Annotated in this window: 50 protein-coding genes and 1 pseudogene; 20 read left to right on the top strand and 31 right to left on the bottom strand. The window is 66.2% G+C overall.

All coding sequences use genetic code 11. The features are described 5' to 3' along the window. Positions 1-140: 140 nt before the first annotated feature. The 9 genes from map to rpsH all read right to left on the bottom strand — a co-directional run bounded on the left by map (position 141) and on the right by rpsH (position 5720). Positions 141-938 carry a type I methionyl aminopeptidase gene (gene map, locus M8859_RS09520; protein ID WP_249644116.1) on the bottom strand — a complete coding sequence of 266 codons (798 nt, stop codon included), beginning with the start codon at positions 936-938 and terminating at the stop codon, positions 141-143. A gap of 29 nt (positions 939-967) precedes the next feature. Next, entirely contained in the window at positions 968-1513 is a 546-nt protein-coding gene (locus M8859_RS09515) for an adenylate kinase (RefSeq protein ID WP_159922828.1), read from the bottom strand. Further along, positions 1510-2832, bottom strand: a complete 1323-nt coding sequence (gene secY, locus M8859_RS09510; protein ID WP_249644115.1) for a preprotein translocase subunit SecY — start codon at positions 2830-2832, stop codon at positions 1510-1512. The genes M8859_RS09515 and secY overlap by 4 nt, the downstream gene beginning before the upstream one ends. A gap of 171 nt (positions 2833-3003) precedes the next feature. Then, the gene (gene rplO / locus M8859_RS09505; protein ID WP_195139484.1) at positions 3004-3447 is read right to left on the bottom strand and encodes a 50S ribosomal protein L15; all 444 of its coding nucleotides are present in this window, start codon (positions 3445-3447) and stop codon (positions 3004-3006) included. A gap of 1 nt (position 3448) precedes the next feature. Further along, positions 3449-3628 (bottom strand): 50S ribosomal protein L30, encoded by a 180-nt coding sequence (rpmD, locus tag M8859_RS09500; RefSeq protein WP_039795559.1) that lies wholly within the window; start codon positions 3626-3628, stop codon positions 3449-3451. Then, positions 3628-4287 carry a 30S ribosomal protein S5 gene (gene rpsE / locus M8859_RS09495; protein ID WP_159922822.1) on the bottom strand — a complete coding sequence of 220 codons (660 nt, stop codon included), beginning with the start codon at positions 4285-4287 and terminating at the stop codon, positions 3628-3630. The genes rpmD and rpsE overlap by 1 nt, the downstream gene beginning before the upstream one ends. Positions 4288-4357: 70 nt before the next feature. Next, positions 4358-4765, bottom strand: a complete 408-nt coding sequence (gene rplR, locus M8859_RS09490; protein ID WP_159922820.1) for a 50S ribosomal protein L18 — start codon at positions 4763-4765, stop codon at positions 4358-4360. A 2-nt stretch (positions 4766-4767) separates the two neighbouring features. Next, positions 4768-5307, bottom strand: coding sequence for a 50S ribosomal protein L6 (gene rplF / locus M8859_RS09485; RefSeq protein WP_159922818.1), 540 nt, complete (start codon positions 5305-5307; stop codon positions 4768-4770). A 14-nt stretch (positions 5308-5321) separates the two neighbouring features. Then, positions 5322-5720 carry a 30S ribosomal protein S8 gene (gene rpsH / locus M8859_RS09480; RefSeq protein ID WP_039795549.1) on the bottom strand — a complete coding sequence of 133 codons (399 nt, stop codon included), beginning with the start codon at positions 5718-5720 and terminating at the stop codon, positions 5322-5324. A gap of 283 nt (positions 5721-6003) precedes the next feature. Between rpsH and M8859_RS09475 the strand changes: the two genes are divergently transcribed. Both M8859_RS09475 and M8859_RS09470 read left to right on the top strand, forming a co-directional pair. Beyond that, entirely contained in the window at positions 6004-6657 is a 654-nt protein-coding gene (locus tag M8859_RS09475) for a Uma2 family endonuclease (RefSeq protein WP_249644114.1), read from the top strand. A gap of 109 nt (positions 6658-6766) precedes the next feature. After that, positions 6767-7015, top strand: coding sequence for a ribbon-helix-helix protein, CopG family (locus M8859_RS09470; protein WP_249644113.1), 249 nt, complete (start codon positions 6767-6769; stop codon positions 7013-7015). A gap of 129 nt (positions 7016-7144) precedes the next feature. Here the strand turns inward: M8859_RS09470 and M8859_RS09465 are convergent, their stop codons facing one another. The 3 genes from M8859_RS09465 to M8859_RS09455 are packed head-to-tail and all read right to left on the bottom strand — an operon-like array spanning position 7145 to position 8126. Continuing rightward, a complete protein-coding gene (locus M8859_RS09465; RefSeq protein ID WP_249644112.1) occupies positions 7145-7354 on the bottom strand; it encodes a hypothetical protein in 210 nt (69 codons plus the stop codon). After that, on the bottom strand, positions 7351-7887 hold the full coding sequence (locus M8859_RS09460) for a hypothetical protein (RefSeq protein WP_249644111.1): 537 nt from the start codon (positions 7885-7887) through the stop codon (positions 7351-7353). Before M8859_RS09460 ends, M8859_RS09465 begins: the two co-directional genes overlap by 4 nt. After that, positions 7884-8126: a hypothetical protein gene (locus tag M8859_RS09455; RefSeq protein ID WP_051168537.1), complete on the bottom strand. Its 243-nt coding sequence runs from the start codon at positions 8124-8126 to the stop codon at positions 7884-7886. The genes M8859_RS09460 and M8859_RS09455 overlap by 4 nt, the downstream gene beginning before the upstream one ends. A gap of 519 nt (positions 8127-8645) precedes the next feature. Here M8859_RS09455 and M8859_RS09450 point away from each other — a divergent pair. Together M8859_RS09450 and M8859_RS09445 are read left to right on the top strand one after the other, a co-directional pair. Further along, entirely contained in the window at positions 8646-9545 is a 900-nt protein-coding gene (locus M8859_RS09450; RefSeq protein WP_249644110.1) for a helix-turn-helix domain-containing protein, read from the top strand. After that, on the top strand, positions 9535-9741 hold the full coding sequence (locus tag M8859_RS09445) for a DUF397 domain-containing protein (RefSeq protein WP_249644109.1): 207 nt from the start codon (positions 9535-9537) through the stop codon (positions 9739-9741). The genes M8859_RS09450 and M8859_RS09445 overlap by 11 nt, the downstream gene beginning before the upstream one ends. Before the next feature lie 392 nt (positions 9742-10133). Here M8859_RS09445 and M8859_RS09440 read toward each other — a convergent pair whose 3' ends face one another. From M8859_RS09440 to M8859_RS09410, 7 genes are all read right to left on the bottom strand, one after another. Further along, positions 10134-10547 carry a hypothetical protein gene (locus M8859_RS09440; RefSeq protein ID WP_249644108.1) on the bottom strand — a complete coding sequence of 138 codons (414 nt, stop codon included), beginning with the start codon at positions 10545-10547 and terminating at the stop codon, positions 10134-10136. Further along, complete coding sequence (locus M8859_RS09435; protein WP_249644107.1) at positions 10547-11860, bottom strand: polymorphic toxin type 24 domain-containing protein; 1314 nt, start codon at positions 11858-11860, stop codon at positions 10547-10549. Before M8859_RS09435 ends, M8859_RS09440 begins: the two co-directional genes overlap by 1 nt. Beyond that, a complete protein-coding gene (locus M8859_RS09430) occupies positions 11857-12156 on the bottom strand; it encodes a WXG100 family type VII secretion target (protein ID WP_249644106.1) in 300 nt (99 codons plus the stop codon). The genes M8859_RS09435 and M8859_RS09430 overlap by 4 nt, the downstream gene beginning before the upstream one ends. Positions 12157-12170: 14 nt before the next feature. Further along, positions 12171-12485: a WXG100 family type VII secretion target gene (locus M8859_RS09425; RefSeq protein WP_159922798.1), complete on the bottom strand. Its 315-nt coding sequence runs from the start codon at positions 12483-12485 to the stop codon at positions 12171-12173. Positions 12486-12692: 207 nt separating this feature from the next. Continuing rightward, on the bottom strand, positions 12693-13055 hold the full coding sequence (locus M8859_RS09420) for a hypothetical protein (RefSeq protein ID WP_249644105.1): 363 nt from the start codon (positions 13053-13055) through the stop codon (positions 12693-12695). A gap of 73 nt (positions 13056-13128) precedes the next feature. Next, positions 13129-13605 carry a Fic family protein gene (locus M8859_RS37600; protein ID WP_201295193.1) on the bottom strand — a complete coding sequence of 159 codons (477 nt, stop codon included), beginning with the start codon at positions 13603-13605 and terminating at the stop codon, positions 13129-13131. After that, positions 13577-14038: a Fic/DOC family N-terminal domain-containing protein gene (locus M8859_RS09410; protein WP_201295192.1), complete on the bottom strand. Its 462-nt coding sequence runs from the start codon at positions 14036-14038 to the stop codon at positions 13577-13579. The genes M8859_RS37600 and M8859_RS09410 overlap by 29 nt, the downstream gene beginning before the upstream one ends. A 194-nt stretch (positions 14039-14232) precedes the next feature. Here M8859_RS09410 and M8859_RS09405 point away from each other — a divergent pair, with 194 nt between their 5' ends. After that, positions 14233-14892, top strand: coding sequence for a DUF8020 domain-containing protein (locus M8859_RS09405; protein WP_159922796.1), 660 nt, complete (start codon positions 14233-14235; stop codon positions 14890-14892). A 150-nt stretch (positions 14893-15042) separates the two neighbouring features. Here the strand turns inward: M8859_RS09405 and M8859_RS09400 are convergent, their stop codons facing one another. The 5 genes from M8859_RS09400 to rplN all read right to left on the bottom strand — a co-directional run bounded on the left by M8859_RS09400 (position 15043) and on the right by rplN (position 18438). Further along, a complete protein-coding gene (locus M8859_RS09400; RefSeq protein WP_159922794.1) occupies positions 15043-16596 on the bottom strand; it encodes an acyl-CoA carboxylase subunit beta in 1554 nt (517 codons plus the stop codon). Positions 16597-16995: 399 nt separating this feature from the next. Next, positions 16996-17181 (bottom strand): type Z 30S ribosomal protein S14, encoded by a 186-nt coding sequence (locus M8859_RS09395; protein WP_014981705.1) that lies wholly within the window; start codon positions 17179-17181, stop codon positions 16996-16998. Between the two features lie 4 nt (positions 17182-17185). After that, entirely contained in the window at positions 17186-17749 is a 564-nt protein-coding gene (gene rplE, locus M8859_RS09390) for a 50S ribosomal protein L5 (protein WP_040864866.1), read from the bottom strand. 1 nt (position 17750) lies between these two features. Beyond that, the gene (gene rplX / locus M8859_RS09385; protein WP_040864865.1) at positions 17751-18068 is read right to left on the bottom strand and encodes a 50S ribosomal protein L24; all 318 of its coding nucleotides are present in this window, start codon (positions 18066-18068) and stop codon (positions 17751-17753) included. Between the two features lies 1 nt (position 18069). Further along, a complete protein-coding gene (gene rplN, locus M8859_RS09380) occupies positions 18070-18438 on the bottom strand; it encodes a 50S ribosomal protein L14 (RefSeq protein ID WP_039795505.1) in 369 nt (122 codons plus the stop codon). A 360-nt stretch (positions 18439-18798) separates the two neighbouring features. Here rplN and M8859_RS09375 point away from each other — a divergent pair, with 360 nt between their 5' ends. Further along, positions 18799-20847 (top strand): M13 family metallopeptidase, encoded by a 2049-nt coding sequence (locus M8859_RS09375; RefSeq protein WP_236565372.1) that lies wholly within the window; start codon positions 18799-18801, stop codon positions 20845-20847. A gap of 624 nt (positions 20848-21471) precedes the next feature. Here the strand turns inward: M8859_RS09375 and M8859_RS37595 are convergent. Next, positions 21472-21606: pseudogene (locus M8859_RS37595) on the bottom strand (type IV toxin-antitoxin system AbiEi family antitoxin domain-containing protein); the annotation flags it as partial. A 320-nt stretch (positions 21607-21926) separates the two neighbouring features. Here M8859_RS37595 and M8859_RS09370 point away from each other — a divergent pair. Next, entirely contained in the window at positions 21927-22361 is a 435-nt protein-coding gene (locus M8859_RS09370) for a nuclear transport factor 2 family protein (RefSeq protein ID WP_249644103.1), read from the top strand. Positions 22362-22401: 40 nt separating this feature from the next. Here the strand turns inward: M8859_RS09370 and M8859_RS09365 are convergent, their stop codons facing one another. Beyond that, complete coding sequence (locus tag M8859_RS09365; RefSeq protein ID WP_249644102.1) at positions 22402-23571, bottom strand: DUF6545 domain-containing protein; 1170 nt, start codon at positions 23569-23571, stop codon at positions 22402-22404. Between the two features lie 255 nt (positions 23572-23826). Between M8859_RS09365 and M8859_RS09360 the strand changes: the two genes are divergently transcribed. Continuing rightward, the gene (locus M8859_RS09360; RefSeq protein ID WP_249644101.1) at positions 23827-24804 is read left to right on the top strand and encodes an ABC transporter substrate-binding protein; all 978 of its coding nucleotides are present in this window, start codon (positions 23827-23829) and stop codon (positions 24802-24804) included. A gap of 44 nt (positions 24805-24848) precedes the next feature. After that, entirely contained in the window at positions 24849-26228 is a 1380-nt protein-coding gene (locus M8859_RS09355) for a SagB family peptide dehydrogenase (RefSeq protein ID WP_249644100.1), read from the top strand. A 97-nt stretch (positions 26229-26325) separates the two neighbouring features. On the opposite strand, the gene M8859_RS09350 is transcribed toward M8859_RS09355, so the two are convergent. Further along, complete coding sequence (locus M8859_RS09350; protein WP_249644099.1) at positions 26326-31422, bottom strand: non-ribosomal peptide synthetase; 5097 nt, start codon at positions 31420-31422, stop codon at positions 26326-26328. A 41-nt stretch (positions 31423-31463) separates the two neighbouring features. After that, positions 31464-36074 (bottom strand): non-ribosomal peptide synthetase, encoded by a 4611-nt coding sequence (locus tag M8859_RS09345; RefSeq protein WP_249644098.1) that lies wholly within the window; start codon positions 36072-36074, stop codon positions 31464-31466. 400 nt (positions 36075-36474) lie between these two features. On the opposite strand from M8859_RS09345, the gene M8859_RS09340 reads away from it, so the two are divergent. The 3 genes from M8859_RS09340 to nbtC are packed head-to-tail and all read left to right on the top strand — an operon-like array spanning position 36475 to position 42869. Then, a complete protein-coding gene (locus M8859_RS09340; RefSeq protein WP_195071285.1) occupies positions 36475-37233 on the top strand; it encodes a thioesterase II family protein in 759 nt (252 codons plus the stop codon). 16 nt (positions 37234-37249) lie between these two features. Beyond that, positions 37250-38572 carry a beta-ketoacyl [acyl carrier protein] synthase domain-containing protein gene (locus tag M8859_RS09335; protein ID WP_249644097.1) on the top strand — a complete coding sequence of 441 codons (1323 nt, stop codon included), beginning with the start codon at positions 37250-37252 and terminating at the stop codon, positions 38570-38572. A 55-nt stretch (positions 38573-38627) separates the two neighbouring features. Then, a complete protein-coding gene (gene nbtC, locus M8859_RS09330; RefSeq protein WP_443678224.1) occupies positions 38628-42869 on the top strand; it encodes a nocobactin polyketide synthase NbtC in 4242 nt (1413 codons plus the stop codon). 93 nt (positions 42870-42962) lie between these two features. Here the strand turns inward: nbtC and M8859_RS09320 are convergent, their stop codons facing one another. Beyond that, on the bottom strand, positions 42963-44117 hold the full coding sequence (locus M8859_RS09320; protein ID WP_249644096.1) for an AMP-binding protein: 1155 nt from the start codon (positions 44115-44117) through the stop codon (positions 42963-42965). 264 nt (positions 44118-44381) lie between these two features. On the opposite strand from M8859_RS09320, the gene M8859_RS09315 reads away from it, so the two are divergent. Then, complete coding sequence (locus tag M8859_RS09315) at positions 44382-45047, top strand: GNAT family N-acetyltransferase (RefSeq protein WP_195071289.1); 666 nt, start codon at positions 44382-44384, stop codon at positions 45045-45047. 10 nt (positions 45048-45057) lie between these two features. Here M8859_RS09315 and M8859_RS09310 read toward each other — a convergent pair whose 3' ends face one another. Then, positions 45058-46347: a SidA/IucD/PvdA family monooxygenase gene (locus M8859_RS09310; RefSeq protein WP_249644095.1), complete on the bottom strand. Its 1290-nt coding sequence runs from the start codon at positions 46345-46347 to the stop codon at positions 45058-45060. A 122-nt stretch (positions 46348-46469) separates the two neighbouring features. Between M8859_RS09310 and M8859_RS09305 the strand changes: the two genes are divergently transcribed. Beyond that, positions 46470-47177, top strand: a complete 708-nt coding sequence (locus M8859_RS09305; protein WP_195071290.1) for a siderophore-interacting protein — start codon at positions 46470-46472, stop codon at positions 47175-47177. Between the two features lie 45 nt (positions 47178-47222). Here the strand turns inward: M8859_RS09305 and M8859_RS09300 are convergent, their stop codons facing one another. Next, positions 47223-50774: a non-ribosomal peptide synthetase gene (locus M8859_RS09300; RefSeq protein ID WP_195071291.1), complete on the bottom strand. Its 3552-nt coding sequence runs from the start codon at positions 50772-50774 to the stop codon at positions 47223-47225. A gap of 634 nt (positions 50775-51408) precedes the next feature. On the opposite strand from M8859_RS09300, the gene M8859_RS09295 reads away from it, so the two are divergent. The 6 genes from M8859_RS09295 to M8859_RS09270 all read left to right on the top strand — a co-directional run bounded on the left by M8859_RS09295 (position 51409) and on the right by M8859_RS09270 (position 57386). Beyond that, positions 51409-51603 carry a hypothetical protein gene (locus M8859_RS09295; protein WP_195071321.1) on the top strand — a complete coding sequence of 65 codons (195 nt, stop codon included), beginning with the start codon at positions 51409-51411 and terminating at the stop codon, positions 51601-51603. A 57-nt stretch (positions 51604-51660) separates the two neighbouring features. After that, positions 51661-52110: a TIGR03667 family PPOX class F420-dependent oxidoreductase gene (locus M8859_RS09290; RefSeq protein WP_195071292.1), complete on the top strand. Its 450-nt coding sequence runs from the start codon at positions 51661-51663 to the stop codon at positions 52108-52110. A 4-nt stretch (positions 52111-52114) separates the two neighbouring features. Beyond that, positions 52115-52696 carry a putative glycolipid-binding domain-containing protein gene (locus M8859_RS09285; RefSeq protein WP_249644094.1) on the top strand — a complete coding sequence of 194 codons (582 nt, stop codon included), beginning with the start codon at positions 52115-52117 and terminating at the stop codon, positions 52694-52696. A 48-nt stretch (positions 52697-52744) separates the two neighbouring features. Continuing rightward, positions 52745-53674 carry an RluA family pseudouridine synthase gene (locus M8859_RS09280; RefSeq protein WP_195071294.1) on the top strand — a complete coding sequence of 310 codons (930 nt, stop codon included), beginning with the start codon at positions 52745-52747 and terminating at the stop codon, positions 53672-53674. A gap of 94 nt (positions 53675-53768) precedes the next feature. Continuing rightward, positions 53769-54512, top strand: coding sequence for a CPBP family intramembrane glutamic endopeptidase (locus M8859_RS09275; protein ID WP_195071295.1), 744 nt, complete (start codon positions 53769-53771; stop codon positions 54510-54512). A gap of 279 nt (positions 54513-54791) precedes the next feature. Continuing rightward, positions 54792-57386, top strand: coding sequence for a hypothetical protein (locus M8859_RS09270; protein WP_249644093.1), 2595 nt, complete (start codon positions 54792-54794; stop codon positions 57384-57386). Positions 57387-57671: the final 285 nt, after the last annotated feature.

Genomic DNA, 57671 nt, shown 5'->3' with positions numbered 1-57671 from the left:
GCCGGGTATCGACCGGTGGCCGTGTCGGCGCATAGTGCCGGCACGCGGCCACTTGGCGGGATCGACCAGGAATCCTGGCGTCGGTGCGGCTCGTTTCCTCGCCGCGCAGTGTCGCCGAGTCGGGCCGCCCGACGGCCGTGCTACTCCGGACGCAGCGTGAGGATCCGGGGTCCGTCCTCGGTAACGGCGACCGTGTGCTCCCAATGTGCCGCACGGCTGCCGTCCACGGTGACCACGGTCCAGTCGTCGCCGAGCACCTTGGTCTGGGTGGTGCCGAGGGTGAGCATCGGCTCGATCGCGAGCACCGACCCCACCACGAGTTTCGGACCCTTCCCCGGTTCTCCCTCGTTGGCGAGGAAGGGATCGAGGTGCATCTCTCGTCCGATGGCATGACCACCGTAGCCGTCGACGATGCCGTAGGCGCGCCCGTGTTCCTTCTCGGCGGCCCGGGTGCCCTGCTCGATGGCGTGCGAGACGTCGGTCAGCCGGTTGCCGGGCACCATCGCCGCGATGCCCGCTTCCATCGAAGACTTGGTCGCCTCGCTGAGCAGCCGGTCGGCCTCGATGATCGTGCCGACGCCGAAGGTCCAGGCCGAATCACCGTGCCAGCCGTCGAGGATCGCCCCGCAGTCGATGGACACCAGATCGCCCTCGACCAGGATCTCCTCGGAGGTCGGAATCCCGTGCACCACGCGATCGTTCACCGACGCGCAGATGGACGCGGGGAAGCCGTGGTAGCCCTTGAAGGACGGCACCGCGCCCGCCTCCCGGATCACCTGCTCGGCGACCTCGTCCAGCTCCAGGGTGGACACCCCGGGTTTGGCTGCCGCACGCACGGCCACCAGAGCGTGGCCGACGATCGCGCCGGCCGCCGCCATGGCATCCAGCTCACCTGCCGTGCGGAACGGCACGACCTTCTTCTTGCGATTGAAGACCATCCGGCCTCAGTGCTCCATCACGAGCCGGCTCAGTGGCCCAGCGCGCGAAGTGCCCGCGCGTTGACGTCGTCGACCTCGCCGACACCGTCGACCGAGACGACCAAGCCGTCGTAGTGATCCAGCAGCGGCTCGGTCTCCTCGCGGTACACCCGGAGCCGGTTGCGGATGACGTTCTCGTTGTCGTCGGCGCGACCGCGCGAGAGCATCCGCGCCACGACGGTGTCCTCCGGCACGACGAAGCGCAGGACCGCGTCGAGCTTGGTGTTCATGTCCTCAAGGATCTTCTCCAGCGCGTCGGCCTGGTCCACCGTGCGCGGGTATCCGTCCAGTACGAACCCGTTGGCGGCGTCGGGCTCGTTGACCCGCGCCTCCACCATCCGGTTGGTCACGTCGCTGGGCACCAGGTCGCCCGCGTCCATGTACTTCTGCGCTTCACGACCCAGCGGGGTCTGCTGGCTGATGTTCGCACGGAACAGGTCCCCGGTGGAGATGTGCGGAACGCCCAGCTTCTCCGACAGCAGGACAGCCTGGGTGCCTTTACCGGCGCCCGGCGGACCGAGCAGTACAACTCTCACTTGAGGAACCCTTCGTAATTTCGATTCATCAGCTGGCTCTCGATCTGCTTCACCGTGTCCAAACCGACGCTCACCATGATCAGCACCGCGGTACCGCCGAACGGAAGGTTCTGGACACCACCGGAGGAACCGATGTCGAGGAACACGTTCGGCAGCACGGCGACCAGACCGAGATAGATCGAGCCGGGGAGGGTGATACGGCTCAGGACGTAGTTGAGGTAGTCGGCGGTCGGCTTGCCGGGCCGGTAGCCCGGGATGAAGCCACCGAACTTCTTCATCTCGTCGGCGCGCTCCTCCGGGTTGAAGGTGATCGCGACGTAGAAGTAGGTGAAGAACACGATCAGACCGAAGTAGATCGCGATATAGACCGGGTTGCTCGGATTCACCAGGTATTTCTGGATCATCTCCTGCCACCAGCTCGGATCCTGGTTGTTCTGCGCTCCCGTCAGCTGCGCGACCAGGTTCGGCAGGTACAGCAGCGACGAGGCGAAGATGACCGGGATGACACCCGCCTGGTTCACCTTCAGCGGCAGATAGGTCGAGGAGCCGCCATACATCTTCCGGCCGACCACGCGCTTGGCGTACTGCACCGGAATCCGGCGCTGCGCTTGCTCGACATAGACCACGACGGCGATGACGGCCAGCGCGGCGACGCACACCAGGGCGAACACCAAGCCGCCCCGGCTGTCGAGGATCGCCTTGCCCTCGGTCGGGATGCGAGCGGCGATGCCCGCGAAGATCAGCAGCGACATGCCGTTGCCGATGCCACGCTCGGTGATCTGCTCGCCGAACCACATCACCAGCGCCGCGCCCGCGGTCATCACGAGCACGATGATGATCATGCCGAAGATGCTGGTGTCGGCCAGGATGTCCTGCTGGCAGCCCTGCAGCAACTGGCCGCGGGCCGCCAGGGCGACCAAGCCGGTGGCTTGCAGGATCGCCAGCGCGATTGACAGGTATCTGGTGTACTGCGTCATCTTGGACTGGCCGGCTTGGCCTTCCTTGCGCAGTTCCTCGAACCGCGGGATGACGACCGTGAGCAGCTGGATGATGATGCTCGCGGTGATGTAGGGCATGATGCCGATCGCGAAGACCGACAGCTGCAGCAACGCACCACCTGAGAACAGGTTGATCAGCTGGTAGATTCCGGCGGACTCACCGCCGGAGACCAAGTCGATGCACTCCTGGACCGCCTGGTAGTCGACGCCAGGGGACGGCAGCGCGGCACCGACGCGGTACAACGCGACCAACCCCAGCGTGAAGAGAATCTTCCGCCGTAAGTCCGGAGTCCGGAAGGCCGATACGAAGGCGGAAAGCACTGATCCTCCTGGCGAACGACATGGTCATGACATGGATGTTCAGCGATGTCCCTGCTCGACACAGAAGGGACGCCGAAAACCACGACGAGGCTGGCAGACAACTTACTGAACTCTAACAGTGGCACCGGACGAGCCTTCACTCGTCCGATGCCGCTGTCATGCAGAGTACCGTCAGCCCAGCTCGGTGACGGTGCCACCGGCGGCGGTGATCTTCTCCTTCGCCGAACCGGTGACCTTGTCCACGGTCACCTGGACCGCGACGCCGATCTCGCCATCGCCGAGGACCTTGACCAGCTGATTCTTGCGAACCGCACCGGCCGCCACGAGCTCGGCCTTGCCGACCTCGCCACCCTCGGGGAACAGCTTCGCGATCGCGCCGACGTTCACGACCTGGTATTCCGTGCGGAACGGGTTCGTGAAGCCCTTGAGCTTGGGCAGCCGCATGTGCAGCGGCATCTGCCCACCCTCGAAGGCGGCAGGCACGTTCTTGCGCGCCTTGGTGCCCTTGGTACCACGGCCCGCGGTCTTGCCCTTGGAGCCCTCACCGCGACCCACGCGGGTCTTCGCGGTCTTGGATCCGGGAGCCGGACGCAGGTGATGCAACTTGATGGTCATGTCAGACCTCCTCAACGGTCACGAGGTGGCGCACGACGTTGATCAGCCCGCGGTTCTGGGCGTTGTCCTCGCGGACCACGGTCTTGCGGATACCGCGCAGACCGAGGGTCCTGAGGCTGTCCCGCTGATTCTTCTTGGCGCCGATCGAACTCTTGATCTGGGTCACCTTGAGATCTGCCATTACTTGACACCTCCGGCAGCCTGAGCGCGCGCACGCAGCATGCCGGCAGGAGCGACGTCCTCGAGCGGCAGGCCACGGCGAGCCGCGACCTCTTCGGGACGCTGCAGCTGCTTGAGGGCAGTGACAGTCGCGTGCACGACGTTGATGGCGTTGTCGCTGCCGAGCGACTTCGCCAGAATGTCATGGATACCGGCGCATTCCAGCACGGCACGAGCCGCGCCACCGGCGATCACACCGGTACCCGGCGAGGCCGGACGCAGCATGACCACACCGGCGGCCGCCTCACCCTGAACCGGGTGCGTGATGGTGGAGCCGATCATCGGGACGCGGAAGAAGTTCTTGCGAGCCTCCTCGACGCCCTTCTGGATGGCCGCGGGAACTTCCTTGGCCTTGCCGTAGCCGACGCCGACCAGACCGTTGCCGTCGCCGACGATCACGAGGGCGGTGAAGCTGAAGCGCCGACCACCCTTCACGACCTTGGAGACGCGGTTGATCGCGACGACCCGCTCGAGCTGGTTCTTCTCGGCGGCGCTGTCGCGGCGGTCACCGCCACCCCGGCGGTCGCCGCCACCGCGACGGTCGCCGCGGCCGCCCTCGGGGGCGCTGCCATTCTGTCCGGCGGGTCCGCTTCCGCCGTCACGCCTCTGACGTCCCGGCATCAGACGTTCCTTCCGTTCATGATCAGCTGAACGCTCAGCTGTGTTTCCTGGATGCTCCGCAGGCTACGCATCAGAATTTCAACCCACCTTCACGAGCGGCATCGGCCAGTGCGGCGATCCGGCCGTGGTAGTCGTGCCCACCACGGTCGAACACGACGGCCTCGACACCGGCGGCCTTGGCACGCTCGGCCAGTAGGGCGCCGACCTTCTTGCTCTTGGCCGACTTGTCGCCGTCGAGCGCGCGCACGTCGGCCTCGATGGTCGAGGCGGCGGCGATGGTCTTGCCGACCGAGTCGTCGACCAGCTGCGCGTGCAGATGACGCGAGGAGCGGTTGACCACCAGGCGCGGACGCTCGGTGGTCCCTTCCACCTTCTTGCGCAGGCGGAAGTGACGGCGAGTCTTCGACAGGCGACGCTGCGTCGACACGTCCTTGCCCAGGGGGATGCGCTTGGCCTTCTGGTTTGCGGTTTGCGCCATGATCACTTACCCGTCTTTCCGACCTTGCGGCGAACGACCTCGCCGGCGTAGCGGATGCCCTTGCCCTTGTACGGGTCGGGCTTGCGCAGGCCGTGGATGACCGCCGAAATCTGGCCGACCTTCTGCTTGTCGATTCCGGACACGGAGAACTTGGTGGGCGATTCCACCGCGAACGTGATGCCCTCGGGCGCCTCGATCGGCACCGGGTGGCTGTAGCCCAGGGCGAACTCGAGGTTCTGGCCCTTGAGCGCGACGCGGTAGCCGACGCCGAAGATTTCCATCTTCTTCTCGTAGCCCTGGGTCACACCGACGATCATGTTCGACACGAGGGTGCGGGTCAGGCCGTGCAGCGCGCGGCTGCGGCGCTCGTCGTCCGGACGGACGACCTCGAGCTGGCCGTCCTCGCCCTTGGCGACGGTGATCGGCTCGGCGACGGTGAGCGAGAGGGAGCCCTTGGGCCCCTTCACCGAGATGTCCTGGCCGTCGATGGCGACATCGACGCCGGCCGGAATGGCGATGGGCTTCTTACCAATACGCGACATTGTCCTGACCTCCCTTACCAGACGTAGGCGAGGACTTCGCCGCCCACGCCCTGCTTGGCCGCCTGCTTGTCGGTCAACAGGCCGGAGGACGTGGAGATGATCGCCACGCCGAGGCCGCCGAGCACCTTGGGCAGGTTGGTGGATTTCGCGTACACGCGCAGACCGGGCTTGGAGACACGGCGCACGCCGGCGAGGCTGCGCTCACGGCTCGGGCCGTACTTGAGGTCGACGATGAGCGTCTTGCCCACCTGTGCGTCCTCGGTCCGGTAATCGGCGATGTAGCCCTCGCGCTTGAGGATCTCGGCGATGTTCGCCTTGAGCTTCGAGTGCGGAGCCTTCACCTGATCGTGGTACGCCGAGTTGGCGTTGCGCAGACGTGTCAGGAAGTCTGCGATCGGATCAGTCATGGTCATGGTTCGACCTAGACACCTTTCTCGCCGCGGTTCCCATACAACGCCGCCGTGCGCATCGGCACGTCCGGCGGTGGGCCTACGACAATTCGGATGGTCCGGCCGACACTTGCCGACCGGAGGAGGTTCGATCGCCCGAGCGCACGCATGCGGGCATGGAGGTGCCCAGGCAACCGCTCTAGTGTAGGCAAGGGGTTCACCGAGGCAAAATCGGGGTCTGTGAGCACCCGGTTTCGTCCCGCTCATGACCAGCGGAAATGGCCGGTGACCGGGCTAGCATAAGACCATGTCGAGTCCAGGCGTCGAACGCCCCGACCTGCCGGAGTTCATGACCTGGGAGGATCTCGAGCAGCTACCCGAAGAGATCGCCGCGCAGATCGAACTGTGGAACGGGCGCGTCGTCTGGCGACGGCGCGGACCCGCCGAACACCAAGCCTTCACCTTCGCGCTGACCAGCGCACTCAAGCGCTGCGCACGCGACGGCATGGCCGAGCAGCCCCAAAGCTGGTGGCGCGTGGACTTCGAAACCAACGTGTTCTTCGGCGAGACCGGGAAGTCGGACTTCGTCACCCCCGACGTCGTCGTCTACCGCCGCCTCGACGCCCCCTACCAGGACATCCACGCCCAAGACGTGCTACTCGTGGGCCGAATCCATTCTCCGTCGAGCAACGAGATCGATCCTTTCGACGAGCAGAGGCGTTACGCCGATGCGGGCATCCCCTGGTACTGGGAGGTGACGCTCGCGCGCACGAAGAGCACCATCGCAATGATCCGCGCGTACGCACTGGAAACCACCCCCGGCAAGCTCCCACACGACGTCCAACCGCTGCATCCGGCCAACTACCTCCTGATCGGCGAGTGGTCACCGAACGCCTCCGACGCCATCACCATCGACTTCCCGTTCCCGATCCACATCCCGTGGTCGGACCTGGAGTTCTGACGTCGCCGGCGGTGGGACCACCCAAGCGAAAAATCTCCCAGGTACCCCGCCGTATCCTCGTGGCGGCTTCCGCTCGCGCGTCCGCGACCGCCTCTGCCACAGTGTGCACATGCCTCTCGAGCGGATCACGGTGTACGCGGATGCCGACGATTTGGCCGTCATCAAGGACGCATCGGCGCGAACCGGCGTCAGCGATGCGGAGATCATCCGCCAGGCGATCCATGCGGCTGCACTGCGGCTACGCCGCAGATCCCAGCATCTGCGTCTGAGGCGTTTCGCCAGCAACGATCCCACACTCGCCGCACGCGTCGACGACATCCTCGCCGGTAACTTCGGCGAAAACCCAGACCGCCGATGAGGCGCGCCGTTCGCGAGTGGCACACCACTGCGCCATCGGCCGAGTAGACCTCTCGATGGTGTGCCACTCGCGAAGCCCCATCGCAGGGGAGCTGGTGGTCATGGTCGGACTGGCGATTGGTCAGCGCCTTCACGGCTCGAGGTAGAGGCGTTCGCACGGCAGTCGCGGCAACGCGATTGTGCTACCCGGAATCACCGTGAGGTCGGCAGCGGGCCGCACGGCGCGCCACTCGCGAATGAACCGCATAGCTGCGGTGTGGCAGGCGGCGAAGTCCAGACTCACGCCGTCGAGCTGGACCCGCAAGTGGACATCTGGCTCCTCCGGGCGTGGAGTCGTCACGTCTTCGGCTCCTGCGGTCCGGAAGACCCAGTCTGCGCGGTGCGCGAAGCACCGAGGCGTACTCGCCCCGCGGCCGCCGCGTCCACCATGGCGTTGAACCCATCCCAGTGCCGCACATGGTGGAGCACCTGGTCGTCGCTGATCCCGCCGAGTTGCCGCTCCTCGCGACGGCATCGCACGAAGTCCGCCGTGAGCAGGCTGACCATCTCGCCATAGGAGTAGTGCATTTCCTGCGCGTCAGCGGCGGGCCGGTAACCCTTTCGGCCCGCCGCCGCGAGCAGATCCTCGACATGTCGGTCGATTGCCCAGATGTGGAGGTCCATCAGATAGGCGAGCCGTCGGTCCATCGGACGACCCCGCTTGCCGCGCTCGTAATGCCGCACCCACACGCCGAGCAATCCCACGGCCGACACCATCATCGCGCCCGCGGGCCGCGTCCGGCCGTTGAAGATATCGAAGAAGGCTCGAGTGCCGGGCAGGCACAGCTCACGAGATCCGTTCTCGTGCAGATGCGTTCGCGGGTCGACGGTCATCGCACTCCCCTGGTGGGCGCGGAAGCTCCTGCGGCGCCGAGCACCGACAAGTCGATCGCTCGCGGCGGAAGGCATCGGCTGATCGCCGTGACCACGACCATCGCCGAGGGCCGGAAGCCGTCGCGAGGCCGCTCGACCCAATGCCGCACCGCCGGAGGACGGTCGGCCGGAGATGGCAAAGCGATCACCCGGCCGTGACCATAGACCGCGATACCGGCCCGATACAGCTGGGCGAACACCGTGGGAGAGTCCGGTAGATCGGGTCGCACAAGGAAGACCCAGCTTCGTGATCTCGGGTACGACACGATCGGTCCTGTCGCACATCCACGCCGCCGGAGTTCCTCGCGGACCTCATGACCGAGATACCCAGCCATCCCCAATCCCCATACGCTTCCGGCCGGGACCGTGATGCGTCCGGTGTGCGGGTCAACGCCCGCAGCGAGTCCGCCTATACGGCGGTAGAACGCGCACCGGGTGGTCGGGGTGTCTCGAAACGGGCCTTCCTGCATGGTGATCCCCCTGCCGTCGAGTAAGTCGGATGTACGCCCTATCGCGGAACGCTTCGCCGCTTCGAACCGACAAAACCCTGTTCAGCGGCCTGGCGCACGCACAGCACACCAGCCGGACCACGGCCTCACAGACCAGATCCGCATATTCAGGACAACTTCTCCGAAAGCCCAAGACAGCATCGACTTTTGGGGTATCAATGGATGCGGTTCAGACCGAGTGCTGGATTCATTCGCCTGGGGGGAATACCGATGACCGAGATCGAGTCGCCGACGCTGCTGCGCCGCCAGCTCGGCAGATTTCTGCGCGAGGCGCGCGAAGGCCGTGGACTGACGATCGCCGTCGCCGCGAAGGAAGTTCAGCTCAGCTTCAACGGACTGCAACGCCTGGAAACCGGCCGCGCCGTGAAGCCCCGCCGCCAGGACGTGCGCGAGCTGTGCATGCTGTACGAGGTGAATCCCGAGCACACCGAACAGGCGGTGGGGTTGGCATCGCGCGCGGCAACGGCACGGGACGAGGACGGGATCACTCCGCTCGGCGGGTTGTTCTCGGATGCCTTCAACATGTACGTCGGCATGGAGCGGTCAGCTCGTCGGCTGACGTCTTACGCCGTGCAGGTGCCTGGATTGCTGCAAACCGCCGACTATGCACGGGCGCTGATCAGCGCTTTTCTGCACGACGGTCCCGCCGAGGAAATCGAACAACGCGTCCGGGTGCGCCTCAACAGGCAAGTGGCCGTCACCCGCAAGACGCGCCCTGTGGACCTGCACGTGCTCCTCGACGAATCAGCGCTATACCGGGTCGTCGGAGGACCGAGAGTGATGTCAGAGCAGCACCGCTACCTAGCCGATGTCAGCACACGGCCGAACGTCACCCTGCGCATCCACCCATGCTCAGCCGGATACACGCGCGGCATCCTGCACGGCTCATTCGTGCTCCTGGACTTCGGCACTGACAACAAAGGCAGGCCGATCGAACCGCCGGTCGTCTACCTCGACGGTGGTATGAGCAGCGATCTCTACTTGGAAAGGCCCGAATTGGTGCAGCGTTACACTGAAATGGCCGACGCCATCCGGGAGACGGCCCTGGACGAGAAGACCACGCGCGACCTGCTCCGCCGGGCAGCAAGGAGTTTTGACGGTGACCGTTGACCTATCCGGAGCAAGCTGGTTCAAGAGCAGCTTCAGCGAGTCCAACGGCCAGTGCGTAGAGGTCGCCCACCTGGACGACGGCACGGTCGGCACACGCGACTCCAAGAACCCGACCGGCCCGGCCCTGACGTTCACCCCCGCCGCATGGGACACCTTCCTGGCCGGAACCAAAGACGGCGAATTCAACCGCTACTGAACCGCTTCGAGTCCAGCACCCATCCTCGCGGTGCCGGGTTCGCTGTTGTCGACCACGCCACCGACGATTGAGGGGCTACTGCCAAGTGGTGAAGAACATGCCCCCCAGCCGCAATGACGCGTCACCGGGTATTGCTCTGATGCGACGTCTCGACCTGCAACCGAAGAGGAAGCTTCGCAACCCGGTAGGCACGTTCGCCAGCTCGCGCGTCGGCCGGACCGTATCACCGATCAGATCCCCTACTCAGCAACGCTGACCGAAAGGAGATGGCTTTCCATCGCGGCCTCGACTGCGACACCCAGCCTTACCACCGATACCCGCTGCCCTTCACCGTGGACCGGTCAGCGCGCTCGTGCGACGACTTCGCGACATCGGGCATAAAATCCGGCTTGTCATTTGTTCATCAGTTCACGCAGGTTACTCAGACCCACCTTCGCGTCAGGCGACAATCTGGACTGATCGATAGATAGAGCAGTGCGAAGGACAGGAAACTCCCCGAAGTTGTCGAGCTCGCTCAGCATATAAGCGGTGTAATCGATATCAGGATCGTTTCGGCGCCGACCCAGTTCAGTCAGAACCGCCAGCAATCCGTCTTCCCCGCCGGCGCGGACGAGTTGCTCAGCCGCGTCGACTCGCATGGTTACGATCTCGTCATCGATCATGATCTCTCGCAGTCGTTCTCGCGCACTGCTGGATTGGATTTTACGTCCGAGATCAGGTATCGCTTCGACCCTTGTAGCATTATCACTACTCCGGGAGCGCGCCAATATCGACGACAGCTCAGCATCGACATCACCGGTGTCCACTATGGAATCTCCTCAGGTAGCGCAGCCCGGACATTGTTTCGATCGGTGCGAGCGAAGATCTCGCCGGTCTCCGGTTTCACATATTTTTGAATTTCCACCACATGGGGTGTTGGAATGGTTTGACCCGTCGCCTTATTATAATGCGAATCACCAGTCAAATCGACCCGCTTCGTCGCAACCCCGTCACTATCATAGTACGAATAGTTCGTGATATTACCTTGAGGATCGCGTTTGACCAGGTACCCGTTCGGCGGCCCTCCCTGGGTGGGTAGATTTCCGCCAGTCCATGTCTGCGCGTTGTCGAGATCGTTCTTGAGCGACTTCACCGGAGGCCTTTTGACGTCGCCACTCTTCCCTCGCAATCGATCGCGTAGGTCGGTAACCACTTTTCGGGCCTTGACAGCGGCGTCCTTCGCCTCCTGGCGGACACCGGCGATCTGTAACGCCTTGCGTGCGCGCCAAGCGATGATGCCGTCTTTGATCTTTCCCGCCCATCGCCGCACCGTGTCCAGAGCCTTGCCGGCGGTGACCGCTCCTGCGCCGAAGCTGATCAGCGAAAGGCCGACCGTGATCGCGGCGTCGATGGCGAGATCCTGAGCTAGGGACTTCAGGAAGCCCTTGATCTCGTCGCGGAGTTCCGTCAGCGCGTCCTTATACGCGATGCAGGACTGGCTGATCTGCGTGCAGGCGGTCAGCAGTTGATCAATCGAGTTTGCGAGGGATTTGAGGTCGTCTCGTATGTAGCCCGCGTCGTCGGCGGTGACGCTGTCGAACAAGCTCGCAGCGATCGTGATCTTGTCGCGGGCGTTCGTGTTCTGGTAGATCGTGCCGAGACGGTCCCAGGCGTCGGCCGCCTTGGCGAGCTTCCCGGTGTCGCCGTCAGGGACAGGTATGCCGATGTGGCTGATGATATTGATGCCTTTGTCCACGATGCCCTGGCCAGGGCCGCCTGCGGAGGCGGGGACCGAAAAGGGTCCGAAAACCGGCATGCCCGGGTCCGTGGGCCGGTCCGGTTGCGGCGCGCCCTTCAGGGTGGCGTCGGCTCGAGCATGAGTGAAGCCGATGTCGTTGAGGGCGCTGCCGTACGCGTACAGGGTGGAGTGGACATCCTGGAAGAAGCCCACGGCCTCGTAGGCTGAGGTGTTGTACGAACGCGCCCACTCCTGGCCGTTCTCGTCCACGCCCGCCATCGATCCACATGCGGACAGCTCCGCGAAGATGTACAGAAAACTGTCGCGAAGCGCTGACGCGGCGTCGAAGCAGTTGGTGGCCGCTTGGTAGTAGGCCCTCGGATCGACAGCCAGAGCCGTCATATGCCGAGGATCCTCAGGCCCTCGGCCACAGCGCCGGTGTAGCCCTCATGGGTGAGCTTCACGGCTTCCTCCAAGGCGGTAAGTCCTTCTCGGATATCCGTAGCACCCGCCAGCCATTCGTCGTGCGCCTCGCGGTAGGCCGTCATCACGGCACCGGTCGACGCGGCATCGACCTCCTTGGCTTTCTGATCGATTGCCGCGAGCTGATCGGACAGCAGCCCGGCGAAGCCGCGGATGCGGGCAGCCAAGTTGTCGAGTTTGGCGAGATCCACCGAGAAGGCCTGTGCGTCGGACATGCGGTGCCCCACTTTCAAGGAAGGTCCAACGAGCTGACGCCGGTGGCGAAAGCCTGGTCGGTCTCACGGACGGTGTCGGCAGTGACACCCAGCTTTTCCGCCAGCTCGAACAGCGCGTCCCACACCTGCACCGCCCCTTGGTGGAACTCCTCCCACCCGACCGCGAAAGCGCCGGAATTGTTCCCCGTCCAACTCTCCAACATGTCTCGCACGTCGGTCTCCAGCGCGGAGTACCCGTCCCGGCATTGAGTGGCAACATCGAATGCCAAGCGTCCCAACGCCTTGACCTCAGCGGTGTCGATCGACAGTGATGGCTGTTCCCCCGCCACGCCTCTATCCCCCTCTGCCAGCGGATGATTCAGACGAATGTACCCCAGTCACGCAGCCGCCGTCATTCATCGGATCTGGCATCCGTCCGCACGAGGAGATTGTCGCGCGCCCTCTGCAATGTGCCGTCGCCGGAACGTGCGAGGCCGACGCAGGCCTTGCTGTGGCTGTGTCCGTCGTCATGCCCCCAACTCCCCTGTGGCCCTCGGTCAGCGGCCGGACGGCATATTCTTCGACGGCACCGGACGCGACAGTGCTGGGGCGGATGTTCGCGTGTCGCCATCCGGGCTGGCGAGACGCTGTTCCAGGGCGGCGAAAGCACTGATCGCCTCGGGTGACTCGAAGGCCCTGTTGCGGCGGCCCACGCTGAGCTGGCGGAGAATTCCGGCTTCGGCCAAACGCTGCACGGCGGCGTTTGTAACAGGAAAACTGCGTCCGATGAGTGCCGACGCCGTCGCTACGGTGAGGACTGGAGTTCCTACCAGTTTGCCGAGCAGCAGGTCCAGCGCGGAGTTCGCTCGCACCGGCGCCACTCGATCCCGCCACGACCTTTGCAACTCCGCAGCCTTCATCTCGAAAGCGGTAGCATCCTGCGCCGCACGAGTGCAGGCGGCGGCGAAACGCGCCACCCAAGTGTTCAGATCGTCAGTAGCCTGATCGGAATCGGGCGCACCCACGTGCCGAAAGCGAGTCAGACCGTCGATGTAGCTGTCGCTCCACGTGGCGAGAATCAGCGACACAGGCTCGACGACGCGTTCGGCCACGCCGCCGGCGGCGCAGTATCAGGTGGATCAACGCGCGACCGGTTCGGCCGTTGCCGTCGATGAACGGGTGGATCGTCTCGAACTGCGCGTGCGCGATGGCGGCCTGCGCGACAGCGGGCAGATCGTCGCTATTGCAGAACGAGATCAAGTCCTCCATCAACTCGGGTACGAGCTCCGGCGGTGGTGGAACGAAGGCGGCCGAGCAGGGATTGAAGGAGCTGCCACCGATCCAGTTCTGTACGTCTCGTAAAGATCCGCCGTGCTCTGCGAGCCTGGTGCCCGCGAGCAACCGTCGATGAATCTCGAGCAGAACATCTTCGGTGATCGACTCACCACGGCCAACCGCATTGGCGGCCACAGCTATGGCATCGATATTCGCCAGCAACCTCGGCGGCCGTCACGTCCGATGATTCGCCTTCGAGCTGACGCGCCGCCTCCGCGCGCAGCAGTCGACGCGCGCCGACCACCAACCCCTCGATCCGTGACGATGCGATGGCCTCGGCGCGCAGCAGCAACCGAGACAACGCTTCTGTCTCGACGAGCGCCACCGCCTCCGTATCGAGACGGGTGATCGCCACCTCCGCACCGCGCCGTGCCGGCGACGTTCCGCCATATCCACTGATCACGTGGTCCGGTCGGATATCGAATTGCTGCACCACGCCGAAACGCACGGGTAGACCGGGACGCACTGAACGATGTCGACCTGCTCGTCCGGGGTAGCGCGTCTGGACAGCGCCGAACAAGAGCTTTGCGGCAATCGCCCGATGCGGCGGCGATGCCTGCGACAGCATTCGCTCTCGGTTTGCCGTACCTCCGCGCCTGGTCGAAATACCCTGTTGCTCAATCGGTTCCGCAATGTCGACAATGTCACAGAACTTGCCTTGACGACGGTGCGATCGCTACCAATAGTGCGTTCACATCGCACGATACGACGTTCGATTCGTCCACGTCGGGGGTGTCGGGGGTCGGGGAGGAAATGAATTCAATGTTCTATCGCGCTGCAATACAGATCGGTCGTAAGGCGCTCATCGGTGCGCTACCGCTGGCCGTGGCGACTACGTTCGCCGGTGCCGGAGCCGCATCGGCCACCAACTACGCCGAGCAGCAGGCGCAGTTGGCCCAGGCGATTTCGACCACGGGCACGTCCGCGGACATCGTCTACAACGCCACCGTCGCGCCGGACCTGAGGACCGTCTCCACAACGCTGGATGCCGGCACTTTCCAGCTCGGCGAGACCTCGATCAAGGTCGTCAACAAGGCGGGCGCGGCGGTCACCGAGCTTCCGCGCACGCTGGCCACGCCGTCCGGAACCACCATCGCCCTGGATGCCGAGGTGTCCGAAGACGGCCGGACGCTGTCGGTGACGACACCCGAGGTCTCGGCAGCGACGGGCGCGGAGCTGAAGGACATCGCGACGAATCCGGGAGCGCAGTACCCGGATCCGGTCATGAACGGTGCGGCCGCGGGCGCGGGCGTCGGCGCGGTCGCCGCCCTCATCACCTGCATCCCGACCCTGGCGATCTTCGTCGTCGGTTACGCGCTGTGCGCCGTGGTCGGCGTGGTGACCACCGCCATCCTGGGCGCCGTGATCGGCGCGATCGTGGGTACGGTCGCACCCGATGTCATTCCGCAGGTGCTGCCCTGACAATCAGCGATTGACCTGCTGAGCTGAAGTCGCGAAAGGCGCTGTGGCGGAGCTGATCCGCCGCAGCGCCTTTCTTCGGGTCGTCTGCGATTCGCTACTCGGCGCAAGCTCGGTGGTCACACCGTCGCCGCGCGAGAGGCGGCGGGAAGATCACATCGGGTACACCGGGTGCTTGCGCGGGTTGAACTCCGGCTTGACCGGCGGCTTGTCCCGCAACAGGCGCAGCGCGTTCCGGATCTCCAGACGGGTACGCGCCGGTTCGATGACCGCGTCGATGTAGCCGCGTTCGGCGGCGATCCACGGGGTGGCGATCGTCTCGTTGTACTGGTTGATCATGAACTCGCGCGCCGCTGCCCGATGCTCCTCCGGCACCGCCGCCAATTGCCGCTTGCCGATGAGGTCGACCGCGCTGTCGGCGCCGATCACAGCGATCCGGGCCGTCGGCCAGGCGAAACTGATATCGGCGCCTACCTGTCGGGCCGCCATCATGCCGTAGGCGCCACCGTAAGACTTGCGCACGACCAGGTTGATGATCGGGACCGTCGCCTCGATGATCGCACGCGGGACCCGCCCGCCGCGGATGATCACGCCGTTGGCTTCCTGCTCGAGGCCCGGCAGCACGCCCGGGGTGTCCGCGACGAACACCAGCGGGATATTGAACGCGTCGCAGAGCCGGATGAAGTAGGTCGACTTGTCCGAGCAGGCGGCGTCGATGGAACCACCCAGCACCAACGGCTGGTTGGCGATCACACCGACCGGAGAGCCGTCGACCCTGGCGAACCCGGTGATCAGATTCGGTGCGAACGCGGCGCGGATTTCGTGGAATTCACCATCGTCGAAGATCCGCAGCAGGATTTCGTGCATGTCGTAACCGGCGCGATCGGAATCCGGGATGATCGTGTCGAGCTCCCGATCGGTAGCAGTGATCTCCGGCTCCAGGCCGGGGTTCACGATCGGCGGGTGCTCGAGACAACTCGTCGGCATGTAGCTGAGGTAATTGCGCGCCCACTCGTAGGCTTCCTGCTCGGTGTCGGCCACGTGATGCAGGGTGCCGCGTTTGGCCTGCACCTCGGCGCCACCGAGCTCCTCAGCGGTGACGTCCTCACCGTTGACGGCTTTGATCACCTCCGGCCCGGTGACGAACATGTAGGAATCCCTGGTGCCGATGAGCACGTCGGTGTTGATCGGCCCGTACACCGAACCCGCCGCACACTTGCCGAGAATGATCGACACCTGTGGCACATATCCGGACAGTTTCTCCAACACTCGGGAAATATCACCGAACGAAGCGATCGAACCCACCGCGTCCTGGATACGCGCGCCGCCGGAATCATTGATCGTCACTACCGGGCATGCGTTGTCGAACGCGAGTTGCAGGGCCCGCATGAATTTGCGGGCGGACGTGATACCGACCGACCCGCCGTACACGGTCTGATCGTGGGCGATCACCACCACCGGACGGCCGCCGATCAGGCCGCGACCGGTGACCAGCCCGTCACCGTAGAGAGCATCCGGTCGGTCGGGCTGACGAGCCAACGCACCGGTCTCGATGAACGTCCCGCGGTCGAGCAGCATGTCCACGCGCTGGCGAACGCTCGGAACGCCCTTCTTCTCCCGCTTGGCGGCACCGGCCTCACCCGCCGGTTCCGCAGCGATCGTCAGGATCTCGAGCAGTTCATCGAGCTTCGCCTCGGTACCTGTCACGCTCGCCGCCACCTTTCGAACCAACTGTTGCGCCCCCGCGACGTTAAGCGCTATCGACACAAAACGTGTCATCGAACTGGATATCCGGGACAAATCACAGCCGGGGTCGGCCACACATCAGATCCTCGACAGTCAGAGGAACGAAGGACTGGCAAGACGCCGTTCCATGGCGGTGATCGCCTCAGGCGACTCGAAGGCACGGACGCGGCGGCCGACAGTGAGCCGGCGCAGGATTCCACCTTCGGTCGAACACTCCACCGCGGCGTTCGCGGCGGGAACCGCGTCCGATCAGTGTTGCCGCGGTGCAAGCGCCTCCATGAAAGGCGAGGGCACGGACTCAGTGTGAGTCCGTGCCCTCGGGTGTCTTGCTATCCGGGTGCGCTCACGAGGAGCGCGAGCTCACCAGGAGCTCTTGTGCACACCCGGCAGCTCGCCCCGGTGCGCCATCTCGCGCAGGCAGACGCGGCAGAGGCCGAACTTGCGGTAGACCGCGTGCGGGCGACCGCACCGCTGGCAGCGGGTGTAGGCGCGGACCGCAAACTTGGGCTTGGCGTTGGCCTTGTTGACCAGTGCTTTCTTTGCCATGTGCTCAGTTCTCCTTGAACGGGAAGCCGAGGTGCTTGAGCAGGGCACGGCCTTCTTCGTTGTTGGTCGCGGTGGTCACCACGGTGATGTCCATACCACGCGGACGGTCGATGCGGTCCACGTCGATCTCGTGGAACATCGACTGCTCGCTCAGGCCGAACGTGTAGTTGCCGTTACCGTCGAACTGCTTCGGCGACAGGCCGCGGAAGTCGCGGATACGGGGCAGCGCGATGGAGACCAGGCGGTCGAGGAACTCCCACATCCGGTCGCCGCGCAGGGTGACCTTGGCGCCGATCGGCATGCCCTCACGCAGCTTGAACTGCGCGATGGACTTGGTCGCCTTGCGGATCTGCGGCTTCTGGCCGGTGATCAGGGCCAGGTCCTCAACGGCGCCGTTGATCAGCTTCGCGTCGCGGGCGGCGTCGCCGACACCCATGTTGACGACGACCTTCACCACGCCCGGGATCTGCATCACGTTGGCGTAGCCGAATTCCTTGTTCAGCGCGTCCTTGATCTCTTCGCGGTAGCGCTGCTTCAGCCGGGGCTGCACTTTTTCCGTCGTGGTCATATCAGATGTCCTTCCCGTTCTTACGGGAGATCCGGACCCGCTTGCCGCTCTCCTCGTCGGTCCGGTAGCCGATACGGGCCGGCTTGCCGTCGGAGTCGACGACCATCACGTTCGAGACGTGGATGGGGGCTTCCTGGGTCACGATGCCGCCCGAGGAGGCGCCGCGCTGGTTGGCGGAGTTCGCGACGTGCTTCTTGATCCGGTTCACGCCCTCGACGAGGACCCGGTTCTCCTTGGGGTAGGCCTGGATGACCTTGCCCTTGGCGCCCTTGTCCTTGCCCGAGATGACGAGCACGGTGTCACCCTTGTGCACCTTCATGTCAGAGCACCTCCGGAGCCAGCGACACGATCTTCATGAACTTCTTGTCGCGCAGTTCGCGGCCGACCGGGCCGAAGATGCGAGTGCCGCGCGGGTCGTTGTCCGCCTTGATGAGCACGGCCGCGTTCTCATCGAACTTGATGTAGGAACCATCCGGACGACGGCGCTCCTTGGTGGTGCGCACGACGACGGCCTTGACGACGTCACCCCGCTTCACGTTGCCGCCGGGGATGGCGTCCTTCACGGTAGCGACGATGATGTCGCCGATACCGGCATAGCGACGCGACGAACCGCCGAGAACGCGGATGCAGAGAATCTCCTTCGCACCCGTGTTGTCGGCGACGCGCAGTCGCGACTCCTGCTGAATCACTTCAGCGTCCTCCTTGACCTGGACGTATGTGCACGCCGGATTGCCGACCCGACGGGCATGGTCGGTTGCCCTCCGGACGCGCGCCTGCCAGCGGTTTTCTCGGTTCGAGCAAGAAACACGGAACCAACCACTGGGGGTTCACTGCCGGATTGCGGGCACAGCTCCCGCAGGCAACCGGTCTAGTGTATGGGAATCCGCAGGTCGTTCCCAAATCGGGGGCGCGACCGGGCAGCCCGCAGGCCACACACAACGGCGCCCGTGCCCGAATCCAGGCTGGACCGGCGCCGCGCCGGTAGCCTCGTGTCCTGCAAGGCTGCCTTCGTACATCTGCGGCAACGCCGCGTCGGGGAGAGGATTCTCGTGACATCTACCGGTCGTCCAGGGAAGCTGGATCGTCGTGCCTTCCTGATCGCACTCGGAGCGGTGCCCGCCGCCGCCGCGCTGGTCGCGTGCTCGAACGAGGCCGAGCCCGCGAGCCGGACGCTCACCGGCGTCGATCTCGCCGGAGCGGACGAGACGATCCGGCCGCAGGACGACCTGTACCGGCACGTCAACGGGAAGTGGCTGCGGGAATACCAGCTGCCGCCGGACAAGGTCGCCTTCGGCTCCACGAGCGAGGCGGCCGAGCGCACACAGCAGCAGCTGCGGGAGATCATCGACGGTATCCGGGATCCGGAGCCCGGCTCGGAAGCGCAGCAGATCAAGGACCTCTACGACGCGCGCCTGGACTGGGACGAGATCGAACGGCTCGGCGTCACCCCGCTGGCGGCGTTGTTCGCCAAGATCGACGGAGCCGCCACCAAGCCGGACTTGGCGAAGGTGATGGCCGAATTGCCGATCGGCGGGCTGATCGGGCTCGGCATCGGCGTCGACCGGAAGAATTCCGACGCCTACATCCCCTCCGTCGGCCAATCCGGCCTCGGACTCGGCGAGCAGTACTACCGGAAGCCGGAGTACGGCGAGGTGCTCGCGCAGTACCGAACCTTCCTCGAGCGCATCGCGGCGGGCGCGGGGTTGGCCGATCCGGCCGGAATCGCCCAGCGGGTGTTCGACCTGGAGAAGCGGATCGCATCCGCGCACTGGGACAACGTGCGCAACCGCGACACCGACGCGACCTACAACTTGTACAGCTGGGCCGATATGACCGCGCTCGCCCCGGGCTTCGACTGGGATCCGTGGCTGGCCGGGAACACCGACCGCCCGCGCGAGCTGTTCGCGACGATGGTGGTCAACCAGCCGTCCTTCATCACGGCGGCGGGCCAGTTGTGGACCGAGGTGGATATCGCGACGTGGCGGGACTACCTCCGGCTGTACGTGCTGCGGGAGTTCGCCCCCTACCTTCCCAAGGCCATCAACGACGCCAACTTCGATTTCAAGGGCAAGGTGCTCAACGGGCAGGACGAGCGCCCGGAACGCTGGAAGTACGGCGTCGGGATCGTCGACGACAAGCTCGGCGAGCAGCTCGGGAAACTGTACGTGGCCGAGCACTTCCCGCCCGACGCCAAGGAGCGGGCCAAGGAGATGCTGGCCGACGTGATCGCCGCATACCGGGAGAACTTCACCAATTCGACCTGGATGTCGCCCGCGACCAGGACGGCGTCGCTGGAGAAGCTGGACAAGATCGATCCCAAGATCGGCTACCCGGACAAGTGGGTCGACTACTCCAAGCTGAAGATCACCAAGGGCAAGCTGATCGAGTCCTTGCTCGCCATCAACGACTTCGAGGTCAAGCGAGCGTTCGCGCGCCTTGGCACCCCGGTCGACAAGACCGAATGGGGCATGTCGCCGCAAACGGTGAACGCGTACTACTCGGCGACCTCCAATCAGATCGTCTTCCCGGCCGCCTATCTCCAGCCGCCCTTCTTCGACAAAGACGCCCTGCCCGCGGTCAATTTCGGCGCTGTCGGGTCGACCATCGGACACGAGATCGGTCACGGCTTCGACGACCAGGGTTCCAAGTACGACGGGGACGGCAATCGCCGCGACTGGTGGACACCCGAGGACCGCGCCGCGTTCGACGCCAAGGCCAAGCAACTGGTCGAGCAGTACAACGTGCTGGTCCCGGAGGGCCTCGAGCCGAGTCAGCACGTCAACGGCGAGCTCACCGTCGGTGAGAACCTCGCCGATGTCCGTGGGCTGCAGATCACGCTGGCCGCCTTCCGCATCGCGGAGAAACGCCGCGGTATCGACAACCCCGACTACCGCACCATGTTCCTGTCCTGGGCCCGCAGCTGGCGGGAGAAGCAGACCAAGGAACTCACGGTCCGCTACCTCGCCGCCGACACCCACTCCCCCGCGGAATTCCGCTGCAACCAGGTCGTCCGGAACCTCGCGGAGTTCTACGAGACTTTTGAGGTGAAGGAAGGCGACAAGCTGTTCCTGCCGGCCGATCAGCGCGTCACCTTCTGATTCAAAGGCGCGGCAGCCGCGGGCGCGGGGCGAACCCGCGCCCAGCGGGATGCCGGCCGGCGGCCCGGACGAATTCGCGGCGCCACACGGCTCTGGACCGACGTCCGGAACCCGGGCCGTCGGAACCGGTTCTCGGTCCCCGGCGCGCATGAGCTCGAGCGTCGGTCCAGCGGACCACCCGACGTCGGCCGACATGCCGCGTGCGGCGGTCGCGATCAATTCGGCTGCCTGCCGTCGACCACGCCGACCCACGTGCTTGTCGAGTTCGACGGCTAGCGCGGCGGGTGGGATTCCCCTGCGCAGCGCCGCGTGCAGCGTTGCCAGCGCGTCCATCCGGGGCAGTGTGCGAGCGAGGTCGACGGCGGTACGGACGGCGTTGGTGGCGACGGTCCCGCGCACCAGTTCCAACTCCGCCGGATCGACTCGCTCGCGATGCACGACGAGCCGACGCGAGCGCGAGGCCCGTATGCCCAGCACGTCGGTCGGCCGATCGTCCAAGACGGCGAACCCGTGCAGCTCGGCGGCGGTGTGGTAGGCGGCAACCAGGGATTCCGGCCCCAAGGACAACCGCGCGGCCTCGACCCGCAGGCCGGGTGACGCCGGGGTAGCCGCCTCGCGGTACACCCCACGGAATACCCGCACCCACTCACCACTATCGATCCGGGCGCGCAGTTCGGCGCGGCTGTACTCGAGCTGTATCTGCATCGCGGTGAACACCCCGAACTGCTTGTCCCGCAATTGCTCCAAGCCTGGTCGCATACGCCGAGCATGCCTCGCGGCCCAACCACGAGATCGTGGCCCACCAGCTGATTTCCCAACCCTGTGCACAACCGTCACAGGTGTGGACAACTCGGTGAACGCAGCGGAACGGTGGACCCATAGGGAACTCGGATGAGCCGTCCGAGGTCATGTCCATCGGCCTGCGCCACGACACCCGCCAGGAGCCCGTCGCGGCGGGCTGATCCTGCCGCCGCGGTTCCCGCCAGGCGAGGCGTGGCGGGACGGGTCCGCCGCGGGCTGATCAGCGCGACGTCCGATTACCGCCGGTCATGCTCGCGCCGAACCACCAGACTGACCGCATGACCACGACCGACCCGATGACCGTGCTGACGGGGATGTACGCGGCCGAAGCGGAGTACCTGGCGGCAGGAGGACCGGGCAGCGCCTCATTCGCGCTGCTCGTTCCCTTCTTCCACCCTTCGGTGGTGCTGCATCAGGCCGAGAGCCTGCCGTATGGCGGACCCTGGCGCGGCCACGACGGCATGGAGCGGTTCTTCCGCGCGATGAGTGCGACCTGGGAGGTTTTCGACCTGCTCGCGCAACGATTCCTGGCGACCGGCGAAACCGCCGTGGTACACACCGAGATACGCGCACGGGCACGCGCGACGGGCCGAGAGATCAACTTCCCGATCCTGCAGACGATCGGGTTCACGGACGGCCGCATCGCCGAGGTGCGTCCCTTCTATTGGGATACCACCGCGGTCGCAGCCGCTTGTGACGAATCCGCGCCATAGCCGACCACCGCTACAGACTTCGGCCATTGGCGAGCGCCTATCACGCTGTTCGGTGCGGAAGCGTTCGGTGGAGAAACGTTCGGACCTTTCGGTGACCGCGCCATCCGCCGAACAGTCGCCCGTGCTGCCCGTCGCCATCCGATGGGTGAGCCGAACCGTCCCGCTCACCCGCCGGATCGACGCCGCGCGGCCAGCGGCGCGCAAGGTCCAGCAGGTAACGGAGCTGGTCCGCGTGATCGCCGGGGGCGGCGGGCGCGATCGCGCCGCACTGTTGCAGACGCGCCGCGGAGGCGACGCGAATGGCTTGCCGACGGTCGGCCGCCACCTGCCGGTTGACCGATGTCGGCGCATACTGCCGGAGCAGAATCAGCGCGTCCTGGATCTCGACGGTCATCCGGTACAAGCGTGATGCCGACTCGAAATGGCGCTGCGGCAGAACGACTTCGGGAACCGCCGTAGTGAGATCACTCCACAGGGGCTGCAATCGGCGGCAATAGCGAGCGTCCCGATCCAAGCCGGCGCGCATCATCAGCGCCTCCAGCAGTGGAATCGATACGAGGGCCGCGAGGAAGCCGAACGCGACGATCGAGGCAACAGCCCATCCGAGGCCGGGAGAGCCCGGTACAGCACCCCCCGCGACCTGGACGATCCCACCCGTCGTGGACAGCAGGCAGTAGAGCCCGAACACGAGCAGCGCCGAGTACGTCAGTCGCTCCCGCAGGACCGGCGTCCCCAGCCGGAGTTCCCGGACGCATACGCGAGCCAGCAGCACACCGATACAGCCGGTGAACAAACACGACACCGACCACAGCAACCCTTCCCAGTCGAGGACCGAGCGCAGGTCGGCGCCGAGCCGCTCCGACACCGCGCATACCCAAGTGACCAGTGCGAATATCGCCGCGATCGCGTTGTATCGGCGTTGCCGCGCGCCGACGCCCTCTGGGCTGGCACCGTCCAGCAGCCTGGCGAAGCCATAGGAATAGGCCAACGCGAAAACGCCGAGACTCATGAACAGCTGCTGCCCCAGCGCCGCCTCACCCCCGACCGTAGCCACCAGGTAGCCGATCAGCACGGCTGCGACGTCCCATCTCAGTGCGCGATTGATCAGCTGGTCCGCTACGGCGTCGTTGACCAGCAACCAGCGTCCGATGGACACGAGGACCACGAGGACCATCGTCGCGGCGAACACAGCGGGCGGTGTTGATGTCATCGTGGTGCACAGTAGAACCCCACACCCAAGGCGGCCAATCGAGCCGCGCTTCGCGCATGGATCAATCCGAGTCACTCGGTCAACCGATGCTCGAGCGCATGCCTCCGGTGTCTGTCGAGCCTGGTGCAGGCGAACAGGTGGATGAGGTCAGCCGCTCGGACCGCCTTCTCAGGCACCCGCAAGATAGGTTAGCCTTGGCTGAATTCGGCTCTTTACGCCGAGTTGGGGAGGTTCCCCGATGAAGGAGGTTCAACGATGAAGCGTGTTCGAGCACCCCGCGTTTGGGCGAGGGCGGCGGTAGCCGTGCTGGCCGGCGCACTCACACTCGGCGTCACCGCGTGCGGCTCGTCGGACGACGAATCCGCTTCCGGTGATCGGATCACCATTACCCACGCGCGTGGAGAAACCACCATCGAGGGAACCCCGAAGAAGATCGTTGCCCTCGGCAACCAGTGGCTGGATGCCACGCTGGCGCTGGGCGTGAACCCGGTCGGCTACGTCGACACCATCGCCATGGTCTCCCAGAGCGCACCCCCGTGGGAGCCGAAGTCACTGGAATCCGCGAAGGTTCTCAATCCGATGGGCAATATCGCAGAGCAGGTCGCCGCGCTGGAGCCTGATCTCATTCTCGCCGACACGTTTCTGGCCGATCAGAAGAACTATGACGAGCTCACCAAGGTCGCGCCCACTCTGCCCGGCCTTACCAAAGACACCGTCACCCCGTGGCAGGACCAGGTGACCACGCTGGGCAAGGTGCTGCGCAAGCAGGGTGAGGCGAGTGCGGTGATCTCGAACGTGGACAAGAAGATCGAGGGGATCATCGCGACCAACCCAGGACTGAAAGGCAAGACCTTCGCCAGCACCTGGCTGAGCGGGCCCACCCAGCTGATGGTGCTCACCGACCAGAACGACGGCTCTGCCAAGGTCTTCGCCCAGCTCGGTCTCACCATCCCGAAGAATCTCACCGAGCAGCCCTCCAGCCAGGGTCGTCTGGCACTGTCGCCGGAGCGCGCCGACGAACTCACCGCTGATCTGTTGTTGGCCGGCTACTCCCCCGGCATGGATGAGGCCTATCGCAACCTGCCGGGATACGCCGAGCTGCCCGCCGTGAAAAAGGGCTCGGTCGTGTTCCTGACCACCCAGGAGATCAGCGCTGTGAACCAGCCGACCGCGCTCTCGGTGCCCTACATCCTGGACAAGATCTCGCCCGCGTTCGCCGCGGCCTCGAAATAGGCAGCGCACCGATCGAATTGGTTCGACAAGCGGAGGTTAGCGGTTTGCCCGCCGTCAGATATCCCGACCAGACCAGGTTCGCCTTGCGGGAGGACGCCACCTGCCTGACGATGCCCACGGGCGCGATTCTGCTGAATCCGCCGCGCAACGAGAAGCTGACCGGCCTCCCCGCCGGCCAGCTCCAAGCGCTGAAGGCGCTCAACCGCGGCCCCGCGACAGTGTCGGAGATGTCCACGGCAGCGGGCGGAGCCGAGGTCACGGACCTGATGGACCGGCTCGCCCGCGGTGGCTGGTTGACTGTCACGGTGCGCGACAGCGAGCGCGACCTCTACACCATCCGTCCGTTCGCACTGCCCGGCCCACGACCGGCAGCGCCGGTCTGTGAACGGGTGACGCTGTCGAAGTTCGCCGTGCTGCACCGGGACTCGAACGGCTTCGTACTGGAACACCCGCTGGCGTGGTGCGACCTGCGCATCCACGATCTACGCCTGCTCACACTGCTCGATCACCCTGCCGCGGCCGATATCGATCTGCCGATCGCGCTCATCTCGCGGTTCACCGAAGATCTGCACTGGTGCGGCTTCCTGGTCACGGATTCGGACGCTGAGGACCAGGAGTTCACCACACGCAGCTGGAACCCGCCGGATCTGTGGTTCCATCGCCGCAGCACCCTGGGTGACCGCACCATCACCTGGGAGAACTTCGGCCCCACCAAGTGGGCGAAGGGCAGGTTCGCGCAGCCACCGGCACGCAAGGCGAACTATCCCGGCGAGCCGGTCGCGTTGACCGTCCCCGATCTGGCGGCCGCAAGGGTCGATGACCCGACCTTGACGACGGTGCTCGAGGACCGAGTTTCGACCAGAGCTTTCGATGACGCGCGGCCGATCACCAGCGATCAGCTGGCCGAATTGCTTTACCGAACGGCCCGGACCCGCAGTACGCGCCCGGCAGGCGAGGGGGAGGAACTGGTATCACGCCCCTACCCCTCGGGCGGCAGCGTCTACGAACTGGAGATCTATCCGATCGTGCGCAATGTCGCCGGTCTTGCACCCGGGATGTACCACTACGACTCGTTCGACCATGTGCTGCGGCCGGTCGCGGCGGCGGATTCGCCCGCGGTAGTCCGGCTTTTGAAGTCCACGTCCGCGACGTTGACCAACGGCGCCGAACCTCAGGTTCTCCTCGTCATGGCGGCACGGTCCGGCCGGGTGATGTGGACCTACGAGCAGGTCGCCTACGCCGTTATTCTCAAACATGTCGGCGTCCTGATGCAGACGCTCTATCTGGCGGCGACCGCCATGGGCCTCGGCGCATGCGCCCAAGGGTTCGGCGACACCGCCGCTTTCGTCGCGGCGGCGGGGGTCGATGAATTGGAGGAGTGCAGCGTCGGCAGCATGATCGTCGGTTCGGCGCCACCGCGCTGACTCGCTCGCTCGCGAACGATCCCTGTCCAGGCACAACATAATACGAGGTCCCAGCGCCGAAAAGCGCTGGGACCTCGTCTTTCGGTAACGCGGGCGGTCAGCCTCGCGCCGACCAGGATTCGCGCAATGCCCGCAGCGCGTCGTCATCGAGGCCGGAAACCGACATCGGGGCGTGATGGCGATCCTCCTTTTCCGGCTCGGAGGACTCGGCGGTGGGCGGATTCGCGATGGCGTCGTCCACCGCGGCGGCCAGCTCCGCGATGGTGAAATACTCGAACACCATCTGTGGCGCCAGCGGTAGCCCTGCCTCGCCGGCCCTGGCGGCCCATTGGATCGCGATGACACTGTCGCCGCCGAGTGCGAAGAAGCCGTCTTCACGACCGATATCGGTGATGTCGAGAAGCTGTTCGAGAATCGAAGCCAGGGTGCGCTCGGTATCGGTTTCCAGCGATGCGGCCGCGGTTTCGACCCGATGATCGGACGCCACCGCGGTCGATGCCTGATGTACGACAGATCTGGTGGCATCCCAGCCATCCGGCAGGATATCCAGTTCACCGAGCGCTCGATCGGGCTGCTCGGTGAAGGCTTCGATCACCTTCACCAGCACATCAGCGAAGATCTCGCCGGTCGTCGCGTCATAGAGATCCGAATTGACCACGACCCGCGCCGTCAGGTCACCATTGGCCTCCGCGGTGTAGTCGAGGTGGAAGTCCATGAACGAGACTTCGTAGTACTTGGCGATACTGGTCACGACCGTCGCGCCGTCCTCGGTGAGGTCGGTCGGCTGCACGCGGGTGCGGAAATGCATCACCACCTGGAACAGCGGATTGCGAGAGAGCGACCGGGGCGGGTTGAGCGTTTCGACCAACCGCTCGAAGGGCACGCCCTGCCTGGTGATGGCGTCCAGCGCCGAGTCACGCACCCTGCCGAGCACCGCGCGCGGCGTCGGGTCACCGGATAGGTCGTTGCGCAGTACCACCATATTGGCGAACAGCCCGATCATGTCCTCGGTCACCGCGTCGAGGCGATTCGCTACGGCGACGCCGATCGGCAGGTCCTCGCCCCCACCGAGCGCGTGCACGGTCGCGGCACTCACCGCCTGGCACAGCATGAAGTCGGTCGCGCCGGCCGCCTCGGCATGCGCCTTGGCGATCTGCCAGGTGGCCGCGGGGACGACCCTGGTGGTACTCAGGCCGTTGTGTCCGAGCACCGGTGGACGCGGCCGGTCGTGGGCGACGGCGATCTCGTCCGGCATTCCGGCCAGCGCCTCGCGCCAATCATCGAGCAACGCCTGCCCGTACGCGCTGACCTCGCCGCGCCCCGGCCCTCGGTCGAAGACCTCGCGCTCCCACATCGCGAAATCGGCGAACTGGATGCCGAGTTCCGGCCAGTCCGGCGATTCGCCGCGCAACCGGGCGCGATAAGCCCGCGTGAGATCGGCGACGAAGATCTGGCATGAGCGCCGGTCGGCGATGATGTGGTGCATCAGGATCGATAGCACATGCGTCTGCGGATCGAGGATGAACAGGCGAAGTCGCAACAGCGGTTCGCCTTGCAGATCGAAGACGTAAGTCGCGTCCTGTGCCAGCTCCCCCTCGAGTTCGGCGGCGGCATCGAGCGCCCCACCGCCGAGTTCGATGGTGGGCACCGGCACCGGGCCGGCCGGGTGCACCTGCTGGTACGGCGTTCCTTCGTGCTCCGGGAACGTGGTGCGCAGCGACTCGTGGCGGGCCACGACGTCATCGATGGCGCTACGGAGGGCTTCGAGGTCGAGCGGACCGTCGAAACGGAGCGGATAAGCGACGTTCTCGCCGTCGATCGCGCCCTCGAGCCGCCGCTGCAACCAGTACACCCGTTGCGAGTAGGACAGCGGGATATGTTCCGGCCGCGGCCGTCGCACCAGATCCGGCCGGGCGGATATCCGAGCCTCGGCAACGGTCTCGGTCTCCCCGGCCGGTTCACCGCCCGGCTCGTCGAATGCGGCGACCTCATCGATGTCGACGCCGAACTCGTCGAGGAACTGGGCGACAAGATGCGCGCTCAGCCCGGTGACGGTCGGGGTGTCGAACGGAACCCGCATGTCGATCTCGATACCGAACTCCGCACGGATCATCGAGATCAGCCGCGCCGCCAGCAGCGAGTGGCCACCGAGTTCGAAGAAGGAGTCGTCGGCACCGATCCGGTCGCGGTCGAACAGCTTGCGGTAGAGGTCGGCCACCCGGATCTCGGTCGGCGTCCGTGGCTCCCGGTAGGTGCGCGCCAGCGTCGGTGCGGGTGTCGGCAGCGCGCGCTTGTCGAGTTTCCCGTGCGCGGTGAGCGGGATTTCGTCGATCACCGTGAATGCCATCGGGACCATGTACTCGGGCAATGTTGCCGCGATATGCGCGCGGACCGCGTCGATGTCGAGGTCGGCGGCCGGCACGGGCACGAGGTAGGCCGCGAGAATGGGACCGAGCGACTCGTGCTCGGTGACCACCACGACGGCGTGTGCGACATCGTTGTGGTCGGTGAGCGCGGCTTCCACCTCGCCTAGCTCGATCCGATATCCGCGCACCTTGACCTGTTCGTCCGCGCGGCCGACGAATTCGAGCTCGCCGGCGGCGTTGCGGCGGGCGAGGTCTCCGGTGCGGTACAGCCGTCCGCCCGGCAGGAACGGATCGGCGACGAAGCGTTCCGCGGTCAGGCCGGGGCGATGCAGATAGCCGCGGGCCAGCTGGCGACCGCCGAGGTAGATCTCGCCGACCACGCCGTTGGGCACCAATTGCAAGGAATCATCGAGAAGGTAGACGTAGACGTTGCGATTCGGAACGCCGATCGGCACGATCCCGGTACCCTGCGGTCCCTCGACCGCCATGTGCGTGGAGCACACAACCGCTTCGGTGGGCCCGTAATGGTTGCGCAACTCGGCGTCGAAGAGCGAGGTGAACCGGTCGGCAACCTCGCCAGGCAACGCCTCGCCGCCCACCGGGACGTGCCGGAGTGTCCGCCAGTCATTGACGTCGGGGAGCATCAGAAAGGTCGCCAGCATCGAGGGCACCATGTGCAGCACTGATATCTCGTGGCGGGTTACCAGGTCCGCGACGTAGGGAATATCGCGGTAGGCGTGCGGTTTCGGGATGACCACCCGTGCGCCCGCCACCAAGGTGAGGAAGATGTCCGCCACCGATGCGTCGAAACTCACCGAGGTCGATTGCAATACCCGGTCCTGCGCGGTGAGGTCCCACTGCGCGACGAAGCTCGTCAGATGCTCGGCGATCGCCTCGTGTGGAACGCAGACACCTTTCGGCCTGCCGGTGGAACCAGAGGTGTAGATCACGTACGCGGTGTTCGACGGTCGCAACGGAGCAACCCGTTGCGAATCGAGCGGATTCGTGTCGGGCAGCGCCGCCGCGGCCCCTTCCGCCGCAGCGAATGCCTCGGCATCGAGGGTGAGTCTCGGCCTGGCGTCGCCGAGCAGATAGTCGATCCGCTCCTCCGGGTAGGCGGGATCGATCGGCAGATAGGCCGCGCCTGCCTTGAGCGTGGCCACGGTCCCGACGACGAATTCGACGGAGGTCGCCATTCTCAGCGCGACGATATCCTCGGCGCCGATACCGTGGCTGATCAGCCAGTGCGCCAGCCGATTCGCACGCTGGTTCAGCGTGTGGAAGCTGAGTTCGACCTCGTCCGAAGCCACCGCGACACGTTCGGGCATCGCGGCGACCTGGTCCTCCAGCAGGGCGACCACCGTGGTCGGGCGCTCGGGGACGAGCGTGCCATGCGAGGCTTCGAGGACGTCGGCGCGATCGGCGCCGAGCATGTCGATGTCGTGCAGGCGCCGGTTCGGCTCGCGCAGTGCGCTGTCGAGCAGCTGAATGTAGTGGTCGAGGAACTGCTCGATGAGGCGCTCGTCCAGTTCGTCGATCAGATAGGTGGCCTCGACGCGAGGCTCCGCGTCATCGAGAATCACCATCAGGCCCAGTTCCTCTTGGGCGACCGCGCTGCCCAGCGCCAATTCGGTGCACTCGATTCCGGGGAGTCGGAACCCATTGGCGGCGCTGCGCGTGGTGAAACTCAGCTGGACGAGCTGTGCCAAGCCGTCTCGTCCGGCCACTCGTTCGGGGCTCACCGCGTGGATCACCTGATCTACGCCGGCACGCTGGTGTGCGAATGCGTCGAGGGAGGTGGCTTTGGTCGCATCGAGAAGGGTGGCGAAGGTCTCGTCACCATCGGGGGTAGCGCGGATCAGCACCGTGTTACCGAAGTAGCCGATGAGGGCCTCGGCGCCGCGGCCGGTGCGGTTGGTCACCGGTACCGATACGAGGAAATCCGTCGCCGCCGTGTAGCGATGCACCACTGCCTCGAAAGCCGTCAGCAGGACGGTGAACGGGCTCGCCGAGTGCTCCCGCCCGATGGCGGCGACCCTGCTCAGAAGCTCCGGCGCCAGTCGTCGCACACAACGGCCCGCGTTCTTCGACCGCGCGCTTCCCGCGTGTTTGCCTGGCAGCTCTAGTCGCTCGGGCAGAGGAATCAACTCGGCGCGCCAATAATCCAGATCGGCGGCGACGATTTCCCCGTCCTGCCCGGCAGCGTCGACATCCACGTATTGCGCGCGGATCTCCGGCAGCACGGCATCGCGATAGCCCGCGTTCATCTCGGCGAAGAACACCGGCCAGGAATCGTCGTCCCAGCTGATGTGATGGACGACCAAGATGAGGACGTGCTCGGCCGCGCCGGTACGCACCAGCGTCGCACGCAGTGGCGAATCGGAGGACAGGTCGAAGGGACGAGCGAACTCCCGGCGCGCGAGTACTTCGATCCGCCGGCTCCGGCCGCTTTCCGGCAGTTCGGTGAGGTCATGCTCCTGCCAGGAGAACTCGGCCTCGGCGCGAGAGACCTGATACGGCTCGCCGGACTTGTCGACGTGGTAGGTGGTACGCAGGATCTCGTGCCGGGCCACCACGGTGGCGCACGCCGCACGGAGCCGTTCGGGCTCCAGCTCACCGTCCAAGCGGTAAGCGACGCACACGTTCAGCGTGGTGTCGTCGGGATCGAGCTGCTGCACGAACCACATGCGGCGCTGCGCGGCCGAAAGCGGGCTCGGCTCGCCACCGCTTCGGGCAGGCACGGTTGTCGGTGTAGGCGCCTGCAGGTTCTGCGCACGCAGTCGCTGCTGCAGTAGTTGCTTCCGACGCTCGAGAATATCTTCTGACATGGTCGTCCTTCAATCGACGGGGGAGCTTGCGGGCCGGCGGATCACAGGTCGGAAACCGCTGTGCGGTCGACCGAGATCGGCGACAACGCGCGTTCGAGCGATGCGACGGCGGCGCGCCATATTCCGGCGAACCGATGCACGTCGGCTTCGGTGAACACGGCGTCGCTCCAGCGCAGCAGAGTGACCAACTGCGGGCCCGCCGGGGTCGCGTGCACGGCCGCGATCACGTCGATCGCGTGCCGAAGCGGGAATGCGGGTTCGGGTGACATCGGAAGTCGCTCGAGCAGGTCGGTATCGGTCACCGGCGTCCACGGCTTGTTCGCACCGACGAGATCGAGGCGCCCGAGATAGTCGAACAGCACCTGCGGCTCCGGTGCACCGACGAGTTCGGGTACTTCCTCGAGATAGCGAAGCACGCCGTAATCCAGACCCCGATTCGGGATCTCGGCCAGCTGTGCGGCGATGGCATCGATCAGTGCCCTCGCGTTGGCCGGTTCGTCCTGTGCCGCGACAATATCCACGTAATCCGTACCCGCCCCGAAGCGCGCCGGGAATATGCTCGTGAACCAACCGACCGTGCGCGACGTATCGATATCTTCGCCGAGCAACCCGTCTTCTCGACCGTGGCCTTCCATCGCGACATATGCCCCGCCGGTCGGATCCTGGCCACGCGAGACGCGCCAAGTCGCCAAAGTCATGGTGAGCGCGGCGAGAAGGAACTCGCGGACGCCGAGCTCGCCGACGAGGCCATCGAGAATCGCGGCCGTAGTCTCGACCGGGACCAGCACGGGGTGGACGTGACACGAGGACAGCGTGTCGGTCTTCGGATCGGGACGCCGAGCACCGAGCACCGGATCCGGTCCGGCGGACTGGCGCAGCCAGTATTCGCGCTGTGCGGCAACGTCCGGCGCGCCGGCGCGCGCCCGGATCCGCTCCGCCCACAAGCGGTATCCGGTGTACTCGCCCGGTGTATCCAAGGCCGAGATCCGCGCGGCGGCGGTATGGTCCTGCGGGGTGAACCGGGCCCAGCTCTCAGCTAGATCGGCGCAGATGATGTACCAGGAAACCGGGTCGACCGCGACGTGATGAATCGAAAGCAGGAGCAGGTCGGGAGCCTCGGATCGGGTGAACCAGACCGCGCGCACCAGGTCACCGGCGAGCGGGTCGATCTGCGCCGCGGCGCTGCGCGCGTGGGTCGCGAGGGTCTCCCGGAAGTCCGCGCCCTCCTCCACCCGAGTCAGGATCTCGGCCGCGCGGACACAACCCGGCTCGCGGGTGTGCAGGTCGTATCCGGTGGCGGTCTCGCTGAAGCGGGACCGCAACAGGTCGTGCCCGTCCAGGACGGACTGCAGGGCGGCCGTCAGTGTCGGCTGGTCGATTTCCTGGGGAAGCTCCAGCAGGGTGCACAGCGACAATCTGCGATATCCGCCGTGCTCGTGCATCCACGACAGGATGGGAACTCGGCCGACGGCGCCGTAGTCCTCCGCCGTGGCCGCGCGGCTCGGTGTCGCTCCGGAATCGATCTGCGCGGCCAGTTCCCGGATCGTGCCCGCGGTGAGCACCATCCGCGGGCTGGTCGATATTCCCCTCCCGCGCAGGGCGTTCACCAATGAGATGGCGACGATACTGTCGAGGCCGAACTCGACCAGATCCTCCTCGACACCGGGCTTCGCGCCCCCGGTCAGTTCGGCGACCACAGTGCAGAGGCTCCGTTCGGTCTCGGTCTTCGGGGCTTCTGCCCCTGCGCCGGACAGCGCTTCCCGCGCTATCGCCTCCAGTTGCCGGGCGTCGAGCTTGCCGTTGGGGGTCACCGGGAGGGCGTCGAGAGCCAGAATGCGCTGCGGAATCATGTATGCGGGCAGGCGCTCGGCGAGGTCTGCGCGCACCTGCGTGGTCGTGCAGTCCGCGCCGACCACGAACCCAACCAGGGTCGGCCCGCTCGGGCGACGTACCGCGATCACCGCGGCCGCACGCACCCGCGGAGACGACAGCAGCGCGGTTTCGATGTCACCGATCTCGATGCGGTAGCCGCGAATCTTCACTTGGCCGTCCGCGCGTCCGAGATACGCCAGAGCACCGGAGGACAACCGCCGCACCAGATCTCCGGTGCGATACATCCGCTCACCGGGGCGGAAAGGGTCCGCGACGAATCGTTCCGCGGTGACACCCGACTTCCCCACGTAGCCGCGGGCCAGCTGCGTGCCGGACAGATAGAGCTCACCGACGACACCGTCCGGGACCGCCCGAAGCCCCGAATCGAGGACGTATCCGGTCATACCCGCGGTCGGAGCGCCGATCGCCGGCGTCGCGGCGGCGTCGGCCACGGAGGCGACCACGGCCTCGACCGTCGTCTCGGTAGGCCCGTAGCAGTTGTACACCGCGATATTCGGCAGCGCGCACAGCTGTTTCCACAACGGCACGCCGATCGCCTCGCCACCCAACGCCAGGACCGCAGGTCCGGCGGTGCCACGATCATCGATCAACCCGGCTGCCGCCAACTGAGCGAACATCGAAGGGGTCGTGTCGATCATGTCCACTCGGTGCCGGTTCATGCCGTCGACGAGCCGTTGCGCGTCCCGCATGTCCTCGGCATCGAACAGGTGGATCGTATGGCCGTCGAGCAACCCGATCAGCGGCTGCCAGGAGGCGTCGAAACTCAACGACCAGGCGTGCGCGATCCGCAACGGCCGACCCAATCGAGCCACCGCGGGCCGGTAGACCCGGTCGCGGTGGTCGGCGAAGTAGCTCGCCAGCGCCGCGTGGGTACCCATCACGCCCTTGGGCTCTCCTGTCGAACCGGACGTGAAGATCAAGTAGGCACACTGCGCGGGCTCGAACGCTGGTGAGTCCATCGCCGGACCTGGCGTGTCGAGCGCGTCGCTCACTGCGAGCACGGAGGGAAGGCCGGCGACTTCCGCCAGCGCGGCGGCGCCCCCGCCGTCCACCAGCGCAAGGCACGGCTTGGATTGGCGCACAATGGATTCGATGCGCGAGGCAGGGAGGTCGATGTCGACCGGAACGTACGCGGCCCCGGTGGCGAGCACCCCCAGGATCGCTACGATCGACCGCGCGGATCGCGGCAAGGCAAGTGCGACGACGTCTTCGGCGCCTATCCCGCGCTGTGTCAACGCAGTCGCCAAGCGGGACGCGGACTCGGACAACTCGCGGTAGGTGTACCGCTCGTTCTCGGTGGTCAGTGCGAGAGCGTCCGGCGTCGCCGCGACCTGACGGGCGAACAGCTCCGGCACCGTCGCGCCGAGTACGTCCTGCGCCGTTCGCTCCGGAGGTCTTGGACGTTCGTGCGGCAACAGCACATCCAACGCACCCCGATCCGCCTCGCCGAGGGTTGGCAGCCGACGCAGGACGGAGACGAGCCGGGCGACCAGATCCGAGACCGACAGCTGGCCGAGCAACGCGGGGACGGCCTCGACTCCCACCGACAACTCGCCGTTCAGCAGATACGACACCACCGCCAGCGGGTAGTGAGTGAGGCCTTGCGATACCGACATCTGGAATCGGGCGCCATCGGTCGTGGTGATCGTCCCGAACACGTCGGCGACCGGGGCGTTCTCGAAGACGAAAAGGGTGTCGAAGAGCGCACCTCGGCCTACCGCGCGCTGGATGGTCGACAAGCTCAAGTAACCGATGTCCCGCATCGCCGCCGCCTCGCGCTGTAGCTGTGCGCAGGTTCCGGCGACCCGGTCGGCATCGAATTCTCCCGTGCCCAGCTGGATTCGCACGGGGATGGTGTTGATGAACAGCCCGATCATCGTCTCTACGCCGGACAGTTCATCGGGTCGTCCCGAGACGGTGGTGCCGAACACCACTTCGCGACGGTCGGTGAGCCTGCCCAGCACGAGAGCCCAGGCGAACTGCACCACGGTGTTCATGGTCAGTCCGTGCGCGCCCGCCCAGCGCCGTACCCGGCCGGTGTCGACCGCGTCGAGCGTCAGCTTGTGAACTTCCGGCACGATCGTGTTGACGATCGATGATGAGCGGTCACCGAGGATGAGCGGCTCGACATCGCCGAGGTACTCGGCCCACAGGCGCAGGTCGGCGTCGCTGTCGCGGGCCGAAAGCCAGCCGATGTAGTCGCGGTAGGGCCGGGGCGCGGGCAGCGCGGCGGCTGACCCACCCGCCTGATACACCGCGAAGACCTCGCGGAAGAACACGCCGAGTGACCATCCGTCCATCAGGATGTGATGCGCGGTCAGAATCATCCTGCGCGACCCGTCGGGCAGCGTCGCGAGCACGACCCGCAAGGCCGGGCCGCGCTCCAAGTCGAAACCGCGACGCGCTTCCGATTCCGCGATGGCGGCGAATCCCCGTGCGTCAGCCGCACGTTCGAACCACGGCAGCTCGATGGAGCCCGGCACGATCTGCACCGGCCTGGGCAGATCCCGGTCCCAGAACACCGCACGCAGGTTGGCGTGCCGCCGCACGATCGCCTCGACGCTGCGGCGCAACAGCGCCACATCGACCGGACCGGTGATCTCGATCTCGATCTGCATGATGTAGAGATCGTCCGCGCCGGCCAATTCGGCCAGGGAGAACAGGCCCTCCTGCAACGGGCTCAACGCGAGCACGTCCTCGATTTCCGGCAGCGCCGCCGAATCACGCGCGGCCACGGGCGCTTGTGTCTTCTCCGACATGAAGCCGACTCCTCAGCGGTTGTTCTCGGACATCAGCACCACAACGAAAGTGCGGATCGAACTCACCTACCTGTTGCCTTGCACCTGATATCCCTCAGGCCCGCTCAACCTAGCGACTTAGGTTAGCCTACACAATATTGCCCCGCCAGGCGGTCCGCTTCCGACCAGGTCCGGCGGCGACCCGATGGCCCGCCGGAACGCGGAGATCCATGGCCCGCAACGCAATACCCGCGCAGACACGTACAGTCGTCCAAGTTATGATAGCCTTACCTACCATTCGGCTCGAGGCTCGCCACAGCGGACCGTATGCGGGAGGGCACGGGATTTCGATTCCGGCGCTCGATGTGCGGCCCTCCTGTGCGGATCGTCGAGCGAGAGCGATCGAGATGTGGAGTAGTACATGCAGCGCAGACCGAGTTGGATCAGGCAGTTCCACAAGCCGAATTCAGCTGAACTCCTCCCACTCTTGATCTTTCCGCACGCGGGCGCCGGCGCATCCTCCTACCGCGTCTTCTCTCAGGCATTGAGCAGGAATTTCGACGTCATCGTCTTCCAATACCCGGGGCGCCAGGATCGAGCGACAGAGCCGGCGTTGGCCACCCTCCCGGAAATCGCCGCAGGGGCCTTCGCCGAATTCCGGCAATCGGAATACAACCGCGGTGTCCCGATCATCACATTCGGCCACAGCATGGGAGCGCTGATCTCGTTCGAGTTCGTCCGGCTTGCCGAAGCCGCCGGTGTCGACGTGCGACAACTCACGATCTCGGCGGCGGTCGCGCCCTGCCACGCCGCGGACAAACCACCGCATCCGACCGAGGACCAGGAAATACTCGATCACCTCGGCATGTTGGAAGGCACCAGCGCCGATGTCTTCGCCAACCGGGAGGTCATGAAGATGGCGCTGCCGGTCATCAAACGCGACTACCAGGCATTCGATGCCTATTCCTGCGCCGAAACCGTCAAGGTGACAACGCGCATCCACGCGATCTGCGGTGATCAGGATCCGGTCGTCACGATGCGAGATCTCTACGGCTGGGCCAAACACGCCGAGGAAATAGAGGTCACGATGTTCGACGGGGGACACTTCTATCTGAACGACCACGCCGGCGCTATCGCGGATTTGTTGGCGCCGTGCGCGCAACCCGAGCGGACAGCGTGAGTAACGGGGATCTGTCATGACAACAGCGACGGCCGAGAGCCGTGAAGGAATAGTCATTTCCGGAATGGCCGTCGAGGCGCCGGGCGGAATCGACAGCCCTCGTTCGTTCTGGTCCGCGCTTGCCGAATCGAGGGAACTGGTCGGCCCGTTCCCGCGCGACCGGGGTTGGCCGCTCGATGATCTGCTGTCCGTTTCCCGCATCGACGGATGGGGACAGGTCCGCGACGCGGGCGGATTCCTCGACGGCGCAGCGGCCTTCGATCCCTCCTTCTTCGGCATCACGCAACGGGAAGCCATTGCGATGGACCCACAGCAGCGGGTCGGCATGCGGGTTGCGTGGAAGGCACTGGAAAACGCCGGAATCAATCCCGGCGCGCTCGACGGCGAGGACGGCGGCTGCTTCATCGGCGCATCTCCGATGGAATACGGCCCGCGAGGCGCGGAGGTCAACGCCTACAGCGGACATCGGATCGTCGGCTTCGGACAACTGGGCGTCGCGGGCCGGATCTCACACTGCCTGGGTCTGGGCGGACCGTCGATGTGTATCGACTCCGCCTGCGCGTCGTCATTGACCGCATTGCATCTTGCGGCCGCGGCAGTACGAGCGGGAGAATGCGAATGGGCGCTCGCCGGCGCCGTCTGCGTGATGGGATCGCCGGTGGCGTTCTACGAATTCGCGAAGAACAACGCCCTTTCGGCTGATGGGCATTGCCGGTCGTACGCCGACGACGCCACCGGCACTCTGTGGAGTGAAGGCGCGGGTGTGGTGCTCGTCGAGCCCGAGTCGCGCGCCCGTCGGCTGGGACACCGGATCTACGGTCGCATCCTGGCCACCGCTACCAACCACAATGGCAAAGGGAAGCCCATCCTGGTTCCTCGCGCGCATGCCCAGGAACGGCTGATCCGTAAAACTATCGATATCGCGGGGATCGACCCCGCCGAAGTCGGAATGATCGAGGGGCACGGCACCGCTACTCGCGCCGGCGACCCGGTCGAGTTGACCGCACTGCAGAATACCTACGGCTGCGCGGGAGCCGATGTGCTGTTGGGTTCGGTGAAATCGAACGCCGGACACGCGCAGGCCGCAGCGGGAATGCTCGGATTGATCAAGCTGCTGCTGGCCGGCGAGCACGGTCATATCCCGCCGAGCCTGTTCTCGGAGAACCCGACTACGAAAGTGGATTGGGATCGGTCGAGCCTGCGGCTGGCTACGAAACTGCTGCCGTGGGAGCCGACGAACGGCGCGCGCTACGGCGCCGTGTCCTCGTTCGGCGCAGGCGGAGCCAATGCGCACGCAATCATTGCGATGCCCGTTCGTGAGGAGCGCGACGATTTCTGACTATCGACTGCCCGACGGCACCATTCCGGTTCTCCTGTCGGCGGATACGCCTGAACTGCTACGAGACGAGGCCGCGGCCATCCTCTCCTACGTCACGGATCGTCCCGAGGCATCACCGCGCCGCGTCGCGGAGATGCTGTTCCGCACCCGGGTCGCGCGCCGACACAGAGCCGTAGCTATGGTCACCGGCCGAGACGACCTCGCCACCACGCTGCGGGCCGTCGCGGAGGGCACTGCGTACCCTGCGGTAGTCCGTAACGACGGTCCCGCCACGCCCCGCCGGCGCGCGTTCGTATTCCCGGGGCAAGGCGGTCAGCGCCCCGGAATGGGCAGGCTCTACTACGAAGGCTCCCCCGCGTTCCGTGCCGAAGCCGACCGCTGTGACGAGGTCTTCCACGAACTCTTCGGCGCGTCGCCGCTGACCTACGTTCTCGATGAGGATTTCCCGGCCGACGACAGCGCGCGAACCGTGCAACCTGCGCTGTTCCTGCAGATGGCCGCGCTCGCCGCGATGTGGCGGGCCGTGGGCATCGAGCCCGACGTCACGATCGGGCACAGCCAGGGCGAGATCGCGGCGGCGTATGTGTCGGGCAAGATGACGCTGGCCGATGCGATCCTCATCGTCGGCACGCGGGCACACGCCGTGGACGGGATCGCCTCCGATGACTACGCGATGGCGGTCGTCGCCGCCGACCGCGACGAATGCGAGGACTTGCTCGCGCGCCGCTCGGGATGGGCGCAGTTGTCGGTGATCAATTCTCCGCACATGGTCGGCATATCGGGTGACCGCGGCACAGTGCAGGACGTCGTGGATACGCTCACCGAGCGTGGCACCTTCGCCCGGGTGATCCGCGTCCGGTACCCCGCGCATACCAGTTCGATCAACCAGCTCGGCGACGACGTCCGGGATGCGGTGAAGAGCAGGCTGAGCAGCCATTACTTCAGCGAGACGAAGATCGAGTGCATCGGGGCCACGCTCGGCGGCCCGATCACCTCCGACCTGCCCGTCGACGAGTACTGGTTCTGGAATCTGCGCAACATCGTCCGATTCGACAAGGCGATCGCCGCGGCGGTCGCACAACAGGTGGACACCTTCGTCGAACTCGCCGAACATCCGACGTTGCAGCTGTCGATCCAGGAGAATCTGAGCGTTGTCGCGGCCGAGCACAGCGCTACGGTGACCGGTACGTCCAGTCGTACCGCCACCGATCTGAGCGAATTCGCGCGAAATCTGGCGGTTCTGGCGACCAGCGACGTGGACTACTCGTGGGACCGGCTGCGCACCGAATCCGAGAAAACGATTCCGCTGCCGTTGCCCGACTTCCCGAATGTGCGGATGAACGAGCTGCGGTTGTGGTTGCCATACAACTCCCCCTCGGCCGCATCGGCCGGGCCGGTTACCCCACCGGCCGAGCACGCCGCCGCGTCATCGGTCACCGAGCAGGTCACCGGCAACCCGGAGAATGCCGCCGCGACACCCGCACAACTGCTGGTCGAGGATTGGGTGCGGTTGGTGCAACGCTCACTGGTCCCGCCACGCAAACTCGGCCTCATCGATCACACCGGCGCCTGTGCGGAACTCGCTTCGGCGCTGTGCGCCGAAGCGGAGAACTACGGCGCCACGGCGCGCATGATCGACATCGAGAACGACGGCGACAGCGGTGATGTCGACACAGTCGTGGTGTTGCTCGCCAACCCCGGGCCGCTGGACGACCACAACGCCGTGGCGCGAACCGCCGAATTCTTCGGACTGCGATCGTGGTGGCCAGGATTGGGTGGCGAAGTGACCGATTGCTGGCTGCTGACGGCCGGCGGAGAAACTGTGGTGGCCGAGGACGCGCCGCCGCACCCGGTGCACGCCGCGGCCAGTGCGGGATTCCGGTGCATCGGCGCCGAATACCCCGGCGTCGCCTTCCGCCATCTGGATCTGTTGCCCGAACAGACGCGACCGGATTCCGCCGGCGCGATCATCGCGGCGATACACACCGCAGGTGAACCGGAACTGGCGGTGCGTGGCGACAGCTTGTACGCCAAGCGACTCGTCGAGGCGGAACGGATGACTCCGGATGCGCTCGGCGCGCGGCCGGAGAACGTCGTCATCATCGGTGGCACAGGCAACCTCGGACTGGAGTTCTGCGCTCACTTCGCCCGCAACGGCGCACGCCGCATCACGCTGGTGGGCAGATCAGGTGAGACCCCGGCGATCGCCGACCAGTTGGCCCGCATTCGCCGGACGGGTACGGCCGAAATCCGCACCATACGCTGTGATGTACGCGACAAGTCCGCTGTCTCGCGGTTGGCGGAAGAACATCGCGATACGCCCGCGAATCTGATCATTCATGCCGCGGTCGATTATTCGGATGTCGAGCTGGCGCAGATCACCAGCGAGAAGGTCGACCAGGCGTTGCGGACGAAGGTCATCGGCATCTCGCAGGTGCTGGAGGTACTCCCCCGCGCACAGAACTGCCGCGTGCTGCTGTGTTCCTCGATGGCGGCGACGATCGGTGGACGCGGACAAGTCGTCTACGCGGCCGCCAACCGGATGCTCGATGCGATGGCGCACCGGCTGCGGGCCGAGGGACTCGATTGCGTTTCGGTGCAGTGGGGGCAATGGACGGTACATCTCGATCTCGGCGCCGCGGGCGCGGCGAAGCTCGCTGGAGCGGGCGTCGTTCCGATGAATCCCGCTGACGCGATCGCACTCGGATCGAATGGACTCCACACGAACGCCATCGTCGCGGCGTTCGATTGGAGCCGCGCGCATTCCGCTCTCGAGGCATACGGATACGGGCCCCTGCTGTCGCAGCTGGCTGCACCGGCCGCCGCGGACCATGCACCCGGTGCCGGGGAGAACTTGCCGCGACGCATGGTGAAGCTGCTGGCAGAGGTCATAGGTGTGGATCGCGTCGCTACGATCGACACCTCCGTTCCGATGGTCGCGATCGGTCTGGATTCTCTGCAGGCGTTGGAATTCCGTCGACGAGTCAACGGGGAGTTCGGTCACGACCTGCCCGTCGCGCAGCTTCTCGGCGGAGCGTCCGTCGATGACGTCGTGGCGCTGGTCCGTTCGCACGCGCCGATTCCGGCGAGGACGGGCACACCGGCACGCCCTGTATCCTCCCAACAGCCCGACGTTCCCGCGGAATCGGTGCGCCCGGCGCGAGCAGTGCACGCCACGAAGCCCGTGGACATCGCCGAGCGTGCGCGGCTGGCAGCGGCGCACGCAGTGCCAGCCGATCTGGATCCCGACCGAATGCGCTCCGCACGCGCGGATCTGGACACCTTCGGGCTGCGAGCGATGATGGAGACTCTGGATCCGGTACTGCGGGATGGCGCCGTCCACACCGTGGACGAGATCGCCACGCGTCTGGAATTCGCACCGCGACATCGGTGGTTGCTACAGCGCTGGCTCGACGAGCTCACGACACACGGTTGTCTCGAGCACGTCCCGGCGCACGGCTATCGCGCCGTGGGTCCGGTACCGGCGCCGGCTCGTCCCGACTTGTTCGCAGTGTGCGCCGACCTGGGCTACTCGCCCGAGTTCGCGACCTTCCTGCAGCGGTCCGATGAGCACCTGACCGAACTCGCGCAGGACCGCGTTCGCGTCCAGGAGTTGTTGTTCCCCGACGGCGACATGCTCACCGCCGAAGCCGCATATCGGGACAACATCATCAGTAGCTATCTCAATACCGCCGCCCGCGAGATCGTCGCGGGCATAGCCGAGCGACTGGAACGCGACCGATCACCGATCCGGATACTCGAATTGGGGGCCGGTATCGGAGGAACAACCAATGATGTCCTGGCCGGACTGTCGGGACTGTCCGTGGACTACCACTTCACCGACCTGTCGACCTTCTTCCTCGCCGCGGCGCAGAAGCGGTTCTCCGAATATCCGTGGATGCGATACGGAATCATGGACCTCAATACCGACCTCGGGGAGCAGCCGCCCTACGACATCGTGCTCGCGGCCAATGTCGTGCACAATGCCCACCACATCGGCGAAACTCTCCGCCAGCTACACGACCTGCTCAACCCCGGTGGCGCGGTTGTCTTCATCGAGGCGTGCCGGGCGAACTTCCAGCTGCTGACATCCATGAAATTCCTGATGTCGGCAGGCCCCGGTCAACCGCACCCCGGCAGTTCCGACATCCGAGCCGGGGCGCGGATTTTCCTCACCGAAGACGAGTGGCGTGATCAGCTCACCAGTTCAGGGTTCACTCCCATGCTGGTGCTGCCCGACGCCGATCATCCGATGCACATGCTCGACCAGCGGATCTTCGCCGCGATCCGCGACTGAGAGCAAGGAGCCCGAGCGGGCTGTACTCGGCTGCAACGCGGCGGTGGCCCAGCCGATCATGATCGGCTGGGCCACCGCGATCACGCCGCCTCATCAGAAACGGCAAGCGCGGCAAGCGCATTCCAGCGAGCCGTCCGTGGTCCAGCCTGCACGATCGCCGGTTCGAAACAATCGGCCTTCCGGCAGGAACGGATCGTCCACGAAACGGTTGCGGGCGGACGGATTCCCACCCTCGGCGCCGAGCGCGGCGCCACCCACGTAGACCTCGCCGATCACTCCGGGCGGGACCGGTTGCCGAAACTCGTCCAAGACCAGCACTCTGGCGCCTGGGATCGGCCTCGTGTGTCCGGTTCCGTCCAGCGAGCCGCGCGTCACCGCACCAGCGTAGGCGGGCACCGTATAACCGAACGTGGCGATCGATTCCGTCGACTGTGTGACGAGTCGGCCGGAAAGCAGTGGCGCAGGGCAGACCCCGGTAACATCCCAGCGCCGTACCGTCGGTAGCTCGGCGCCCGTGGCAGCGATACGTTCGACCGTAGCCACGTCGGCGGTAACGTGGGTTACCGCGGATGTCGCAATGAGTTCGACCACCGCGTTCGGGTCGCTCCACTGCGGCTGCGTGGCGACGACCGACGTCGCACCGTCCGCGAGGGCGGCCAGCAGCTCGACGGTGACCTGAGCGTCGCTCCACCCTGCGGAGAGCAGCCGCACGTCGGCGGAACCCCACACGCAATCTGGTTTTCCATACCGACGTTCGGCGGCGATCGTACGGCGGTCCTCGACAGCCACTTCCAGTGCCGAACCGGGCAGCACAGCGATCTCCGGCGCCCCGCCGGCGACGGCCATGGCTCCATCGCCGAGCATGGCCACCAGTCGAACCAAGCGGTCGACCGACGCGTTCACCGACACTCTTTCCACCGCGGGCATATCCAGCCATGCGAAGAAATCGCTATAGGTGAGAGTCACTGTGTCGCAGCGGATAGCGGTACGAATGCCGGGGATCATCCGAGCCCGGCGAACCAGGTCGGCGATGCCGGGCGCCTCGGGCAATTCCACACCGGTGGCCCACTCGTCGAGCACCCGCCGTCGCTCGTCAGCGGTCAGCCCATCCGTCCCGCCGAGATCGGCGTCGGCCGAACCGGCGGGATCTCGAACCGCGAGAGTGTTCACGCGAACTCCCGCGTCGATACCGGCACCGGGCTCGGCTCGCACCGGGCGCACCGGGCGCACCGGGCGCACCGGGCGCACCGGCGAATTGTCAGATGGCGCGCGGCCGGCGCCCGGCTTCGAAAGCATGCGTCTCCCTCACGAGGATCTCGGCGTAGCGCCGGCTCCCGCAGCACGGGTATCGGCTGGAACAGTCGTTGCGGTCCGGACCGACGTATGCGCTTCGATTCCTGGTCGATCCGAGCAACCACCCGAAGCGTCCTTAGCATAGGGTAACCTTACCGACAACCCGAGACCCAGTGCTGCGGCCGAACGTGACCGCGACGACCGAGGAGCCGCCGAACGATGAATCCGACTGGAACGCCGTACGTTCTCAAGCGAGAACTGACCGATATCCCCGACGATGTCCGCGCCGCCCCAGCACCTGTGATTCCCGATTTCCCCGAGCCGTTCGCTCTTCGGGTGGCCGATCCCGACAGCGACGATCCCGCGACGATCGCCGAATGGATGAGCCTCCCCCACCTGGCTCGGACTTGGGAACAACCGTGGCCCCCGGAGCGCAGACGGGCCGACATCGCCGCACAGCTCGCCGGAACTTACTCGCGACCATGCATCGTCAGTTTCGATTTCGCAGCCATCGACTTGCCAGAACTCGGCCGACGCGAAGTCGCCTACGTAGAGCTGTACCGGCCGGCGAAGGACGAGTGCGCGCGGTTCTACCACGCCGACCCACGGGACATGGCTTTCCATATCGCGACCGCGGACCAGAACGTGATCGGCCGAGGCGTCATGTCGAAGTGGATCGGCCTCCTGGCCGAGGGCATCTGGGCCGCTGAACCGGAATGCCGCCGCCTGATGGGCGATCCGGATCACCAGAACATCTCGGTACGCAGAGCTTTGGCCAAGAACGGCTGGCTCGAACTGGGCGAGTTCGATGTGCGGCCCGGCCGCCGGATCGCTCTGTGCACATTGCCGCGTGAGCCGCAGGACGTACCGGCGATCCGGCGCTGACCGCCCGCGTCTAGCGACCGGCCGAACCTCCCTGAGCGCGCACGGCTACCGAGCGCGCACGGGTCGGAGCCGCCTGCAGCACCCGATCCGAAAGTTCCCCCAGGCAGCTCAGATTCGGGAATCCGGGGCCCTGCGCCAGACCAGCGAGATTCGGCAGGTAGAGCTTTGCATCGAGGCCGGTCACCGCCAGGTCGTGGCCGATCGCCGCCTCGATCCGCGGCTGCGTGATCGGGCCGCCGATCGCGAGTTCCACCAGATCTGCGGCGTCGACATCGAACATCTCCAGGAACCACAGCGGCTGACCGCCGGTCGCGTCCACCACCAGATCGAAGACATGCACCCGATCCGGGCGCCCCTCGTTGCGCAACGTCAGCGCGACGCCCTCGCCTTGCTCCGCCACCCGCACGACACGCCCCTGCAAATGATGAACCCGATTGTCGCCCAACAGGTTTTCCTGCACGCGCACCGAGAACACACCGCGGTCGGTGCGCCGCACGACGTCCCGGCGTTCTTCTATGCTCAACCCCCGCCACTTGGCGGGATCGCTGTACAGCGAATTCTCGAAGTAGCTCTCGCCGCGGGTGTAGATCGTGGCGGCGGGCGAGATCACCGAGACGGTCAGTACATCGTGACGGACCAACTCGTCCATCGCGGAGCCCGCGGTCTCACCGCCGCCGATCACCGCCGCTCGCGACGAAACCGGCAACCGGCGGCGGCCGACCAGATCCCAGAAGTCGGCGATGCTCAACACTTTCGGATGAGCGGCCAGCGCACGCCTGCTGTCGCCCGGCCCGGTGATCATCAGCCGGTCCGCATCGATCTCGGACGCAACGCCGTCCGCGTCGACCACCGAGACCAGCCAGCCGTCGGCCGCCGCGGAGATCTTGCGCACCGCCCCTGGCACGATCTCGACCTCGGCCTTCTTCGCGACCCACTGCAGATATTTGGCCCAGACATGATGATGCGGATTGGGGCGGCCGCGGTCGACCCATTCGGCGTACGTGCCGCGTTCGACGAGGAACGACGTCCAACTGAACGCCATCATCGCCTCGTTGATCTCGCGGTTGTGCCCGCGTGCCCAGGTGGAGTGGTACGGAAATCCCACATCCTTTTCGGGGCTGGTGCCCAGCCGGTGCTGGCCGTCGGTCCAGCCACCGTTCGGCAACCAATTGCCACCCACCGCATGCGGTTCCGCCACAACTACCTGCGGCGCGGGCAGGCCGAGTTCACGCAGGACGTATGCCTTCGCCGCGACGGCCATGGCTTTCGGACCCGCGCCGACCACCAGAAGTCTGTCCACCGGTTCTCCCATCTTCATCCCAGCCACCGGATCGGCGCCCGGCCGCGAAGCGGATCGTCTGTGCCGCCGCCGATAGAACGGCGAACAAGACTTCCAAGTATACTTAGGCTAACCTTAATCACATGGGTAAAGGAACCAACGGCGTCATGTTGAAGCTGTGGCGTGCCGACGACTATCGACTGCGCGTCACCTCCACCGAGAGCATCACCGACAAATATGTGCGGATCGGCTTCGCCGCGGGCGGTCTGCTCGCCGACCATCCGGTCCACCCAACCCAGTTCATCCGGTTGTGGATCCCCGATGCGGTCACCGACAAGTTGCACCATCGTGCGTACACCCTGGTGGATCAAGACCCCGCGGCCGACCACTTCTACATCGAATTCGCTTTGCACGGCGGTCCGGCCAGCGCGTGGGCACAGCGAGCGGCGGTCGGCGAGGAAATCGAGGCGTCCGTGCTCGGCTCGAAGTTTCAGCTGCCCGACACCGTACCGAGCGAGTACGTCATTTTCGGGGACACCGCCTCGCTGCCGGCGATCAATTCGCTGCTCGACGCGATCGGCGACGCGCCCGCGAGGGTCTGGCTGGAATGGCAGTACGAATCCGACACCTCGCTTCCGGTACGCAACAAGCCGCACCACCAGGTGACCTGGGTGCAGCGCATCGATGACGGAAGGCTGCTGCGCGAACAAGCACATGAGTTGGACTGCTCCAAGGACGTTTTCGCGTGGGCCGGCTGCGACGGTCACACGACCCGCACGATCGTTAAGGCTCTGAAGACAACCCACCAGTTGCCGAAGACTTCGATCAAGTACCAGGCCTACTGGAAGTAGTTCGGTAGCGCCTCGCCCTGATGCGAGGCGCTCCTCTCCCCGGCCTCAGGCCATACTCTGAGTCTGCGACAGCACCTCGTCGTCGCTCATCGCGGATACCTCCAGGTACATCTTGGCCACCTGCGCCAGCCGGTCGGCATGTGGATCCCTGCTCTGAAGTCGTTGCGCGAGTCCCGCGACGGTGCGGGACGCGAACATGTCGGCAACCAGCGCGTGCTCGGTGTCCAGCCAGTCGCGCACGCGCGCGATGACGGTGGTGGCCAGCACCGAATCTCCGCCGAGCTGGAAGAAGTCGTCGTGCACGCCGACGCTGTCGACGCCGAGCACCCCGGCGACGATATCCGCGAGCGCGGCTTCCACATCAGTGCGTGGCCGACCGTCCGACCCATCCCCGGCGCTCGGTTCGAGCAGGGCAACCACGGCGCGGCGGTCCAGCTTTCCGTTCGCGGTCAACGGCATGCGATCGAGTACCTCGATGCGAGTCGGAATCATATAGCTGGGCAACAGCTCCGATACCGCATCGGTGATATCCGCGGCACATCCGGTGGGCCCGGACACCGCCGCGACCAGTTTCGGCGAGCTGTCGCCCACGACCGCGGCAACGGCATGGCGGACGCCGTCCACCGCCCGTAACGCGGTCTCGACCTCGCCGAGTTCCACACGGTAGCCACGGATCTGCACTTGATGGTCGGCACGACCCAAGAACTCGATGGTGCCGTCCGGCCAGTACCGGGCCAGATCACCGGTGCGATACCAGCGCATCCCCTCGTGTTCGACAAACCGCTCCGCCGTCCGCTCCGGATCGTTGCGGTAGCCGGCCGCCACGCCGGCGCCGCCGACCCAGAACTCACCCGGCACCCAATCGGGGCAATCACGGCCGGCCTGCGAGACGACCCGGCAGCGCACATTGCGCAGGGGCACGCCAAACGGCACCGTCGCCCAGTGCTCGGGAGGATCGGCGACCTCACAGATGGTGTTGTGGATGGCCGTCTCGGTCGCACCACCCAGTCCCGAGAACCGGCAACCGGGGACCTGGCGAGCGAGTCGGCGTGCCAAGTCGGCGCCGACCCAGTCGCCGCCCAGTGTCACCGCACGCAGTGAGCCACCCAGTTCCCCACCGCCGACTTCCAGGATCATGTCCAGCATGGCGGGGACGCAATTGAGAATGGAAACCCGGTGACGGCGAAGGAGTTCGACCCAGGAGGTGGCCTCGGCGCGTTGTTCCGCGTCGAGCGCGACCACCGCTGCGCCGACCGAGAACATCCCGAAGATGTCATAGACCGAGGCGTCGAACTCCAGGGCGGACAGGCCGAGCACCCGGTCGGTGGAACCGACCTCGAACCAGTCGTTCACCGCGTCTATGGTGTTCATCGCCGCGCAGTGTGGGACGTCGACACCCTTCGGCACACCTGTGGAGCCCGAGGTGAAGATGACGTAGGCGATGCTGCGCGTGTCCGGGAGCACCGGCTCCCGCAACGGGTTCACATGCCGCCTGGCCGCGGTCATCGGCACACAGCGGACCTGTTCGCCCATGTCGGCGCCCTCGACGGTAAGGGCAACGGCCACCGCACCCGTCCGCAGGATCTCCGCACGCCGGGCTACGGGTTGATCGAATCCGATGGGCACGTAGGCGGCACCTGCCGCGAGAATGCCCAGCACGGCCACGATTTGGTCCGGCCCCTTGGGCAACTGCACCGCCACGGCGTCACCGGACTCGACACCGTTGTCGCGCAACGCGCCCGCGACGGCCAGTGCCTGCGCAGCCAACTCACGGTAGGTCCACACACCGTCCGCACCGTCGCGGCTCCACACCACGGCGGGCGCATCGGGTTTCGTCCGGGCGTGCTCGAACAGTCCTTGGTGCAGGCAACGCCCACTGACCGGCCCGTCGGTGGCGTTGATCTGCGCGCGCACCGCGGCCTGTGCCACCGGTAGCCGAACCGGCGCCTCGGCATCCCAGCCCGCCGACCCCTCGGCGAGCCGCGCGACCGCCTCGATGTAGCGGGCGAACATGGTGTCGATCATCCCCGCCGGAAACGCGGATTGCCGGACATCCCAGTTGAGCAACAGTCCGCCACGGATCTCGGTGACCTGCGCGTCCAGCAGCACCTGCGGCCCCTGCGAGATGATCCATACCGGTTCGCCGAAGGTGCCGGTGACCGACTCGGCGAATAGTTCGCCGAGATTGAGCGCACTCGTGTAGACGATCGGCGCCAATACCGGCTCACCTCGGTATCGGCCGAGGTCACGCAGCACCTCCAGCCCGGAATAGGCGGTGTGCGCACCACTTTCGTGCATGCTGCGCTGCAGCGATCTGGCTCGCTCGGCGACGGTCACGTTCTCGGTGACGTCCACGTCCAGCATGATCGACGAGGTGAAGTCGCCGACCACCCGGTCGATGCCGGGGTCCACCGGCTCCCGGTGAAAAAGCGGCACATTCAGCAGGAACCGGCTCTGGGCCGACCAGCCGCCGATGGTCTCGGCGAATACCGCCGCCAATGCCATGGCGGGGGTGATCCCGCGCTCGTGCGCGGCCGCCGACAACCGCTCCTTCGCTTCCGGAGCCAGCCAGTGGTCGTAGCGAACCGTGCGATGCGGTTCGACGCGCTCCCCGACGGGAACGGTGGGCAGCTCCGGGGCGCCCGGCAGGTCCGGCAGCCGCTGCTGCCACCACTGGCGGTCACGCTCGCGGGCGGCGGTGTCCACCTTCCGCTCGGTCCGATATTGACGGTAGCTATAAGATTGCTCCGACAGCTGGGCTCCGTGATACAGCTCGGAGAGATCCGCGACCAGTACCCGATAACTCATCGCATCCCCAGCCAGCATGTCGACGTCCAGGTGTAGCCGGGTACGCCCCTCCGCGAGCAGGGTGAGCGTGACGTCGAAGACCTGTCCGTCCGCGATGTCCAAACGCTGATGGGTTTTTTGGTCGCGCAGTCGTGTCAAAGCCGCCTCGGCGGCGTCGTGCGCGTGCTCACGCAGGTCAACGACGCTGAACACCGTGCGTCCCGGCGCGTCCATCGTCTGTTGGGTACCGTCCGGCAGGAATCTGGTGCGCAGCATCGGATGCGCCGCCGCCAGGTCGGCCACCGCGCGCTCCAGTCGCGCGGGATCAACCTGGCTGCCGTCGAATTCGACGTACAGGTGCGCCGCCACGCCCCCGAGTTCCTGCTCGTCGGAACGTCCGATCCAGTATGCGTGCTGCATGGTTGCGAGCGGGAACGGGGCGAACTCGTCCGCCCGCTGCGCCGAATCTTCCGCCGTTCCGCCGGTCCGGTCCCCTACCTGCCGCCCGCTGCCGACGACGGCGCTTTCGGACGCCGCGGGTCGCGCGCCCGACGCGAGGATCCGGTGCCAGTCCGCCACTGTCGGCGCAGCGGCCAGTTCGGCGAAGTTGACGTCGTAGCCGCGCTTTCGCCAGGCGCCGGCCAACTTCATGGTGCGGATGGAATCGAGGCCCAGCTGGATCAGGTCGTCACGGTCGGTGATCGTGTCCGCGGCGACGCCCAGTTGCGCGGCCACCGCCTCGCGTACTTCGTCGGTGTCCATCGCCGCCGCCGCAACCGACTCCGCCCCGGTCCCCTGCCCTGACTCCATCACTGCCGTCACTCCTCTGTCTCGCGGGATGCCCGCACCGGTCCGGGCTGTAGGAACGCTTCGAAGTCCCAGCCGTTCCGGAGGTATCGCGCCGACCGCCCGGTCAGGCATCTCGGCAAGCAGCATATCGCAACAAAATAGGGTTGCCTAACCTATATTTTGTTGTGCTCGGCGACTATCCCCAGGACGAACCCCGGCGCGCCTCCGCTCCCGCGTTTTGCATTCGCCGAGCATCTTCAGCGACCGGTTCCCCTCTTCGCCACCGGCGGCGTGAATACACCGGCATCCGTCCGCGTCTCCAACCCTTCGGCCTCAGCTCGCCGACATCCGCCAGCGTCCCAGCATGGAAGACCGAGCCGACTTTCTGAGATGTGATCAGGGAGGGGCCGTGCGCAGGCACGTGAACAGCGGAGCACACCGTCCGCACCGCCGCGCCTCGATCGACACTCACCCCGAAGTTGTCCTCCCCGCCGTGTTCCGTCAATGTGCGAAAATTGTTCCGGACCCGCGGTTTTCGTACTCCCGACGCGCCGGGGAAACCTCCGTGAACGGCGGTACATCCGGGTCCGATAGCTCGTGCACATCGCTAATTTCGAGCGAAAGCGGGAACTATCGGAGCACAGGAGCACCGGATATGTATGGCATGGAGTTGTTCTCGGTTCTGTCGAATTCCGCGCGTGACCCCGGCGAACTGAGTGCGGGCCAGGCGCACCGGGCTATGCAGGTGCACCTGGATTGCAGCGTGGAACTGTGCCGGGTCCGCCGCCGCGCGCGCAAGACGCTGGTCGAGGCACGCTTGATGGTGCTCGACGAGCGGGCCACGCCGTAATGGCGGCCGCCGCGGGTCGGGCGGAATCGCCCCGGGTGCCGCGGTGTTGTTCCTGCCATGACCTCCACGGCATCCGATCGATCCGCCCCTGTCGTCGACACCGACACCGAATTCGGCGCGAAAGTCGCCGAACGACTGAACCGCGAGTCCGTCCTCTGGCTGACCACCGTCGGCCCCACCGGCACACCGCAGCCGAATCCCGTCTGGTTCCAGTGGCGCGACGGCGAATTCCTGATCTTCAGCCAGCCCGGCAAGCCGAAGGTGCGCAACATCGAGCGCAACCCCCGGGTCGCCTTGAACCTCAACAGCACCGAGACCGGCGGCGACGTGGTCGTGTTCACCGGTACGGCGCGCGTCATCGAGCAGCGGCCCGGCGCCGATGAGATCGCGGCCTTCACGACGAAGTACGCCGATGGACTGCGCTCCATCGAGATGACCGACGAGCAGTTCTACGCCGAGTACTCGGTCGTGCTGCGTATCACCCCCGATCGCCTGCGCGGATTCTGACCCGATGATGTTCGCGCCGCCACCACCCACCGCCGCGTGGCGGCATCGGACCGCACGCGAGGGCTTCGAGGTGGCCTATTTCCGGGTCACCGAGCAAGGCGTGCTGACCGACGGCTGCACGACGGCCGTCGAGGACGGCACGGCCTGGGTGGTGGACTACCGGATAGCGCTGGATCCCGAATGGCGTACGCGCCGGGCCCAGGTCGCCGTGCGCAAACCCGGTGGCTGGAACACGCTGGTGCTGGAATCGGACGGTGCCGGGTCCTGGCTGCTGGACAGCATGCCAGCGCCGCTGCTCGACGGCTGCCTCGACGTCGACCTGGAGTCCTCGGCGCTGACCAACGCGCTTCCGGTGCATCGGTCGGCGCAGGAGGTCGGCGATGCCGCTCACGCGCCCGCGGCCTACGTGTACGCCTCCGGCGCTGCGGTGGGGCGGCTGGAACAGCGTTACGCCCGCATCGCCGACGGCGAGCACGGCCCTCGGTTCGACTACGCCGCCCCCGACGTCGACTTCACCTGCTGCCTCGAGTACGACAAGTCCGGCTTGGTGCTCGATTACCCGGGCATCGCGGTTCGCGCCCACTGAGGCGGCCTCGGACCTCCCGCGACCAGCCTGCGGCTAGGGTCGACACCGATGAGAAGGCGGCAACAACCGCCGTTGCCGAAACGGCACGGCTTGGACCCGGCTCGGCTGCGATTGCCGGAGCAGGGCGACTGGGCGACCATCCGGGACCACCTGGTGGAGCGCCTGCCCAGGGTGCCCGCGACGCGCATAGACGAACTGCTGCACGCGGGCGGCATCGTCGACCTGGACGGGCCGATCGCTCCCGACGCACCGTACGTTCCGGGCGGCGCGGTCTGGTTCCATCGCGATCTGCCCGAGGAGGCGGTGGTCCCGTTCGACATCCCCGTCGTGCATCGCGACGACGACCTGCTGGTCGTGGACAAGCCGCACTTCCTGGCCACGATCCCGCGCGGTCGGCATATCCTGCAGACCGCGCTGGTGCGATTGCGCCGGGAGCTCGACCTCCCCGATCTGGTCCCGGCGCACCGGCTCGACCGCGTCACGGCGGGCTTGGTGCTGTTCGTGATCAATCCGGCCCGTCGCGGCGCGTACCAGACCATGTTCCACAAGCGCACCGTGCGCAAGGAGTACGAGGCGATCGCCCGGTTCGATCCCGGCCTCACGCTGCCCCGCGTGGTGCGCAGCCGGATCATCAAGGAGAAGCAGGTGCTCGCGGCCCAACAGGTGCCGGGCGAGCCCAACGCGGAAACCGAGATCGAACTGCTCGAGCACCGCGACAGCCTCGGCCGCTACCGGCTGCGCCCGCACACCGGCCGGACCCACCAGTTGCGCCTGCACATGAACAGCCTCGGCATTCCTATTCTCGGCGACGACTTCTACCCGGTGCTCACCGAGAAACCCGTCGACGACTTCACCAGACCGCTCCAGTTGCTGGCCGCCGTGCTCGAGTTCACAGACCCGATCACCCGCGAGCCGCGCCGCTTCGAGACCACTCGCACGTTGCGGGCGTGGACCGATCCGCACGGGTGGGCGGGCTGAGGGAAGCGGTCCGCACGCCAGGGAGAAGTGGCCTATTCATCAGTGGGGCGGGGGCGCGTAGCGAACCTGTTCCAGATCCGTACACTGGTCCGGGATGCCTGAGCCAGACCTAGCAGCAACAGTCCAGCAACGACGCAAGATGCACGCATACATCGACGTCGCCGTCGTGGTGCTGGTCTTGGCGGGCACCAATCTGATCGCGCACTTCACCACCGCGTGGGCGAGCATCGTCACGGTGCCGGTGGCGGCGATCGCGCTGCTCGCATTGGTGCGCAGGCGCGGCCTCGGCTGGTCCGAGCTCGGGCTTTCCCCTCGGCACTGGCGGCGCGGCTCGCTCTACGCGCTCGGCGCGGCGGCGCTGGTCCTCGCCGTCGTCGCGATCGGGGCGGCGCTCCCGCTGACCCGGCCGTTCTTCCTGGCCGATCGCTACGCCACCATCTCGGGCGCGTTGATCGCCTCGATGATCGTCATCCCCCTGCAAACGGTGATCCCCGAGGAACTGGCATTCCGAGGTGTGCTGCACGGCACACTGCTGCGCGCGTACGGCGCGCGCGGCGTCTTCGCGGCGGGTTCCCTGCTGTTCGGTCTCTGGCACATCGCCTCCTCCTTCGGCCTCACCGCGGGCAACCGCGGCCTGAGCGGAGTCATCGGCGGGGGCGTCGCCGGACAGGTCATCGGAATCCTGCTCGCCGTGGTCGCGACGGCCGCCGCAGGTGCGGTGTTCACCTGGCTGCGCCACCGCAGCGGCAGCCTGCTCGCCCCGATCGCACTGCACTGGTCGGTCAACGGTGCGGGCGCCTTGGCGGCCGCTATTGTCTGGCACACCACGCTGAGCTGATCCCGCCCCCCGGGCAACCCCGGGCGGTGAAAAAGCCGCTCCGGACGGGATGTGAATTCGAACTGAGTTTCGACACGCAGGTGGGCTACGAAATGGCCGCTCATCCGGATAATCGAGCCGCATCGTGAATTTCGGCAGTTCGGCGTGTCGCCGTCGGCCCGGATTCGGCCACGTTGACCACGAGCATAGGGCGGTTTAGTCTCACTGGCGATCACACATATGTTCGAGCACTCATGTCTCCACCACCCGGCATGACATCTGCTCTTGGGAAGGCTCGCGATGCCCGACGAACTGTCGAACGGTAGTTCCGAGATCGCCGCGCTGGCGCAGCAAGTCGAGACCGCGCGCGGCAAATTGCCCCTGCAGCTGGACCCGGCGTTGCTGCAAGTGCTGTCCGAACGCGAGATCAGCGCGGAGCGCGAACTCGCGGAATGGATCCGCGCGCAGCGACGCAAGCAGCGGCGACTGGAGATCGAGGAAGAGCTGGCCGCACAGCGGCGTGACCGGAAGTCCGCGGCCGCGTTGCGCCGGTCGGAGGAGGCCGACGCCCGTTGGCACCGGCGCGCGCTGGCGGCGCGGCGGCGGGTGTCCAGCGAGGACGCGCGATTGGCGCAGCTCTACCGGCGGGCGGAGTGGTCGTCGCGTGCGTTGATCGCCGTCGTCGTGCTCGGCATGGTGTGGGCAGGGGTCAACGTGCAGCACAATCTGGTGCCCAGCGGCGACATGTCCGATCCGCTGTACTGGTTGAGCTACGGCATCGAGGCGATGATCTCGATTCCGATCATCACCATCATGGTGGCGGCGACGACCGCGGCACGGTGGGGCCGGGAGCTGGCGCGCGGCAAAGTGATCCTCTTCGAGGCGGCTCTGCTCGGTACGACCGTGGCGCTCAATACCGGACCGCATCTCGCCGCGGGGGACCTCGGCCGCGCCGCCGAGTACGCGATCGCTCCGGTGATGGTCGGCGTGGTGATCTGGTTGCACGCCTGGGTTTCCGCGCGGTACGCGGTGCTGATCGACGGCGCGCCGGTGATCGAGCGCGAACCGCAGCCGGTTCGGATCGACGCGGAGCGTATTCCTGGCCTCTCGGATAGTGATCGTCTTCGCCCGCTCGACGGCGTGAATTCGGCTCACAGCGAATTCGGATGGGACACAGCGGCCCATCGGCACGAGGACTTCGATCCGGGACGCGGTGCGGAATCCGACAGGCGCATCAGTCAGCCGGACGGCGTGCACGTCCCACGGGCCGGACTTGATACCGCTGCCCACCGTTCGGCGGACACGGCGGTTGTCGACCGCTCCGATTCCCCGCGCGGCAAATCAGCCACAACGAACACACCGGTCACGTCATCGTCTGATGGCCACACCACCGACTCGGCGAACAGAGGCAACGTCAACGCGGAGCCGGCGCACAGCCACGCGGTCGCCTCCCCCGCGAACGGCCACGCATTCCCCCACGTCACGAACAGCCGCAGGGCCGAGACCACGGTGAACGGTCACATCCTTCCGAATGGTCACGCTGCCCTGCCGATCGAAGGCGAGAGCGCCGACGGCAACGCCGCCGAGCTTCGCCTCGATGAGCGCCGCGTCCGTCCGGCTTCCAACGGCCACACCGTCGAGAACTCCACCACCGGCGCTGCCCATGACGTGCGGACCAACGGACACAGCGTCCGTCCGATCACCAATGGATACACAGCCGAGAACTCCCCCACCGGACGCACGCACGGTGACGAATCCACCTTTCGTCCGACCACGAACGGATACAGCGCCGAGAGCGTCACGGACGCGGCACATCACGCGCAGAGCAACGGACACGGCAGTCGTGCGAACACAAACGGCCACGCCGCCGGGATCTCACCCGGCCTCCGCGGTCGGGACCTGCGGGTCAACGGACACACCCCTCCCCTTGCCACCAACGGCCATACGGGCAGCCTCACGCCCGACGAAAGCACACATTCCTCCACCGCCAACGGCGAGGACGTGACAGCCCCGCCTGCGGATCATTCGACCTCCGCTGTCGCCGATTACGTCTTCCATCTCCCCACCCACGAGCCCACGACCCGAGCGGCTGACGCCCCGGCGCCCACTTCCGAAGCGGACGCGGAACGTGGACAACCGAGCCAGGCAGGCGCTCCTTCGTCGGTCGACGCGGGCGGCACGATCGCGGACCCGGCGGATACCACCACGCAGGAGACGCGTCCCGAACCCACGCAGACGTCTCAGCAGATCTCGCTCGACGACCTGCACGATGGACTCGAATTACGGGAGCGTCGCCTCGTACCGCCGAACCGCGAGCACGGCACCGCCGTTGCGGCATCGCCGCATCCGCATGTCGATCACGGCGGTCATCCGGATCGCGCGCCTCGCGGAAACGACCCCGTTCGGCACCCGAGCGCCGGCGCCGCCGAACCCGGGCGCACACCGGCCTCGGCCACCACGGACGCCGCCACGCAGGTGCATCCGAACGCCACCGCTGCGCGTGCGGCGAAACGCGGAAAGTCGCTGTCCGGCGAGCAGAACGATCGCTCCGCCGAACCGGAGGGCGAACAACTCGCCCTCGAGCAATCCCCGGAACCACCGCGCCCGGAACCTTTGCCGATTCTGGATGCCGACGACGACGAGGACGGCGAACTCCCCGCCGAGCCGGAAGAGGCCGACACCGACGACGACGAGATCTCGGCGATCGCGCGGGCCATCACCACCCGGCGCCTGTCCAGCTTGCCGATCGAGGAGGTCAGGGAAATCCTCACGCTCGCCGACCAAGGGGGCTCGACTCCCGCCATCGCGAACGAACTCGGTGTCTCCCGCGCGGCGGTCACCCGAGTTCTGGACTCGGCCATCAAAGTCCATCGCCCGTACGCGGTCATCGGCTGACACAGCCGGTCAGCGGCGTTCCGAGGTGGCCAGAACAGCCAACGGCTGATGCTCCGAGGCGACGACGCGAGCGAGGTTGCTCGATCGAGCCGCGGAATGTCCGCATCCGGTGCAACCACTCGGTGGCTTGGTCTTCAGCGCACCCTGCGCCGCCGACGCGGGGTTCCGGTAGTAACCGCCGAAAAATCAACGGATATGGCGTAGCTTGTTCAGCGGCGGTTGGTGTCCGGGCCCAGGATCGAGGTCAACTCACGCATCGCTTGCGGGGATGGTTTGAAGTAGCGG

It is taken from the genome of Nocardia sputi, assembly GCF_023501985.1.
This window is presented reverse-complemented; position numbering and strand designations above follow the sequence as displayed.

Excerpts from the sequence above, each read along its gene's own strand:
- map (WP_249644116.1), bottom strand. The coding sequence starts at position 938 with ATGGTCTTCAATCGCAAGAAGAAGGTCGTGCCGTTCCGCACGGCAGGT.
- rplO (WP_195139484.1), bottom strand. The coding sequence starts at position 3,447 with ATGACCATCAAGTTGCATCACCTGCGTCCGGCTCCCGGATCCAAGACC.
- rpmD (WP_039795559.1), bottom strand. The coding sequence starts at position 3,628 with ATGGCAGATCTCAAGGTGACCCAGATCAAGAGTTCGATCGGCGCCAAG.
- rpsE (WP_159922822.1), bottom strand. The coding sequence starts at position 4,287 with ATGCCGGGACGTCAGAGGCGTGACGGCGGAAGCGGACCCGCCGGACAG.
- rplR (WP_159922820.1), bottom strand. The coding sequence starts at position 4,765 with ATGGCGCAAACCGCAAACCAGAAGGCCAAGCGCATCCCCCTGGGCAAG.
- rplF (WP_159922818.1), bottom strand. The coding sequence starts at position 5,307 with ATGTCGCGTATTGGTAAGAAGCCCATCGCCATTCCGGCCGGCGTCGAT.
- rpsH (WP_039795549.1), bottom strand. The coding sequence starts at position 5,720 with ATGACCATGACTGATCCGATCGCAGACTTCCTGACACGTCTGCGCAAC.
- M8859_RS09475 (WP_249644114.1), top strand. The coding sequence starts at position 6,004 with ATGTCGAGTCCAGGCGTCGAACGCCCCGACCTGCCGGAGTTCATGACC.
- M8859_RS09470 (WP_249644113.1), top strand. The coding sequence starts at position 6,767 with ATGCCTCTCGAGCGGATCACGGTGTACGCGGATGCCGACGATTTGGCC.
- M8859_RS09460 (WP_249644111.1), bottom strand. The coding sequence starts at position 7,887 with ATGACCGTCGACCCGCGAACGCATCTGCACGAGAACGGATCTCGTGAG.
- M8859_RS09450 (WP_249644110.1), top strand. The coding sequence starts at position 8,646 with ATGACCGAGATCGAGTCGCCGACGCTGCTGCGCCGCCAGCTCGGCAGA.
- M8859_RS09435 (WP_249644107.1), bottom strand. The coding sequence starts at position 11,860 with ATGACGGCTCTGGCTGTCGATCCGAGGGCCTACTACCAAGCGGCCACC.
- M8859_RS09430 (WP_249644106.1), bottom strand. The coding sequence starts at position 12,156 with ATGTCCGACGCACAGGCCTTCTCGGTGGATCTCGCCAAACTCGACAAC.
- M8859_RS09420 (WP_249644105.1), bottom strand. The coding sequence starts at position 13,055 with ATGAAGGCTGCGGAGTTGCAAAGGTCGTGGCGGGATCGAGTGGCGCCG.
- M8859_RS09410 (WP_201295192.1), bottom strand. The coding sequence starts at position 14,038 with ATGCTGTCGCAGGCATCGCCGCCGCATCGGGCGATTGCCGCAAAGCTC.
- M8859_RS09405 (WP_159922796.1), top strand. The coding sequence starts at position 14,233 with ATGTTCTATCGCGCTGCAATACAGATCGGTCGTAAGGCGCTCATCGGT.
- M8859_RS09395 (WP_014981705.1), bottom strand. The coding sequence starts at position 17,181 with ATGGCAAAGAAAGCACTGGTCAACAAGGCCAACGCCAAGCCCAAGTTT.
- rplE (WP_040864866.1), bottom strand. The coding sequence starts at position 17,749 with ATGACCACGACGGAAAAAGTGCAGCCCCGGCTGAAGCAGCGCTACCGC.
- rplX (WP_040864865.1), bottom strand. The coding sequence starts at position 18,068 with ATGAAGGTGCACAAGGGTGACACCGTGCTCGTCATCTCGGGCAAGGAC.
- M8859_RS09370 (WP_249644103.1), top strand. The coding sequence starts at position 21,927 with ATGACCACGACCGACCCGATGACCGTGCTGACGGGGATGTACGCGGCC.
- M8859_RS09365 (WP_249644102.1), bottom strand. The coding sequence starts at position 23,571 with ATGACATCAACACCGCCCGCTGTGTTCGCCGCGACGATGGTCCTCGTG.
- M8859_RS09360 (WP_249644101.1), top strand. The coding sequence starts at position 23,827 with ATGAAGCGTGTTCGAGCACCCCGCGTTTGGGCGAGGGCGGCGGTAGCC.
- M8859_RS09350 (WP_249644099.1), bottom strand. The coding sequence starts at position 31,422 with ATGTCAGAAGATATTCTCGAGCGTCGGAAGCAACTACTGCAGCAGCGA.
- M8859_RS09345 (WP_249644098.1), bottom strand. The coding sequence starts at position 36,074 with ATGTCGGAGAAGACACAAGCGCCCGTGGCCGCGCGTGATTCGGCGGCG.
- M8859_RS09340 (WP_195071285.1), top strand. The coding sequence starts at position 36,475 with ATGCAGCGCAGACCGAGTTGGATCAGGCAGTTCCACAAGCCGAATTCA.
- M8859_RS09335 (WP_249644097.1), top strand. The coding sequence starts at position 37,250 with ATGACAACAGCGACGGCCGAGAGCCGTGAAGGAATAGTCATTTCCGGA.
- M8859_RS09315 (WP_195071289.1), top strand. The coding sequence starts at position 44,382 with ATGAATCCGACTGGAACGCCGTACGTTCTCAAGCGAGAACTGACCGAT.
- M8859_RS09305 (WP_195071290.1), top strand. The coding sequence starts at position 46,470 with ATGGGTAAAGGAACCAACGGCGTCATGTTGAAGCTGTGGCGTGCCGAC.
- M8859_RS09300 (WP_195071291.1), bottom strand. The coding sequence starts at position 50,774 with ATGGAGTCAGGGCAGGGGACCGGGGCGGAGTCGGTTGCGGCGGCGGCG.
- M8859_RS09295 (WP_195071321.1), top strand. The coding sequence starts at position 51,409 with ATGTATGGCATGGAGTTGTTCTCGGTTCTGTCGAATTCCGCGCGTGAC.
- M8859_RS09290 (WP_195071292.1), top strand. The coding sequence starts at position 51,661 with ATGACCTCCACGGCATCCGATCGATCCGCCCCTGTCGTCGACACCGAC.
- M8859_RS09285 (WP_249644094.1), top strand. The coding sequence starts at position 52,115 with ATGATGTTCGCGCCGCCACCACCCACCGCCGCGTGGCGGCATCGGACC.
- M8859_RS09280 (WP_195071294.1), top strand. The coding sequence starts at position 52,745 with ATGAGAAGGCGGCAACAACCGCCGTTGCCGAAACGGCACGGCTTGGAC.
- M8859_RS09275 (WP_195071295.1), top strand. The coding sequence starts at position 53,769 with ATGCCTGAGCCAGACCTAGCAGCAACAGTCCAGCAACGACGCAAGATG.
- M8859_RS09270 (WP_249644093.1), top strand. The coding sequence starts at position 54,792 with ATGCCCGACGAACTGTCGAACGGTAGTTCCGAGATCGCCGCGCTGGCG.